Origin of the sequence: Phreatobacter sp., from assembly GCF_030691135.1 — a bacterium.
GTDB lineage: Bacteria > Pseudomonadota > Alphaproteobacteria > Rhizobiales > Phreatobacteraceae > Phreatobacter.
The window spans coordinates 1-55,862 of the sequence record NZ_JAUYFA010000031.1 but is presented as its reverse complement, the minus strand read 5'-3'; the positions used below and the strand labels follow the sequence as shown (position 1 = coordinate 55,862).

At 66.8% G+C, this 55,862-nt stretch carries 53 protein-coding genes (1 of these 53 running past the window's edge); 19 read left to right on the top strand and 34 right to left on the bottom strand.

The features are described from left to right. The 13 genes from Q8O26_RS04935 to Q8O26_RS04875 form a co-directional block, all read right to left on the bottom strand. On the bottom strand, positions 1–54 hold the beginning of the coding sequence (locus Q8O26_RS04935; RefSeq protein ID WP_305574074.1) for a hypothetical protein. 309 nt of this gene lie to the left of the window's left edge; the window shows 54 of its 363 coding nt (coding positions 1–54); the start codon lies at positions 52–54; its stop codon lies off the left edge, out of view. A 53-nt stretch (positions 55–107) separates the two neighbouring features. Next, positions 108–845 (bottom strand): aspartate/glutamate racemase family protein, encoded by a 738-nt coding sequence (locus Q8O26_RS04930; protein ID WP_305574072.1) that lies wholly within the window; start codon positions 843–845, stop codon positions 108–110. 47 nt (positions 846–892) lie between these two features. Further along, complete coding sequence (locus Q8O26_RS04925) at positions 893–1,888, bottom strand: ABC transporter ATP-binding protein (protein ID WP_305574070.1); 996 nt, start codon at positions 1,886–1,888, stop codon at positions 893–895. Between the two features lie 10 nt (positions 1,889–1,898). Then, positions 1,899–2,906, bottom strand: coding sequence for an ABC transporter ATP-binding protein (locus tag Q8O26_RS04920; RefSeq protein ID WP_305574068.1), 1,008 nt, complete (start codon positions 2,904–2,906; stop codon positions 1,899–1,901). After that, positions 2,903–3,805, bottom strand: a complete 903-nt coding sequence (locus Q8O26_RS04915; protein ID WP_305574066.1) for an ABC transporter permease — start codon at positions 3,803–3,805, stop codon at positions 2,903–2,905. The genes Q8O26_RS04920 and Q8O26_RS04915 overlap by 4 nt, the downstream gene beginning before the upstream one ends. A gap of 4 nt (positions 3,806–3,809) precedes the next feature. Beyond that, complete coding sequence (locus Q8O26_RS04910; protein ID WP_305574064.1) at positions 3,810–4,763, bottom strand: ABC transporter permease; 954 nt, start codon at positions 4,761–4,763, stop codon at positions 3,810–3,812. A gap of 22 nt (positions 4,764–4,785) precedes the next feature. Beyond that, on the bottom strand, positions 4,786–6,405 hold the full coding sequence (locus tag Q8O26_RS04905) for an ABC transporter substrate-binding protein (RefSeq protein WP_305574063.1): 1,620 nt from the start codon (positions 6,403–6,405) through the stop codon (positions 4,786–4,788). Between the two features lie 76 nt (positions 6,406–6,481). Beyond that, complete coding sequence (locus tag Q8O26_RS04900; RefSeq protein ID WP_305574061.1) at positions 6,482–8,149, bottom strand: ABC transporter substrate-binding protein; 1,668 nt, start codon at positions 8,147–8,149, stop codon at positions 6,482–6,484. A 251-nt stretch (positions 8,150–8,400) separates the two neighbouring features. Then, on the bottom strand, positions 8,401–9,804 hold the full coding sequence (locus Q8O26_RS04895; RefSeq protein WP_305574059.1) for an amidase: 1,404 nt from the start codon (positions 9,802–9,804) through the stop codon (positions 8,401–8,403). Further along, the gene (locus Q8O26_RS04890; protein ID WP_305574057.1) at positions 9,801–10,934 is read right to left on the bottom strand and encodes an NAD(P)/FAD-dependent oxidoreductase; all 1,134 of its coding nucleotides are present in this window, start codon (positions 10,932–10,934) and stop codon (positions 9,801–9,803) included. The genes Q8O26_RS04895 and Q8O26_RS04890 overlap by 4 nt, the downstream gene beginning before the upstream one ends. Before the next feature lie 138 nt (positions 10,935–11,072). Next, positions 11,073–12,146 carry a TadE/TadG family type IV pilus assembly protein gene (locus Q8O26_RS04885; RefSeq protein ID WP_305574055.1) on the bottom strand — a complete coding sequence of 358 codons (1,074 nt, stop codon included), beginning with the start codon at positions 12,144–12,146 and terminating at the stop codon, positions 11,073–11,075. Between the two features lie 164 nt (positions 12,147–12,310). After that, positions 12,311–13,225: a lipid A biosynthesis lauroyl acyltransferase gene (locus Q8O26_RS04880; protein ID WP_305574053.1), complete on the bottom strand. Its 915-nt coding sequence runs from the start codon at positions 13,223–13,225 to the stop codon at positions 12,311–12,313. A 12-nt stretch (positions 13,226–13,237) separates the two neighbouring features. Further along, a complete protein-coding gene (locus Q8O26_RS04875; protein WP_305574051.1) occupies positions 13,238–14,260 on the bottom strand; it encodes a zinc-binding dehydrogenase in 1,023 nt (340 codons plus the stop codon). A gap of 327 nt (positions 14,261–14,587) precedes the next feature. On the opposite strand from Q8O26_RS04875, the gene Q8O26_RS04870 reads away from it, so the two are divergent. From Q8O26_RS04870 to Q8O26_RS04840, 7 genes are all read left to right on the top strand, one after another. Further along, positions 14,588–14,869, top strand: a complete 282-nt coding sequence (locus Q8O26_RS04870) for an acyl carrier protein (protein ID WP_305574049.1) — start codon at positions 14,588–14,590, stop codon at positions 14,867–14,869. A gap of 115 nt (positions 14,870–14,984) precedes the next feature. Further along, a complete protein-coding gene (locus Q8O26_RS04865) occupies positions 14,985–15,458 on the top strand; it encodes a 3-hydroxyacyl-ACP dehydratase FabZ family protein (protein WP_305574047.1) in 474 nt (157 codons plus the stop codon). 9 nt (positions 15,459–15,467) lie between these two features. Next, on the top strand, positions 15,468–16,673 hold the full coding sequence (locus tag Q8O26_RS04860; protein ID WP_305574045.1) for a beta-ketoacyl-ACP synthase: 1,206 nt from the start codon (positions 15,468–15,470) through the stop codon (positions 16,671–16,673). A gap of 10 nt (positions 16,674–16,683) precedes the next feature. Further along, positions 16,684–17,958, top strand: a complete 1,275-nt coding sequence (locus Q8O26_RS04855) for a beta-ketoacyl-ACP synthase (RefSeq protein ID WP_305574043.1) — start codon at positions 16,684–16,686, stop codon at positions 17,956–17,958. Beyond that, positions 17,958–18,707, top strand: a complete 750-nt coding sequence (locus Q8O26_RS04850; protein WP_305574041.1) for an SDR family NAD(P)-dependent oxidoreductase — start codon at positions 17,958–17,960, stop codon at positions 18,705–18,707. Before Q8O26_RS04855 ends, Q8O26_RS04850 begins: the two co-directional genes overlap by 1 nt. Positions 18,708–18,732: 25 nt before the next feature. Continuing rightward, positions 18,733–20,058 (top strand): O-antigen ligase, encoded by a 1,326-nt coding sequence (locus Q8O26_RS04845; RefSeq protein ID WP_305574039.1) that lies wholly within the window; start codon positions 18,733–18,735, stop codon positions 20,056–20,058. A gap of 105 nt (positions 20,059–20,163) precedes the next feature. Beyond that, positions 20,164–21,603 (top strand): mannose-1-phosphate guanylyltransferase/mannose-6-phosphate isomerase, encoded by a 1,440-nt coding sequence (locus Q8O26_RS04840; protein ID WP_305574037.1) that lies wholly within the window; start codon positions 20,164–20,166, stop codon positions 21,601–21,603. Here Q8O26_RS04840 and Q8O26_RS04835 read toward each other — a convergent pair. From Q8O26_RS04835 to Q8O26_RS04825, 3 genes are all read right to left on the bottom strand, one after another. Next, positions 21,600–22,532, bottom strand: coding sequence for an NAD-dependent epimerase/dehydratase family protein (locus Q8O26_RS04835; protein ID WP_305574035.1), 933 nt, complete (start codon positions 22,530–22,532; stop codon positions 21,600–21,602). The genes Q8O26_RS04840 and Q8O26_RS04835 overlap by 4 nt on opposite strands. Then, a complete protein-coding gene (locus tag Q8O26_RS04830; protein ID WP_305574033.1) occupies positions 22,529–23,551 on the bottom strand; it encodes a glycosyl transferase in 1,023 nt (340 codons plus the stop codon). The genes Q8O26_RS04835 and Q8O26_RS04830 overlap by 4 nt, the downstream gene beginning before the upstream one ends. A gap of 490 nt (positions 23,552–24,041) precedes the next feature. Continuing rightward, positions 24,042–25,190 carry a DegT/DnrJ/EryC1/StrS aminotransferase family protein gene (locus Q8O26_RS04825; RefSeq protein ID WP_305574032.1) on the bottom strand — a complete coding sequence of 383 codons (1,149 nt, stop codon included), beginning with the start codon at positions 25,188–25,190 and terminating at the stop codon, positions 24,042–24,044. Between the two features lie 417 nt (positions 25,191–25,607). Here Q8O26_RS04825 and Q8O26_RS04820 point away from each other — a divergent pair, with 417 nt between their 5' ends. The 5 genes from Q8O26_RS04820 (at position 25,608) to Q8O26_RS04800 (ending at position 30,458) form a co-directional block, all read left to right on the top strand. Continuing rightward, entirely contained in the window at positions 25,608–27,122 is a 1,515-nt protein-coding gene (locus Q8O26_RS04820; protein WP_305574030.1) for a PfkB family carbohydrate kinase, read from the top strand. Between the two features lie 2 nt (positions 27,123–27,124). Then, the gene (locus Q8O26_RS04815; protein WP_305574028.1) at positions 27,125–27,838 is read left to right on the top strand and encodes a nucleotidyltransferase family protein; all 714 of its coding nucleotides are present in this window, start codon (positions 27,125–27,127) and stop codon (positions 27,836–27,838) included. A 144-nt stretch (positions 27,839–27,982) separates the two neighbouring features. Further along, on the top strand, positions 27,983–28,816 hold the full coding sequence (locus Q8O26_RS04810) for a hypothetical protein (RefSeq protein ID WP_305574026.1): 834 nt from the start codon (positions 27,983–27,985) through the stop codon (positions 28,814–28,816). Positions 28,817–28,854: 38 nt separating this feature from the next. Next, on the top strand, positions 28,855–29,763 hold the full coding sequence (locus Q8O26_RS04805; RefSeq protein WP_305574024.1) for a hypothetical protein: 909 nt from the start codon (positions 28,855–28,857) through the stop codon (positions 29,761–29,763). Continuing rightward, on the top strand, positions 29,760–30,458 hold the full coding sequence (locus Q8O26_RS04800; protein ID WP_305574022.1) for a hypothetical protein: 699 nt from the start codon (positions 29,760–29,762) through the stop codon (positions 30,456–30,458). The genes Q8O26_RS04805 and Q8O26_RS04800 overlap by 4 nt, the downstream gene beginning before the upstream one ends. Here the strand turns inward: Q8O26_RS04800 and Q8O26_RS04795 are convergent. The 10 genes from Q8O26_RS04795 to Q8O26_RS04750 are packed head-to-tail and all read right to left on the bottom strand — an operon-like array spanning position 30,455 to position 38,747. Continuing rightward, complete coding sequence (locus tag Q8O26_RS04795; RefSeq protein ID WP_305574020.1) at positions 30,455–31,069, bottom strand: HAD-IIIA family hydrolase; 615 nt, start codon at positions 31,067–31,069, stop codon at positions 30,455–30,457. The genes Q8O26_RS04800 and Q8O26_RS04795 overlap by 4 nt on opposite strands. Beyond that, positions 31,066–31,728, bottom strand: coding sequence for a class I SAM-dependent methyltransferase (locus tag Q8O26_RS04790; RefSeq protein ID WP_305574018.1), 663 nt, complete (start codon positions 31,726–31,728; stop codon positions 31,066–31,068). Before Q8O26_RS04790 ends, Q8O26_RS04795 begins: the two co-directional genes overlap by 4 nt. After that, on the bottom strand, positions 31,715–32,746 hold the full coding sequence (locus tag Q8O26_RS04785) for a phosphotransferase (RefSeq protein WP_305574016.1): 1,032 nt from the start codon (positions 32,744–32,746) through the stop codon (positions 31,715–31,717). The genes Q8O26_RS04790 and Q8O26_RS04785 overlap by 14 nt, the downstream gene beginning before the upstream one ends. Continuing rightward, complete coding sequence (locus tag Q8O26_RS04780; RefSeq protein ID WP_305574014.1) at positions 32,747–33,352, bottom strand: hypothetical protein; 606 nt, start codon at positions 33,350–33,352, stop codon at positions 32,747–32,749. Between the two features lie 11 nt (positions 33,353–33,363). Further along, a complete protein-coding gene (locus Q8O26_RS04775; protein ID WP_305574012.1) occupies positions 33,364–34,404 on the bottom strand; it encodes a zinc-binding dehydrogenase in 1,041 nt (346 codons plus the stop codon). Between the two features lie 10 nt (positions 34,405–34,414). Further along, entirely contained in the window at positions 34,415–35,338 is a 924-nt protein-coding gene (locus Q8O26_RS04770; RefSeq protein ID WP_305574010.1) for a transketolase family protein, read from the bottom strand. Beyond that, positions 35,335–36,177, bottom strand: a complete 843-nt coding sequence (locus Q8O26_RS04765) for a transketolase (protein WP_305574008.1) — start codon at positions 36,175–36,177, stop codon at positions 35,335–35,337. Before Q8O26_RS04765 ends, Q8O26_RS04770 begins: the two co-directional genes overlap by 4 nt. 25 nt (positions 36,178–36,202) lie before the next feature. Next, entirely contained in the window at positions 36,203–37,195 is a 993-nt protein-coding gene (locus Q8O26_RS04760; protein ID WP_305574006.1) for a GDP-mannose 4,6-dehydratase, read from the bottom strand. Positions 37,196–37,197: 2 nt separating this feature from the next. Then, complete coding sequence (locus Q8O26_RS04755; RefSeq protein ID WP_305574004.1) at positions 37,198–37,806, bottom strand: SIS domain-containing protein; 609 nt, start codon at positions 37,804–37,806, stop codon at positions 37,198–37,200. A 2-nt stretch (positions 37,807–37,808) separates the two neighbouring features. After that, positions 37,809–38,747 (bottom strand): NAD(P)-dependent oxidoreductase, encoded by a 939-nt coding sequence (locus Q8O26_RS04750; protein WP_305574003.1) that lies wholly within the window; start codon positions 38,745–38,747, stop codon positions 37,809–37,811. Positions 38,748–39,080: 333 nt separating this feature from the next. Here Q8O26_RS04750 and Q8O26_RS04745 point away from each other — a divergent pair, with 333 nt between their 5' ends. Then, positions 39,081–40,106, top strand: a complete 1,026-nt coding sequence (locus Q8O26_RS04745) for a class I SAM-dependent methyltransferase (protein WP_305574001.1) — start codon at positions 39,081–39,083, stop codon at positions 40,104–40,106. A gap of 39 nt (positions 40,107–40,145) precedes the next feature. On the opposite strand, the gene Q8O26_RS04740 is transcribed toward Q8O26_RS04745, so the two are convergent. After that, positions 40,146–42,389 carry an FkbM family methyltransferase gene (locus tag Q8O26_RS04740; RefSeq protein ID WP_305573999.1) on the bottom strand — a complete coding sequence of 748 codons (2,244 nt, stop codon included), beginning with the start codon at positions 42,387–42,389 and terminating at the stop codon, positions 40,146–40,148. A gap of 264 nt (positions 42,390–42,653) precedes the next feature. Between Q8O26_RS04740 and Q8O26_RS04735 the strand changes: the two genes are divergently transcribed. Next, entirely contained in the window at positions 42,654–43,484 is an 831-nt protein-coding gene (locus Q8O26_RS04735; RefSeq protein ID WP_305573997.1) for a methyltransferase domain-containing protein, read from the top strand. 44 nt (positions 43,485–43,528) lie between these two features. On the opposite strand, the gene Q8O26_RS04730 is transcribed toward Q8O26_RS04735, so the two are convergent. Genes Q8O26_RS04730 through Q8O26_RS04710 form a run of 5 tightly spaced genes read right to left on the bottom strand, consistent with a single transcriptional unit; the run spans position 43,529 to position 48,987 of the window. Continuing rightward, positions 43,529–44,416, bottom strand: a complete 888-nt coding sequence (locus tag Q8O26_RS04730) for a hypothetical protein (RefSeq protein ID WP_305573995.1) — start codon at positions 44,414–44,416, stop codon at positions 43,529–43,531. A gap of 46 nt (positions 44,417–44,462) precedes the next feature. Then, positions 44,463–45,161, bottom strand: a complete 699-nt coding sequence (locus Q8O26_RS04725; RefSeq protein WP_305573993.1) for an NUDIX hydrolase — start codon at positions 45,159–45,161, stop codon at positions 44,463–44,465. Then, positions 45,158–47,092, bottom strand: coding sequence for a hypothetical protein (locus Q8O26_RS04720; protein ID WP_305573991.1), 1,935 nt, complete (start codon positions 47,090–47,092; stop codon positions 45,158–45,160). Before Q8O26_RS04720 ends, Q8O26_RS04725 begins: the two co-directional genes overlap by 4 nt. After that, a complete protein-coding gene (locus Q8O26_RS04715; protein WP_305573989.1) occupies positions 47,092–48,189 on the bottom strand; it encodes an ABC transporter ATP-binding protein in 1,098 nt (365 codons plus the stop codon). Before Q8O26_RS04715 ends, Q8O26_RS04720 begins: the two co-directional genes overlap by 1 nt. Positions 48,190–48,192: 3 nt before the next feature. Further along, positions 48,193–48,987, bottom strand: coding sequence for an ABC transporter permease (locus Q8O26_RS04710; RefSeq protein ID WP_305573987.1), 795 nt, complete (start codon positions 48,985–48,987; stop codon positions 48,193–48,195). A 562-nt stretch (positions 48,988–49,549) separates the two neighbouring features. On the opposite strand from Q8O26_RS04710, the gene Q8O26_RS04705 reads away from it, so the two are divergent. Continuing rightward, entirely contained in the window at positions 49,550–50,080 is a 531-nt protein-coding gene (locus Q8O26_RS04705) for a WbuC family cupin fold metalloprotein (protein WP_305573985.1), read from the top strand. A 99-nt stretch (positions 50,081–50,179) separates the two neighbouring features. After that, complete coding sequence (locus tag Q8O26_RS04700; protein ID WP_305573983.1) at positions 50,180–51,262, top strand: DUF2793 domain-containing protein; 1,083 nt, start codon at positions 50,180–50,182, stop codon at positions 51,260–51,262. 6 nt (positions 51,263–51,268) lie between these two features. On the opposite strand, the gene Q8O26_RS04695 is transcribed toward Q8O26_RS04700, so the two are convergent. Beyond that, positions 51,269–52,156 (bottom strand): sugar nucleotide-binding protein, encoded by an 888-nt coding sequence (locus tag Q8O26_RS04695; RefSeq protein ID WP_305573981.1) that lies wholly within the window; start codon positions 52,154–52,156, stop codon positions 51,269–51,271. A 144-nt stretch (positions 52,157–52,300) separates the two neighbouring features. On the opposite strand from Q8O26_RS04695, the gene Q8O26_RS04690 reads away from it, so the two are divergent. Together Q8O26_RS04690 and Q8O26_RS04685 are read left to right on the top strand one after the other, a co-directional pair. Further along, on the top strand, positions 52,301–53,182 hold the full coding sequence (locus tag Q8O26_RS04690; RefSeq protein WP_305573979.1) for an NAD(P)-dependent oxidoreductase: 882 nt from the start codon (positions 52,301–52,303) through the stop codon (positions 53,180–53,182). A gap of 8 nt (positions 53,183–53,190) precedes the next feature. Beyond that, positions 53,191–54,396 (top strand): methyltransferase domain-containing protein, encoded by a 1,206-nt coding sequence (locus Q8O26_RS04685; protein ID WP_305573977.1) that lies wholly within the window; start codon positions 53,191–53,193, stop codon positions 54,394–54,396. 185 nt (positions 54,397–54,581) lie between these two features. Here Q8O26_RS04685 and Q8O26_RS04680 read toward each other — a convergent pair whose 3' ends face one another. Then, a complete protein-coding gene (locus Q8O26_RS04680; protein ID WP_305573975.1) occupies positions 54,582–54,761 on the bottom strand; it encodes a hypothetical protein in 180 nt (59 codons plus the stop codon). 73 nt (positions 54,762–54,834) lie between these two features. Between Q8O26_RS04680 and Q8O26_RS04675 the strand changes: the two genes are divergently transcribed. Continuing rightward, positions 54,835–55,862 (top strand): helix-turn-helix transcriptional regulator (locus Q8O26_RS04675; RefSeq protein WP_305573974.1); only part of this gene is annotated, 1,028 nt, incomplete at its 3' end.

The window sequence follows — 55,862 nt, the reverse complement described above, 5'->3', positions numbered from 1 at the left end:
GAAGGTGCGCGATCGCGGGATCGCGCGGCGCTCGGTGACTGCGGTGGTCGACACGGCTTGCAACCCGTTTCTGACGGAAGCGTCGACGCCAGACTATTGCACAGCCCTTAACCGTCCGTTGAGACGGCCGCCGACGCGAACTGCCCGCGATAGGCCTTCGGCCGCGGCGGTGCATAGCCGCCGGCCTTGGAGGTCTTCAGGCCGAGGGCATGCAGGCTCTCGGCGAGCTTCACCGCCGCCGCGACGCCGTCGATGACCGGCAGGCCGTGCTCGGCCGACAGCGCTGCCGCAAGGTCCGCCATGCCGGCGCAGCCCAGCACGATCGCCTCGGCGCGGTCCTCGATCTTCGCCCGCGCGATCTCCTCCGAGATGCGCGCACGGGCGTCGGAGGCGGGATTTTCGAGCTCCAGCACCGGCACCTCGCAGGAGCGCACCCGCGCGCAGCGGTGGGCGAAGCCGTATTTATGGACATTGTGCTCCAGCGCCGGGACCGAGACGGCCAGTGTCGTTACGACCGTGAATTTCGTGGCGAGCAGTGTCGCCACATGCATGGCGGCTTCGCCGATGCCCACCACCGGCACCGCCATCAGGGATCGGGCGGCATCGAGGCCGGTATCGTCGAAACAGGCGATGACGAAGCCGTCCGAGCCGGGCCGCGCGCGCATTTCCGCCAGCATTCCCGGAATGGAATAGACCTCGTCGTAATAGCCCTCGATGGAGGCCGGGCCGCTGTCGGGGTTGACCGCCTCGATGGTCGTGCCGGGGGCGGCGACGGCGCGCGCCGCCTCGCCGATGGCGTGGGTCATCGAGGCGGTGGTGTTGGGATTGACGATGGTCAGATGCATGGCGACGACGGGGTCCGGTTCGGCGAGGGTTCGACCAGCCTAGCCGATCATGCCGCCGCCGGCGCGGTCGCGTCCGTCCGGAAACAGCGGGCCTCGTGGCCCCCACCGACGGCGACGGGCTCGGGAGTCGTCTCCGAACAGGCGGGCAGCGCCAGCTTGCAGCGCGGCGCAAAGGAGCAGCCTGGCGGCAGGTTGGCGAGGTCGGGCGGCGAGCCGGGAATGGCGTCGAGCCGGGTGCCCTTGGTCATGGCGTCGTGGGCGCGGCTCTTCAGGAGGCCGATCGTGTAGGGATGGCGGGGGTTGCGCAGGATGCTGCGGATCGGCCCGGTCTCGACGATCCGCCCGCCATACATGACCGCGACCCGGTCGGCGACCTCGACGGCGACGCCGATGTCGTGGGTGACGAAGATGACGGCGATGCCGAACTCGCGCTGCAACTCGCGGATCAGCAGCAGGATCTGGATCTGGACGGTGGCGTCGAGGGCGGTGGTCGGCTCGTCGGCGAGCAGGACCTTCGGGTTGCAGGCGAGCGCCAGGGCGATCATCGCACGCTGGCGCATGCCTCCCGACATCTCGTGGGGGTAGTTGTCAAGGCGGCGCTCGGGTGAGGGAATACGCACCCGCTCGAAGAGGTCGAGCGCCCGCTTCTTCGCGTCGCCATAGGCGCCACCGTCGTGCTTGACGATGGTCTCGGCGATCTGGTGCCCGAGCGTATAGACCGGGTCGAGGGCCAGCGCCGGCTCCTGGAAGATCATCGAGACGTCGCGGCCGCGGAAGGCCTGCAGGTCCCTCGGGCCGAGCGCCAGCACGTCCTTGCCGCCGACGGTGATGGAGCCTTCGACCCTGGTGCGCTTCTCCGGGTTGAGGCGGAGCATGGCGCGCAGTGTCACCGACTTGCCGGACCCGGATTCGCCGAGGATGGCGAGGGTCTCGCCGCGGTCGAGGGCGAGATCGACGCCGTTGATGGCGCAGATCGGCTTGGGGCCGCCGGTGAAGGTGACCTTGAGGTTGCGGATATCAACGAGGGGCGGGGTAGTCAGCATCTCTGGTTCCTCACGCCGCCGCCGCGGCAGCAGGCGCCATCGTATGGCCGGAACCGGGCTCGGAGCGCAGGCAGGCGACATCGTGCAGCGTCGCCGCGCGGGTCAGCACCGGATCGCGCTGGGAACAGACGCCCTCGGCGAAGGTGCAGCGGGTGTGGAAACGGCAGCCTGGCGGCGGGTCGATCGGGTTCGGAGGATCGCCGAAGAGCGGCGCCTTCTCGGTGCGGTTGTCGGGGTCCATGGTGGGCATGGAGCGGGTGAGGGCGCCGGAATAGGGATGGAACGGGTCCTCGAAGATCGCTTCCGACGGGCCGATCTCGGCGACCTTGCCGAGATACATGACCATGACGCGGTCCGACATGTAGCGGACGACGTGGAGGTCGTGGGAAATGAAGACATAGGTGAGCTTGAACTCCTCCTTGAGGTCGAGGAGAAGGTTCAGGACCTGTGCCTCCACCGACTTGTCGAGGGCGGAGACGGCCTCGTCGAGGATGACGACCTTGGGCTGCAGCGCCAGCGCCCGGGCGATGTTGATGCGCTGCCGCTGGCCGCCCGACAGCTCGTGGGGGTAGCGACCGGCGAAGCGTGAGGGTTCGAGGCCGACCTTGGCGAGCAGGTCGCGGGCACGCTCGATGGCCTCGCGCTGCGGCACGCCGTGGACCTGCGGCCCGAAGGCGATGGAACTTTCGATGGTCAGGCGCGGATTGAGCGAGGCGTAGCTGTCCTGGAAGACCATCTGGACCTGGCGGCGGTACTCGGTCAGCGACAGGTCGGGCGAGCCGACCTTGGCGCCGTCGAAGAGGATCTCGCCCTGCGTCGGGTCCATCAGGTGCATCAGCAGGCGGGCGGTGGTCGACTTGCCGCAGCCGGATTCGCCGACGATGCCGAGCGTCTCGCCGTCGATCACGTCGAAATCGATGCCATCGACGGCCCGCACCACCTTCTTCGGGCCGAACAGGCCACCGGCGATGGGGAAGTGCTTGACCAGGCCGCGGACGGTGAGCAGGGGCAGGCTCATACCTTGACATCCATGGCGTTGCGCAGGCCGTCGGCCAGGACGTTGAAGGAGATCGAGGTGATGAAGATCATCACGCCGGGAAGGGCTGCGACCAGCGGCTGGTTGTAGATCGCGGTGCGCAGGGTGTTGAGCATCAGGCCCCATTCGGGCTCGGGCGGACGGACGCCGAGGCCGAGGAAGGACAGGCCAGAGGCGAGGATCATCGAGACCGAGATGAGGCCCGTCGCATAGACGAAAATGGGTCCGAGCACGTTGCCGAGCACATGGACGCGGATGATGGTCAGGGCATTGGCGCCGGAGGCGCGGGCGGCCTCGACATAGTCGCGGTTGCGCACCTGCGTCGTCACGGCCTCGGCGACGCGGGCAATCGGCGGGATGAAGACGATGGTGAGCGAGACGAGGGCGTTCTGGATGCCGGCGCCGAGTGCACCGGACAGCGCCACCGCCAGCAGCACCGAGGGGAAGGCGTAGAACACGTCGATGGTGCGCATCATCACGGTGTTGGTCTTGCCGCCGACATAGCCGGCGACGATGCCGATGAGGCTGCCGACGCCGAAGGCCATGAGCACGGGGGTGACCCCCATCATCAGCGAATAGCGGGCGCCGTAGATCAGGCGCGAGAGCATGTCGCGGCCGAGCTCGTCGGTGCCGAGCGGGAAGCCTTCCGTGCCCACCGGCCTGAGACGGCGTATGGTGCGCCCCGCATAGGGGTCCATCGGGGCGATCAGCGGCGCGAAGACGGCCATGAGGACGAGGAGCAGCACGAGGATGCCGGCGGCGATCGCCAGCTTGTCCTTGTTGAAGCGCTTGCCGACGCCGGACCAGTAACCAGGCGACCTTTCGATCGGCGCGACGGTCTTGGCGGGGTCCTGGGGCAGGAGCGAGGCGACGGAGGTCATCGGGTCAGCTCCTCTGGATGCGCGGATCGATGGCCGTCTGGATGACGTCCACGATGAGGTTGAGGAGGACGAAGAAGAGCGCCAGGACGAGGATCGTCCCCTGCAGGAGGGGGAGGTCGCGCTGGAAGATAGCGGCGTTGAGGAGGAACCCGGTGCCGGGCCAGGAGAAGACCGTCTCGATGAGGATCGAGCCGCCGAGGAGGTAGCCGAGCTGCAGGCCCATGACCGCGAGGGCCGTGGGAGCGGCGTTCTTCACGACATGGCCGAAGATGCCGAGTTCCGAGAGGCCCTTGGCCCGCAGCGCCGGCACGAAGTCCTGGCTGAGGATGTCGGCGACCAGCGCGCGGATGGTACGCGCCACGATGCCCATGGGAATGACGCTCATGGTGACGGCGGGCAGGATCAGGTGCCGGAAATGCGCCCAGTCCGGCTGCCAGTCGGCAGAACCGCCGGGGCCGGCGCCGGTCGGCGGCAGCCAGTTGAGCTGCACGGAGAAGATGATGACCAGCACCATGCCGAGCCAGTAATGCGGCACCGAAACGCCGATCACCGAGAGGATGGAGGCGATCTTGTCGATGGGGCTGTTGCGGAAATAGCCGGCGACGAAGCCGAAGAGCAGCCCGAAGAAGAAGCCGATCAGGGTGGCGACGAAGGACAGGAGCAGGGTGTTCTTCACCGCACGGAACACCTCGCTGGACACGGAGCGGCCGGTGGCGATCGAGGTTCCCAGGTCGCCCTGCAGGGCGCGCACGCACCACAGGAAGAACTGCTCGTAATAGGGCCGGTCAAAACCATAGGCCCGCATCATCTGCTGCTTCAGCTCTTCCGAGGCGTCCGGGGGAAGGACAGATACCAGCGGGTCGCCCGGAGCGATGTGGACGAGGCCGAAACAGACGACCGACACGCCGATGACGATCGGGATCGTGTAGACGAGGCGTTTGCCGAGATAGACTAGCATGCGGAGCGTCCTGCGAGCCGCGTCATCCGACGGTGACCGGGCTGATGTCCTGGTACCAGTTCTGTGCCTGGACGAAGCCCCTCACCCGCGGCGACATGGCGCGCGGCGCGACGTCGTGGGCGACGAACAGGAACAGCGCCTCGTCGACGAATTTCTCATGGGCGCGCTGGATCGCGACAAGCTGCTCCGCCGGATCGAAGGACGAGCGGATCCTGGCCAGTCGCGCATCCATGTCCGGATCGACATAGTAGCCCCAGTTGGTGCCGGCAGGAGGCAGGAGCCCGCCGTCGAGATGGCGGATGAGGGCGGTGAAAGGGTCCTGGCTGAAATAGGACGAATTGGTCGAATGGGCGCCGCGCGAGGAGGGGTGCTTCGCCCCGGCACGCCAGGAGCTGACCAGCGCATTCCAGTCCATCACCTCGAACTCGACCTTGATGCCGATCTCGCCGAGATTTTGCTGGATGAGTTCATTCATCACCAGCGGCTGCATCTGGCCCGATCCGGAGGGCGAGATGATCGCCTTGACGGTCAGCGGTCGCGCCGGGCTGTAGCCCGCTTCAGCCATCAGCTTGAGGGCCGCGGGAACATCGGTCTTGACGTCGAAGGAGGGTTTTCCGAACCACGGACTGGAGGGCGGCACCATGCCCTTGGCGGGCAGCATCATGCCGCCGAGCAGTTCCACCATGCCGGCCCTGTCGACGGCGAGGTTGGCTGCCTTGCGGATGCGGATGTCGTTCCAGGGCGAGCCCTCGACCCGCGAGAAATGCCAGGTCCAGTTGTGCGGATAGACGTTGGAGGTGATCTGCATGCCGCGGGCCCGCAACTGCTGCAGCGCGTCGGTGGCGGGCGCCTCGATCCAGTCGACCTGCCCGGAGAGGAGTGCGGCAGTGCGCGCATTCGGCTCCGGCATCGGCACCAGCACGACACGGTCGAGCTTCGGCCGGCGGGCGGGGTTCCAATAGGCGGCGTTCGGAATCAGCTCGAGCCGCTCGCGGGGCGTGTAGCGATCGACTTTCCAGGGTCCCGTTCCCGAAGGACTGCGGATGAAGCTGTCCCAGCTTCTCCCGACCTTCTCCCACTGTGCCGGCGACGACATCAGAATCCAGGAGATCTCGTAGGGAAACAGGGCGTTCGGCGTGTTGGAGACGAATTCGACGGTCATCGGGTCGAGCGCACGATAGCTCTTCACCGAGGGGATGCGGGTGCGGCCCTGACCCGCCTGACGCGGGTCGTGCTGGGGTGAATCGGCCTTGAGGATCTTGTCGAAGTTCCAGACGACGGCGGCGGCGTCGAAGGCGGAACCGTCATGGAAGGTGACGCCGGGGCGCAGGACGAAGGTCCAGCGCGTCGGATCGGCCGGATCGACGCGCCATGACGTCGCGAGGCCGGGGATGAGACCACCGGGCGTGTCGACCTTGGTGAGGTCCCAGAGGATGAGGGAATCGAAGACGTTGAAGCCGACGAAGCGCATGCCCTCGGCGCCCTGGTCGGTCTGGCCGTTCGGCAGCGGAATGTCCGAGGCGGTCATGGCAATGCGCAGGACGCCCGAGCCCTGGGCGCTGACCTGCGACAGGTCGAGGAAGGACACCGTGGTTGCAGCAAGACCACCGACGAGAACCTGTCGCCTGTCGAATGAACGCATCTCAGCCTCATAGGATATCGGAGGGAGGAACCGGGCGACCCGCAGGGGCCGCCCGGCCCTATGTGATCGATCGGGATTACGAGCCCGGGCGGATGTCCATCGGCGCGATGTCGATGAACCACGAGCGCGGCTGGACGACCCCGGTGACGCGCGGCGACATGGCGCGGGGGCCGACGTCATGGGCGACCCAGAGGAACGGCGCCTCCTCGACGATCCGCTTGTGGAGGGCTGCAAGGGCGCTGTCGCGACCGGCATCGTCGAAGGTCGAGCGGGCGGTCGCGGCGAGCTGGTCGAACTCGTCGGAGTTGAAGAAGCCCCAGTTGTTGGAGGCCGGCGGGTTGGTCTGCCGCGTCACGAAGCGGATCATGGCGAAGAAGGGGTCCATGGCCGCGAATGTGACGTTGGTGGCGTTGGCGCCACGGGCATTGGCATGGCCCGCGCCCTCACGCCAGTTGGTGAAGACGGCGTTCCACTCGGCGACTTCCAGCTCGACGTTGAAGAAACACTCCTTCAGCGCCTGCTGCAGCCACTCGTTCATGACGATCGGCTGCATCTGGCCGGAGCCCGAGGCCGAGGTCAGCACCTTGACGCTGAGCGGGCGGGCGGCGGAGAAGCCGGCCTCCTGCATCAGACGGCGGGCCGCCGGCAGGTCGTACTTGATCTGGAAGGACGGATTGCCCCACCAGGGATGGCCCTGGGGAACCGTGCCGACCGGGATCTCCATCAGGCCGCCCAGCAGTTCCTTCAGCTCGGCGCGGTTGATGCAGAGGTTGGCGGCGTGACGCACCCGGCGGTCGAGCCAGGGCGAACCCTCGCGGAACGAGAACTGCCAGGGCCAGACATGCGGCTGGGCGTTGGTGTAGAGCGTGAAGCCGCGCTGGCGGATCTGCGGCACCGAATCCGGGGCCGGCGCCTCGATCCAGTCGACCTGGCCGGACAGGAGGGCTGCGGTACGGGCATTCGGCTCGGGCAGCGGCAGAAGGACGACGCGGTCCACCTTCGGCCGGCGGGCGGCGTCCCAGTAGTCCTTGTTGGCGACCATCTCGAAGCGCTCGCGTGGCACGAGGCGCACGCCGCGGAAGGGGCCGGTTCCCGAGGGTGTGGAGGCGAAGGCGATCCAGGCGGCGGCAGCACGCGCCTTCGGATCGGTGACCGAGGCCGGAACCTCGCCGAGCAGCTTCTGCCAGTGGGCCGGCGAGGCCATGAACAGGTTGGTCAGGTTGATCGGCAGGAAGGAGTCGGGGTTGCGGGTCGTGAGCTCGACGGTGAGATCGTCGATGGCGCGGGCCGAAGCGAGGTTCGGCATGCGCGAGACGGTGACGCCGACCTGGCTCTGGTCGAAATGGGCGGCGTTCTGGTCGAGCACCTTCTGGACGTTCCAGACCACGGCCGCCGCGTTGAAGGGCGCGCCGTCGTGGAACTTCACACCGGGGCGCAGACGGAACGTCCACTTGTTCTTGTCGGCCTGATCCACCGACCAGGACAGGGCGAGCCCGGGCGTGATGACGGATGCGGCATCGGCCTTCGACAGGTCCCAATGGACCAGCGCGTCATACATCGGGATGCCGGTGAAGCGGTTGCCCTCGAAACCCTGGTCGGGCTGGCCATGGGTGCGCGGGATGTCGGCGGCCGTCATGCCGATGCGCAGCACCTTTTCCTGGGCGATGACGGAGCCCGGCGTCAGCAGCGCGCCCGCAAGGGCAAAGGCGCCGGCGATCAATGCCGGCCGGAAAATGGTTCGCATACGAAGTCTCCCTGGTGCTTCCTCGGCTGGACTGGCAAGGCACATGCCAGCCATTCCAAAGAGCCGATTGATCCGGCTTCCTGGCGCCTGACTTTCAGTCGCCGACGCAGAAATGCCGTACAGGTGTGCAGATTGCCCGATTTCTGAGCAATTTCACGGAGAGACCAAGATGCGCAAATGCCCAGCGCCGCGGAAATGATCACTCTGCCGCGTCGTGTCGTCGGTGCAATTGGGAGACGGGCGCGCGGCGATCAGCCCGGCAGCGGCAGCGGACCGCCGACAGCCTGCTCGACGCTGCGGGCGATGCGCAGGGCCATGGCGTCGCGGAACTGCGGCGCGACGATCTGGAAGCCGACGGGCAGACCCGCAGTGGTCGGTGCGACAGGCACCGAGACGCCGCACCATTCGAGGTAATTGGCGAAACGGGTGAAGATGCCGGGCGCCGCCGCCTCGTCCACCTGCGACAGCGGCACGGCGGGCGCCGGCGTCGTCGGCAGGATCAGGGCGTCGATGCCGTTGTCGGCAAGCAAGGCGTTCGCCGCGGCCATGCGGATCCGGCGCGTCTCGACCCCGGCGAAATAGCGCGTGGCGGCAATGTCGAAACCGCCGCCGATGCGCCGCGCCGCCCAGTCGCCGAGACGGGACGGGGTCTCCCGCGCGAGGGCGCCGTGGTGGTGGGCTCCCTCGACCATCATCAGTTCGCCGGCGTCCTGGGCATAGGTCCGCAGGCTGTCGGGCAGGGCGAAGGACACGAGGCGGGCGCCGGCCTTTTCGAGGGCTGCGGCGGCTGCGTTGAAGCTGGCGGCGACGGCGGGGTCGACGGCGATGTCCGGATCGAGGGCGAGGCCACCCAGCGTCAGGCCGCGCACGCCGGCTTCCAGTCCGGCGACGAGGTCGAGACCGGGAGCGCCCTCGGTCGAAGCATCGGCCGGATCGGAGCCGAGCATGACCTGGCTCATCACCGCGGCGTCGCGCACGCTGCGCGCCAGCGGGCCGATCGTGTCGAAATGCAACGCCAGCGGCACGACTCCGGCCCGGCTGATGAGGCCCATCGAGGTCTTGTGGCCGACCGTGCCGCACCAGGCGGCCGGCAGGCGGACCGAGCCGCCGGTATCGGTGCCGAAGCCGATGGGAACCAGGCCGGCACTTACCGCGACGCCCGTTCCGGATGAGGATCCGCCGGGGACTCGGTGGGTCTCGCGGTCATGGGGGTTCACCGGCGTACCGGCGACCGGGTTCGTGCCCCAGCCGCCGAAGGCGTATTCGACCGTGTGCGTCTTGCCGACGACGATGGCGCCGGCGGCCCGCAGACGCGACACGCACCAGGCGTCGGCCGCGGCGGCCGGCAGGTGGTCGCGGGTGATGGACCCGGCGCGCGTGCGCTGGCCGGAGACGTCGATGATGTCCTTCACCGCGACGGGAACGCCATGCAGGGGTCCCCGGCGCTGGCCGCGGGCCTGGAGGGCATCGAGCATGTCGGCCTCGGCACGCGCCTCGTCGGCGAGGACCGTGATGAAGGCATGGAGCCGGGTGTTGCCGGCGGCGATGCGCGCCAGCGTCGTCTCGACCACGGCCCGGGCGCTGGTGCGACCGTCGGCGATGGCCTCGGCGGTGACGACGGCGCCGGCGGCGAGGACGGTGGCAGCTTCGGTCATGGCACGGTCTCCAGGGCGGGCAGGCCCAGGCGGGCTGCCACGAGGTCGGCGAGGGCGAGGGAGGCGGTCAGGCCCGGGCTCTCGATGCCCAGCAGGTTGACCAGGCGGGGGATGCCGTGAACCTCGGGGCCATCGACCCGGAAATCGGGCATCGGCATGCCCGGCCCATGCAGCTTCGGCCGGATGCCGGAATAGTCCGGCTGCAGGGCGCCGTCGGGCAGATCCGGCCAATAGGCGCGGATGGCGGCATAGAAGCCGTCGGAGCGCCGCGGATCGACGACGAGGTCGTTCTCGCTCTCCACCCATTCCACGTCCGGCCCGAAGCGGCAGCGGCCCTGCAGGTCGATGGTGGCGTGGACGCCGAGCCCGGCGCCGTCGGGCATGGGATAGACGAGGCGGGAGAAGGGCTGGCGGCCGACGAGGGAGAAGTAGTTGCCCTTGGCATACCATTGTTTCGGCCTGTGCTGCGGGGGGAAGCCCTCCAGCGCCGCCAGGAATTTCGGGGCGTAGTGGCCCGCCGCATTGACGACGATGCGGGCCGTGATCTCGGCCGCCTCGGCGCCGCCGGTGCGCAGCACGATGCCGTCCGCCGTCACGCTCGCCCCGAGGATGGGGGTCTCGAAGGCGACCATGCCGCCGGCATTCTCGAGGTCGCCCTGCAGCGCCAGCATGAAGCCGTGGCTGTCGACGATGCCGGTCGAGGCTGAGAAGAAGGCGCGGATGCAGGAGACTTCCGGCTCCAGGGCGCGCACCTCGTCCGCCGTCTTCCAGGACAGGCCCTCGACGCCGTTGACATGGGCCTGGTCCCAGATCGCCTGAAGCTTCGGCAACTGGTCTTCCGACGTCGCCACCATCAGCTTGCCGCAGGCCTTCGCCTTCACGCCGCGGTCGGCACAGTAGCGGTAGAGGAGCTGCTTGCCGCGCAGGCAGGCGGCGGCCTTGATCGAGCCGGTCGGGTAGTAGAGCGAGGCGTGGATGACCTCGCTGTTGCGCGAGGAGGTGCCGGTGCCGATGGCGTCGGCCGCCTCGAGGACGAGGGTGTCGAGCCCGGCGAGCGCCAGGCGGCGGGCGGCGGCGAGGCCGACGACCCCGGCGCCGATCACGACGGCATCAATGGACCAGTCTGTCATGGGGCGGGGGCAGGGGATGTGATGGGCAGGAGCATGCCCTCTTCTTAGGGCGGGCCCGAGCCCGAGGAAAGCGTCCGCCCCGCGCGGCTGTTCTCCCGCTGCAGCCGACCGGCAGGCTCCGGTCGGCCGCGCGCCGGGTTACTCGATCAGACGGACGACGGTTGTGGCCGTGCTGCTGACCTTCGGGCATTCGACGATGACGCGGATGTCGTCATAGTCGCCGTCGGTCCAGCCATAGCCCGGCGGGCGGTCTTCCCAGCCGAAATACATGAACTTGCCGGGCTCGCAGGCCTTCGTGGCCTGCTGCGGCGTGCGGTTCTTGCCTTCGGGAATGATGCCGCCCTGCCCCTTGGCCTTGCACTGACCGAGGTTGTCGCAGATCACCGTCTCCAGGATCGGAACGGCATTGGTGAAATTGTGCGTCGGCACCCCGGCGGTCAGGGTCGTGTCGGAATAGTAGTTGTAGGAGAGGTTGTTGGACCAGGGCGAGGCCCAGTCCGCCGGGTTGTTGGGGATCAGCGTGCCGGGGGTCGCGTTGTCCCACAGAAGCGGCTTGGTCCGGGCGTTGCGGACGTTGTAGAGGCGGTAGGAGATCGTCTCGCCCTGCTTGCAGGCGGGCATGTTGAAATTGTACTTCGTGCCGGCATTGTCGGCGATGGCCGTCATCTGCGAGCGGCCGAAATCGGCATGGTTCTGGCGGCTCTTGTCGAAGCAATAGACATACATGCGGTTGTAGTCGCCGGCCTCCGGATCGAGTTCGGCCATGATCGGCTTGGCGCTGGTCACGGTGTGAAAGGTGGTCGAGGTCGCCGCCGACTTCGCCACGACGTTGAGGGTCGGCATGCCGATGACGCCGAGGATCGACGTCGGCATCGTGGCGCCGTCGGTGCGGATGCGCACCGTCTTGCCGCCGTCCGAGGTTTCGATCGCCACCGGATAGCTCTTCAGGTGGCCGGAAAGGTGGCCGTCGATATGTCTCTGGGCGGTCTGCTTGACCGCGGCATCACCGAGGGCGGCCTGGCGCACGCCGGCGAGCGCCGCGGCATCGAAGGCGCCCTGCAGTTCGGCGGCGTCCCGCGACGCGCGGTGAAAATCGACCGCACCGCCGACGGTCGCGAACAGCGGTACCGCGGCCAGCGCCAGCGTCATGGCGACATTTCCGCGCCGGTCGGTGGCGAATTTCTTCAGACGATCCTGGTCCATGATGGTCATGCCAGCCTCCTGGGGCACGTTTCCGAACCACGACCTTAGGGGCGATAGATTGCTACGACGTTTTCGTAAAATGCGTGCAATCGGAAACGGTCATTAACCATCCCATTGGGACGAGGCTCGCCGGTGGCTGTCCGTGACCTGGCCGGAGCCGTCGGGCGGTGCCGTCACCGCCAGCGGCGGTGCAACCAGAGCCATTGCTCGGGATGTTCGCGGACCCAGCCCTCGACGATGTCGGTCAGCATCTGCATCGTCGCCTTGACGTCGACGCGGCCTTCGCCGTCCCGGGGAAGGACGAGCTCCTCCGTCGCCTCCAGCCGGAAGCGGTTGCCGGGCAGGCGGATGACGCGGACGCCGTGGACCGGGCAATCGAATTCGCGGGCGAGCCTGGCCGCGGTCGGGTTCGCCTTGGCGGGCCGGCCGAAGAAGGTGACGTCGACGCCGCGCTGGAGATGCTGGTCGATCAGCATGCCGACATGGTTGTTCGCCTCGAGCTCGCGGGCCAGCTGGAGCACGCCGCTGCCGCCGGAGGCGACCAGCTTGCCCATGGTCTTGCCGCGGATCCGGTGGATGGCGCGGGCGACGAACCGGTTGTTCGGCATGCGGTAGAGCGCCGTCGTGTCGAGACCGTGGGCGGCGGCGGCCACCGCCGGCATCTCCCAGTTGGCGAGATGGGCGGCGAAGAAGATGGCCGGCTTGCCGTCGTCGCGCAGCCGCTCGTAGAGGGCGACGTCGTCGGTGACGATGCGGCCGTCGTTGGGCCTTGCGGGATCATAGTCCCAGAGATCGTCCATGCAGGCATATTCGAAGGCGGTGCGGCCGAGATTCTGCCAGCAGCCGTCGAGGATCGCCTGGATCTCGGCTTCCGGCTTCTCGGGAAAGGCCGCCTTCAGGTTGGCGTAGCCGGTGCGGTTGACCGGCAGCAGGCGACCGAGCCGCGGCAGGATCCAGGCGCCGATGTCGCTCGCCCTGTCGGGGCCGAGCGCGCTGATGGCCCGCAGCGCGCCGAGCACAAGCATGCCGACGACCCAGTCGAACGGCAGCATGGCGGCGGGGTAGTTGTGGCGGATCCAGCGGACCACGGCTAGCCGCCGTCAGATCTGGACGAGGATCTTGCCGAAGACCTTGCGGCCCTCGAGCCGATCGAGGGCCTCGGAGAACCGGTCCATCGGCAGTTCGGTGTCGATCACCGGGGTGACGCCCGCCTCGATGCGCTTCAGGCCGTCGGCGATGGCGCGGATGGGGGCGCCGAACGAGCCGAAGATCTTGTACTGCTGCTGGAAGAGCTGCATCAGGTTGAAGGTGATGGTGGCGCCCGACGTGGCGCCGCAGGTGGCGAGCCTGCCGCCGCGGCGGAGGCAGAACAGCGACTGGTTGAACGTGTCGGCGCCGGTATGTTCGAAGGCGACGTCGACGCCCTTCTTCTTCGTGATCTTGCGCACCACGCCCTCGAACCGCTCGGTGCGGTAGTTGATGGCGTGGTCGGCGCCGATGGCGAGCGCCTTGGCGACCTTGTCGTCGTCACCGACCGTCGTGATCACCGTGCAGCCGAGCGCCTTCGCGACCTTGATCGCGACAGTGCCGATGCCCGATCCGCCGGCCTGGACGAGGACGGTCTCGCCTGGCTGCAGCCGGCAATTGTCGAAGAGCATGTGCTCCACGGTGGAGAAGGTGATCGCAGCGGTGGCGGCATCGCGCAACGACACGGCGGCGGGCACCTGGACGACGTGGCGGGCCTCCATCGTCACATATTCGCGCGCGAACCCGTCGATGTGGAAGCCCATGATGCCCTGCACGTCGGTGCACAGGTTGTCCTGGCCGGCGCGGCAGAACTGACAGGTGCCGCAGGTCTTGGCGCCGAACATGACGACCTTGTCGCCGGCCTTGAACGCGGTGACGCCGTCGCCGATGCTCTCGATGGTGCCGGAGGCCTCGGCGCCCACCACCAGCGGCATCTGGCGCTTTGCGAAGGCCATGCCGCGGAATCCCCAGACGTCGATATGGTTGAGCGCGACGGCCGCGACCTTGATGCGGACCTCGCCGCGGGCCGGGGCGGGGGCGTCCGCGATCTCCTCGATGCGGAGGTCGCGGTCACCGTGGAGGCGAAGGGCGCGCATGGGGATGATCCTCTTCAGGGCGGAATAGCCCGCTGTGTGGCAGATCGGGCCGCCGCGCCAGCAAAGAATGCAAGGCGCCGGTGCCTAAAGGCCCGGGGCGGGCTCGTCAACCGAAGGACGCCCGCCGAAGGACGCGCGCGCCCGGGCGCCGACGGCGTGCAGCACCATCACCGCCGCTGTGGCCGGGGACACGAGACGAAGGGTTGATGCGGCCTGCCGCCTCATCTATAGCAGCAGCTTCCTATTCGGGGCGCCCTGTACGGGCGATTGCCTTGTTTCGTGCCGCTTTGATCACCATCTGACGGCCGCCACGGAGATTGCGCCACCATGTCGTCCACCTTCGAAACCGTCTCGAAGATCATCTCGGAAACGTGTGACATCCCGCTTGAGAAGATCACGTCCGAGAGCCACGCGATCGACGATCTCGGTATCGATTCGCTCGACTTCCTCGACATCGCCTTCGCCATCGACAAGGCATTCGGCATCAAGCTGCCGCTCGAAAAGTGGACGCAGGAGGTCAACGAGGGCAAGGCGAAGACGGAAGACTATTTCGTCCTCGGCGCGCTGTGCGGCAAGATCGACGAGCTGGTCGCTGCCAAGGGCGCTTGATCCCGGCGGTCCGCCGGCCCGCCACAGTTCATTCTGCATCACCGGCCGGCCCCCCCGGCCGGTTTCGTCATCCAACCCTTTCGAAAGCCTCCCGGCACGGGAGATCAATCCTCCCATGCGGCTCGAATACTTCCAGATGATCACGCGCGTCGTCTCCTTCGACGCGCAGGCCAGGACCCTGACGGCGGCGGCGGATGTTCCTGCCGAAAGTCCGGTGTTCGAGGGCCATTTCCCCGGCTATCCGCTCCTGCCGGGCGTGCTGATGATCGAGGCGATGGCGCAGGCCTCGGGCTGGCTGATCCTCGGTCTGAACGGCCTCACCGCCATGCCCTTTCTGGTCGGCACCAACAGCACCAAGATGCGTGACTTCGTGCAGCCCTCGACGCCGCTCGTCGTGCATGCGGAAATGATCGGCGACGGGTCGGGCTATGCGGTCACGAAGGCCTTCATCACCCGCGAGGGCAAGAAGGTCGCCGAGGCGGAAATCAAGTTCGCGGTGAAAACCTTCCCCGATCCGAAATTCGCCTCGATGATCCGCGAGTGGGGGGAACGTCTCCAGTTCCCGTTCGAGAAGCTGGAAACGGCCTGAAGGGAGTGCATGATGGCAATTGCCCCGGAACGTGAGGCCTGGATCACCGGGATCGGCCTCGTCTCCGCGCTCGGAGAGGGGCTCGATGCCCACTGGGACGCCCTGAACGGCGACCGCGAGACGTGGCTGAAACTCGATTCGACCACCCATGCGCCCTATCATGTCCATCCCGCCGTCGCGCTGGACCTCGCCAAGCAGATTCCTGACCGCGGCGACCGCCGGCAGATGGAGGGCTGGCAGCGCCTCGGCACCTATGCCGCCGGCCTCGCACTGGAGAATGCCGGGGTCAAGGGCCAGGACGACCTGTTGAAGTCGATGCACATGATCGTCGCCGCCGGCGGCGGCGAGCGCGACTATGCCGTCGACGGGCAGATCCTGTCGGGGCTGGAGGCCTCCAACGAGCCCGGCAAGTTCCTCAACGAGCGGCTGATGAACGACCTGCGTCCGACGCTGTTCCTCGCCCAGCTCTCCAACCTCCTCGCCGGCAACATCTCCATCGTCCATGGCGTCGTCGGCTCCTCTCGCACCTTCATGGGCGAGGAGATGGCGGGCGTCGACGCGGTGCGCGTCGCCCTCGGCCGCTGCCATGCCGCGCAGGGCGACATCTTCCTGGTGGGCGGCGCCTATTCGGCGGAGCGGCCGGACACGATCCTGCATTTCGAGCTCGGCCACATGAACTGGACCGGGCCCTGGGTGCCGGTCTGGGAGCGGCCGAAGGACGGCGGCGGTACGATTCTCGGCTCGGTCGGCGCCTTCCTCGTGATCGAGGCGCGCGAACATGCCGAGAAGCGCGGCGCCAAGCCCATCGCCAGGCTCGCCAGGGTGTCCTCCGACCGCACCCGCCGCAAGGACGGGGATGCTGAGCATTCCATGGCCGTGCAGTGGAACGAGATCTCGCCCGGCCTCATTCCCGGCGCCACGGTGGTCGTCTCCGGCGCCACCGGCGTCAGCGGTGCAATGGCCATCGAGCGCGACATTCTCGACCAGCGGCGGGTGCCGACACGGGCCACCGGCTCGGTCATCGGCCACAGCGTCGAGGCGACCTTCCCGGCGAATGTCGCGCTGGCGGCGATGATGGTGGCGCGCGGCGAGGCCGTCCCGCCGATCGGCGGTTCCAAGGACGAGGCGCGCATGACCCGCAAGGTCAAGCAGGCGGTCGTCACCTCCGTCGGGCACTGGCGCGGCGAGGGCATGGCCCTCGTCGAGGCGATCTGAGGAGGACACCATGGCTCACATGAAGGACAAGCACGGCCGCCCGGTCGTCGTCGTCACCGGCATGGGCGTCGTCACCTCGCTCGGCCAGGGCAAGGACGAGAACTGGTCGAAGCTGACGGCCGGCCAGTCCGGCATCCATACGATCACCCGTTTCCCGATCGAGGGCCTGCGCACCACCATCGCCGGCACCGTCGATTTCGTGCCCTTCGACAATGCCCCCGACCTCACCACCAAGATGGCGGCGCTGGCCGGCGAGGAGGCGGTGGCCGAGGCGAGGATCGGCGATGCCGGCACCTTCCCCGGCCCGCTCTTCCTCGGCATGCCGCCGGTGGAGCTGGAATGGCCGCAGCGGCAGGATCTCGCCCGCGCCTCCGGCAAGAGCGCCGACATCACCTATACCGACATTCTCAGGGGCGCCGCGGCCAAGGATTTCAGCGCGATGCAGACGCGCTTCCTCTTCGGCTCGGTGGGCGATGCGCTCGCCGACCGCTTCGGCACCAAGGGCGCGCCGATCTCGATCTCCACAGCCTGCGCCACCGGGGCGACCGCCATCCAGCTGGCCGTCGAGGCGATCCGCCGCGGCGAGACCGAAGCGGCGCTCGTCATCGGCGCCGACGGTTCCGCCAACCAGGAATCACTGGTGCGCTTCTCGCTCCTGTCCGCGCTGTCGACCCGCAACGGCGACCCGACCGCCGCGGCCCGGCCCTTCTCCAAGGACCGCGACGGCTTCGTCATGGCCGAGGGGGCGGGGGCCCTGGTGCTCGAATCCTGGGAACATGCCACGGCGCGTGGCGCGACCATTCTCGGCGTCGTCGAGGGCTGCGGCGAGATGGCCGACAGCTTCCATCGCACCCGGTCCAGCCCGGACGGCGCGCCGATCATCGGCTGCATCAGGAATGCCCTTGACGATGCCGGCGTCACACCTGCCGACGTCCAGTATGTCAACGCCCACGGCACGTCGACGCCCGAGAACGACAAGATGGAATATGTCGGCCTCGCCGCCGTCTTCGGTGATCATCTCGCGGGGATCGCCGTGTCGTCCAACAAGTCGATGATCGGCCACACCCTGTCGGCGGCCGGCGCCATCGAGGCGGTGTTCACGCTGATGACCATCCGCAGCGGCGTCATTCCGCCAACGATCAACCATACCGAGGCGGACCCCGCGATCAGGATGGATCTCGTGCCCAATGTCGCCCGCAAGGCGAAAGTCACCCGCGCCATCTCCAATTCCTTCGGCTTCGGCGGTCAGAACGTCTGCCTGGTCCTCGCCGCGGAGCCGGCGTGATGGGGCGCGTCCTCGTCACCGGCGGCGCCAAGGGCATGGGCGCGGCCATCGTCCGGGCGCTCGTCGCCGCCGGCCACGATGTGACCTTCACGGTGCGCTCCTCGGGCACGGCGGCCGAAGCGCTTGTGGCGGAGCTCAAGGCCTCGCACCCGGATCGTGACGTCGGGATCGCGACCCTCGACCTCGCCGACAAGACGGCGGTCGACGCCTTCTGCGCCGAGCTCGAAAAGGGCGAAGCGCTCTATGGCCTCGTCCACAATGCCGGGCAGCCCTACGACCAACTCGCCGCGGTCATGGACCAGGCCAAGGCCGAGGCGGTCATGCAGATCAATTTCTTCGCCTTCACGCGCCTGGTGAATGCCGTGGTGCGCCCGATGATGCGGGCCCGGAACGGGCGGATCGTCGCCATCGGCTCGGTGACGGCGGAGCGCTCCAACCAGGGCAATGCCGCCTATGGGGCGTCCAAGGCCGCGCTCGCCGCCTATTGCCGGACGCTGGCGATCGAGAGCGCCAAACGCGGCGTGACGGTCAATGTCGTCGCCCCTGGCTTCGTCGATACCGACATGATGGCCAGATATGCCGATTATCGCGACAAGATGGAGAGCCAGATTCCCGCCGGACGTTTCGCGCGGCCCGAGGAAATCGGCGGTCTCGTCGCCTATCTGCTGTCGCCGCTTGCAAGTTATATGACAGGCGCTACCCTTTCCATCGATGGAGGACTGACAGCTTCGATGGGGCTGCAGCGATAAGGCAGCGTCAGTCGTCATGAGTTCAATGGAAGGTCCGCCGAACACCTCGCCGCGACGGGGACTGGTCGCTGCCGCCTGGGCCTGGATCCGGGCGACGATCGACGACCCGAACCGCATCGCCTATCTCTATATTCCGGTGCTCGCCTTCCTGCCGCTGACCCTCGGCAGCGTCGCGACCTTCTTCTATTTCGGGGCGTGCATCTATATCGGCCTGATCTTTCTTGGCCGCCGCATCTCCTGGGTCTGGCCGCCGACGACGGCCTTCGCTTGCCTCGTCGCCCTCGGCTATTTCTTCGTGACGATGATCTCGCCGCTCGCCTTCGCCAACAAGGCCGCGGGTTGGCTTGATGTGGGCACCGCGATGCATTTCCTCGCGCTGACCGTCCTGGTCGGCACCCTCGTGCAGACGCCGAAGGTCGATGTCTTCGATCTCTTCCTGAACGGGGTCCGCGCCGCCGCCATCGTCTCCTTCTGCCTCGCGCTGGTGCAGGTTTTCCTCCTCGGCCACCCGCGCGCCACCGCCGGAATGGCGAACGCCATTCCCTTCGGGGGCACGGCCATCCTCGCGGCCGGACTGTCGATGGTCGGGTTTACCCGCCTGTCGCCGGCGATGAAGGCTTTCGCTTTCGCTGCGCTCGTCTGCGGCATCGGCGGCAGCTTCCTGTCGCAGACGCGTGGCGCGCTGCTGGCGCTGCCGCTGGTCGCCGTCGTGGTCGTGGTTCATGTCTGGCCGTTGATCCGGGTGCGGATCGGGCAGACTGTGCTGGTGGCCTCGGTTCTCGCCGCCGGGCTCGCGGTCTTCGCGATTGCCCTGAAGGTGCCGGAGCGCGTCGAAGAGGTGCGCCAGGCCCTGCAGAGCGAGACCCTCGGCGTCGACCGCGACCCCTCGACGGCCCATCGGGTCATGCTGTGGACCCATGGGTTCGATGCCTTCCTCGATCGCCCCTTCGTCGGCTACGGCAGCCAGAACGCCGTGGCGGAGGTGCGGGCGCGGGCCGCGCGCGCCGGGATCGCCATTCCGGCCTATCGCCATCTCCACAACGAGTTCATCTCGGTGGCGGTCGGCCGCGGCATCGTCGGCCTTCTCGCCCTGGTGCTGCTGCTGGTCGCGCCGCTCATCATCGTCGGACAGGCGCCGCGGGACGGGCGTCAGCGTGAGCGCTGGGCCTTCGCGGTGCTGCTGTCGGGGAGTTATGCGATCTTCGGCCTGACCAACCTCCTGTTCAGCCACGACCAGACCAACACGGTCTTCGCCACCGGTTACCTCGTTCTGGTGGTTGCCGCGCATCAGGCGCAGGTCGGGATCACTTCCTTCAGCCGCCCGTTCCTCGGTGTCCCCGCCAGGCCCTGAACGTCGCAGCGTTGACCATTCCGACAGATGGCTGTGGCGCGTCGGACGGCCAGAGGGTAGGTAACGCGCCGACATGCTGAGCGAAAAGTGAAGGATATGCCTTCGATGCCGAAGCAGACGCGGATCGTTCCGGTCATCCTCTCCGGCGGCGCGGGGACGCGTCTCTGGCCCGCCTCGCGTGAGGCCTATCCGAAGCAGTTCCTGCCGCTCCTCGGCGATCGCTCGACGTTCGAGGAGACGCTGGCCCGCGTCGGCGACCGCGCCATCTTCACCGATCCGGTGATCGTCACCGGCGAGGATTTCCGCTTCCTCGTCGCCGACCAGCTGGCGCGCGCGGGCACGCCCGGTCGCATCGTGCTCGAGCCCATGCGGCGGGATTCCGGTCCCGCCATCGCGGTGGCCGCCGAACTCGTCGCGGCCGCAGATCCGGACGCTGTCATGCTGGTGCTGGCCGCCGACCACCTCGTCACCGACGCCGCCGCCTTCGCCGCGACGGCCGAGGCCGGACTCGCGGTGGCCGAGGCCGGAGCGCTGGTCACCTTCGGCATCCGCCCGACCCATCCGGCCACCGGCTACGGCTATATCCGCCCCGGCGACGTCATGGACGGCCGGGTGCGGATGGTCGCCGCCTTCGTGGAAAAGCCCGACGAGGACAAGGCGAAGACCTTCCTCGCCGAGAACTATCTCTGGAACTCAGGCAATTTCCTGTTCCGCGCCGACGTCTTCCTCGCCGAGCTCGCACGTTTCGAGCCGGAGATCGCCGCAGCCGCCAAGGCCGTCGCCGGGTCGATGAGCGTCGACCAGACCGGCAACGTCACCTTCGAGCGTATCGATCGCGAAGCCTTCGCCGCCTCTCCCGCGAAGTCCGTCGACTATGCCGTGATGGAGCGCACCGACCGCGCCGCCGTCATCGAGGCCGACTACGCCTGGTCGGATCTCGGTTCGTGGGACGCACTGTGGGATGCCTCGGCGAAGGATGCCGACGGAAATGCCGCGCGTGGCGCCGTGTCGCTGGTGGGAACGCGCAATTCCTATGTGTCGAGCGACGATGTCCACACCGCGGTGATCGGCCTCGACGACGTCGTCGTGGTCGCCACCAAGGATGCCGTCCTGGTGGCCGGCCGCCAGGTTGCAGGTGAGCTCAAGACACTCGTGGCGGATCTGCGCGGCGGCGATGCCCAGCGCCGCCGGCTCGCCGAGGAGCATCGCCGGGTGCTGCGCCCCTGGGGTTCCTACGAGAGCGTCGACCGGGGCGAGCGTTTCCAGGTGAAGCGCATCGTGGTGAAGCCGGGCGCGCGGCTGTCGCTGCAGAAGCATTTCCACCGCGCCGAGCACTGGATCGTCGTCAAGGGCACGGCGACCGTCGAGGTCGACGAGGTCTCGAAGATCGTGCGCGAGAACGAGAACGTCTATATCCCGCTGGGCGCCTGGCACCGCCTGTCGAATGACGGGAAGATTCCGCTGGAGCTCATCGAGGTGCAGTCGGGCAGCTATCTCGGCGAGGACGACATCGTCCGCAGCCAGGACGACTACAAGCGCGTCTAAGCGCCCGTTGCCCGCATCAGCCGGCCGAGACCCGCACCCGAGGGCTCGACCGGCCGCCAGCCGAGAGCGCGCAACGCGCCATCGTCCACGACAAGATCGCCCAGCACCTGCCCGGCGATGCCGGGGAACAGGCGCGCGATCATCCGCTCGGCGAGGGCGAAGGGCAGGGCTGCGATGCCCGGCGGACGGCCGACAGCCTGCCGCATCGACGCTGCCATCTCCGGCAAGGTCAGCGGCTCACCGTCGTCGAGATGGAAGGCGCGCCCCCGCGTCTCGGGATTGTCCAGAACGAAAGCGACGGCACTGGCGAGATTGGCGTCGGAGAGGATCGACCGGCGGCCCGCGAGCCCTGCGAGCGGCAGTGGCAAGGGGAGGCGGGCGAGGCGGGCGAGGCGCGCCATGTTGCCCTTTGCTCCGGCGCCATGGATGATCGGCGGTCGCAGGATCGTCGCCTCTGGCAGGGCCGCTGCGACCGCACATTCCGCCGCGCGCTTCGAACGCCCATAGGCGTCGGTGGGGTTTGCTTCCGCCGCCTCCGTCAGGAGCCATGCGGCTGACGGCCCGCTCACCGCCCGTATCGACGAGATCAGCACGAAGCCCCCTATGCCTTGGCGACGCGCGGCGCGGGCGAGGCTTGCCGAAGAGTCGGCGTTGACGGCCTGCATCACGGCCTCGTCGATCCCCGCGGGCTGGTGGGCGAGGCCGGCGGCATGGACGACGGCGTCGATGCCGTCGAGAAGCCGCGCGAAGGCCTCATCGAGGTCCTGGCCGGCAACGAGGTCGGGCAGGGCGGCGGGCGTGACGCGGCCCGCGATGCTGGCGGGAAGGGGGCCACGCGCCGCTGCGCGGACAAAGTGCCCGCGTTCGGCAAGGTTCGCGGCGAGCGCCGTGCCGACGAAGCCGCTCGCGCCGGTGACGAGGATCCTCATGGGCTGCGCCTCGGTCGCTGCAGCCAGGCGATGACGGGCAGGAGCACCACGGCCGTGCCGATGGTGAGCATCGCGGCCGCAGCCCAGGCACCTTCGGCGCGGATGGAGACGAGGGCGAGCCCGCCGCAGAGGATCGAGACCAGGGCGACGGTGAGCGCCACCCGCGGCGCTCTCAGGCCATTGTCGACGGCGCGCTGGTAGGCGTGGTCACGATGGGGCTCGGTGAGCCTTCGGCCTGCGAGGAAACGCCGCAAGAGGGTCAGGCCACCATCGACGAGCGGGTAGAGCAGCACGAGGAGCGCTGCAGCCGGCTGGCCCTGGAGGGCGAGGTTCAGCGCCAGCCAACCCAGCAGCAGGCCGAGCGGCAAGCTGCCAGAATCCCCCAGGAAGATCGATGCCGGATGCCGATTCCAGGGCCAGAACCCGGCCATCGCGCCGAGGCCGGCAGCGGCGATGACGCTTGTCGCCCCGCCCATCGGCATCAGCAGAGCTGCCGCCCAGATCATGGCGAAGGCCGGCGCCGCATGGGCTAGGGTGATCTCGTCGATGCCGTCGATGAAATTGACGATGTTGATCGTGGTGAGCAGCACCAGGGCGGCTACGGCGCGTTCGGCCCAGAACAGTGCCGGCGGTACCAGCGTCGCGTCGGCGGGAAGGCTCAGGGTCGCCAGCACCGCCGCCACCGCCTGCACTGCGAGTTTGGGCGCCCAGGCGATGGGGCGGACGTCGTCGATGAAACCGAGGACCGTCAGTCCGGCGACGGCCGCCAGCAGGGCGAGGAGGCGGACCTCGGCGGCACCCGCCAGGATCGCGGCCATGCCGGCGACGAGGATGATGCTCGCCACGACGCCGATGCCGGCGCCCTGCGGCGTCACGTCCTTGTGGGAGGAGCGGGCGTCGGGTCTGGCGCCGGCGACACGTCTCAGCCAGGGCCGCAAGGCGGCGATGGCCAGCCAGGAGACGATGGACGCGGCGGCACATGCGAGGCCGGCCGTCAGGAGACTAGAGGAAGCTGGCATCGTCGAGAAGGACCGCGCTGGTGCCGATCATCCGCCCCCGAGAGGCGGAACGTCACGCTAGCCGATTCGATCCGGCATCCGATGCGACCTGCATGCAGCATGTAGGGGAGGGCTATAGCGCAAGCCCGACGCACCTTTCCGGATTTTCAGAGGAAGGCCGGGGGGCGAACTGTCGGATCAGTAGGCGCGGAGACGGTCGCGAACGACCAGCCAGGCTGAAGCCAAACCCAAAACCAGCGCGGCCAACTCGAAGGCGGTCTCTACATTCACGCCGATACTCCTCGACACCTACGCCTTGAACGCATGCTGCACTGCTTTAGCACGCTTATACCCTCGTCCTTGACCAAGGTCGCCGTCAACCGCCCTGCCGGCGATTCAGCGAGATATGCCCAGGGTCTGTGGCCGGAAGAGCACGCGTGGAGCAGCCATGTGCAGGACGTGCCCCGATCGGCGCGGCAAGCCTGTTAGGCGAACCGGACCGCGGCCGCCGTCATGCCAGCGCCGCGCGTACGCTCTCGATCACGCGGCTTTGCAGCGCCTCGTCGAGATAGGGGTGCATCGGCAGGCTGATTACCTCGACCGCGAGACGGTCGGAGACGGGCAAGCCGTTGCCGGCGACGGGATAGCGCCTGTAGGCCGTCTGCTGATGCAGGGGGCGGGGATAGTAGATGGCCGTGGGAATTCCCTGCGCCTTCAGCCGGGCGGCGAATTCGGTGCGATCGCGGCCGCGGAGCAGGATCGTATACTGCGCCCAGACCGAGACGAGGTCCTCGGGCACGCGCGGTACGTCGACGAGCGAGGCGAGAGCCTCGTTGTAGCGCGCCGCGACGATGTTCCGCGCGACGATCTCGTCACCGAAGATCTTGAGCTTTTCGATCAGCACGGCGGCCTGGATGGTGTCCATCCGGCCGGTCATGCCGATGCGCTGGTTATCGTATTTGTCCTCGTTGTTCTGTCCGTGGATGCGCAGCGACCGGATCACGTCGGCGATTCCGTCATCATCGGTGAAGACGGCGCCGCCATCGCCGTAGCAGCCGAGCGGCTTGGCCGGGAAGAAGGACGTCGCCGTCGCCATGCCGATCGTGCCGATCTTCCGGCCCTTGTAGCTACCGCCGAAGGACTGGGCGGCATCATCGAGCAGCCAGAGGCCATTCTCGGCGCAGAAGGGCTCGATGGCGTCGTAATCGGCGGACTGGCCGAACAGGTCGACGGCGATGACGCCGACGGGCCGCAGGCCGGCCGCCTTCGCCGTGACGAGGCCCTGCTCGAGCGAGGCGCGGTCGAGGTTGAAGGTCTCGGCATGAACGTCGACGAAGACCGGACTGGCGCCGAGCCAGGCGACGACCTCCGCCGTGGCGGCGAACGTGAAGGAGGGGCAGAGGACCGCGTCACCGGGCTTCACGCCCTTCGCCATCAGAATGAGGGCAAGGGCATCGGTACCGGACGAGCAGGAAATCGAATGTCTGGCACCACAAAATTCCGAAAGCGCCTTCTCCAGTGCGAAAACCTCGGGACCCATGATGTAGGCACCATGGTCCACGACCTTCATGATCGCGGCATCGACCGCCGCGCCGAGCCGGCGCCGCTGAGCGCCGAGATCGATCAAGGGAATGGAGGCGAGCGGGAGGTTCTGAGTCATGCGGATGGGGCTCGGTTTCTTTCGGTCGGACGGCGATGCCGGCACTCGCCGTGGAAGGCCGCAGAATCGGTTCAAACGGCCGAATTTTGCAATCGACCAGCGCCACTTAGAGGCCGCCGCGCCGCCCGCCCAATCACTTTGTCTTTCGATCGGTGACCGATGGCGGGCAGGCGCCGCCACTATCGTCGCGACAAGTGATCCTACCGGCGGTCCCACTGGTGGCGAACATCCCTGTTTTGCCGTTGCATCGATGCCAATCCCGGCAAAAAGCTCCTCGCCCGATCCGCGGGCAAGTCGGTCACCTGGAAGCAACCCGCTGATTTCGCTCTTTTCCCTGTTACTTTCCGACCCGATTTTCTACTGGACCCTGCGCGTCGCCCGTCGTATCGGGGCATCGTCGTTTCTCGGGGGAACCCCATGGCCCATTTGCGTAACCTCGACTCGGCCAGCGATCCCGCGCTCACGCCCGAGCAGATCCGCCAGCAGGTCGGCCCGCACAAGCGCATCGGTTTCATCTCCGGCAATTTCAACGTCATCCATGCCGGCCACATGCGCGTGCTCAAATTCGCTGCCGAGGCCTGCGACACGCTGGTGATCGGCCTGAAGCCCGACGGCGCCCAGGGTGTGACCGTGCCGATGGCTCTCAGGCTCGAGGCCCTGAACGCGATCTCCTATGTCCACCACGCCGTCGAGATGCGCGAGGATGCGAGCCGCTTCATCGACCGGCTCCGGCCCGACCTGGTGGTGAAGGGCAAGGAGTTCGCGACGGAGTACAATCCCGAAGAAGCGGTCCTTGATGGCTATGGCGGCAAGCTGCTGTTCAGCGCCGGCGAGCTGCGCTTCTCCACGGACGACCTGATCGCCAAGGAGTTCGCCGGCAATGACCGGCCCAACATCCAGCGGCCGACCGACTTCCCGGAGCGCCATGGTTTCCGGATCGGCGATCTGGCGAAAATCCTGCCGCAGTTTGCCGGAATGCGTGTCCTGGTGATCGGCGATCTGATCATCGACGAATACGTCAACTGCGAGCCCCTGGGCATGTCGCAGGAAGACCCCACCATCGTGGTGACGCCGATCAACAAGAAGACCTTCGTCGGCGGCGCCGGGATTGTTTCGGCCCATGCACGCGGCCTCGGGGCAGAGGTCGAGTTCCTGACCGTCGCGGGGCACGACCGGCATGCGGCCTATGCCCGCGAAAATCTGGCGCGCTACAACGTCAACGCCAGCGTCATGGTGGATCGGACGCGTCCGACGACTGTCAAGGCCCGCTACCGGGCCAACGGCAAGACCCTGCTGCGGGTCAATGACCTGCGCCAGCATGCGGTGGAGCAGGAACTGCAGTCGAAAATGCTGCGCTGGATCAAATCCCGCATCAAGCATACGGACCTGATCCTGTTCTCCGACTTCAACTATGGCTGCCTGCCGCAGCCGCTGGTCGATGCGGTGGCCGAGGCCGCGCAGGCCCGCAAGGTGCCGATGTCGGCGGACAGCCAGGCCTCGTCCCAGATGGCTGACATTTCCCGTTTCCGGGGGATGCAGTTGGTCACGCCGACCGAGCGCGAGGCCAGGCTCGCCCTTCATGTGCAGGATGCCGAAGCCGGCATCGCCGTCGTGGCCTCCCGGCTCCGGGACAAGGCCCGCGCCGTCAATGTGGTGGTGACGCTCGGCGCCGAAGGCATGATCGTGCTCGGCGAAAAACAGGGCGAGGAGCGGCTCGACCGGCTCCCGGCATTCAACAACAACCCCAAGGACGTGGCCGGCGCGGGCGATTCCCTCTTCACCTGCATGTCGATGGCGCTGTGCGCCGGAGTCGACATCTGGCGTTCGAGCTATCTCGGATCGATCGCGGCCGCCATCCAGGTGTCGCGGGTCGGCAATCTGCCCATCCAGCATCAGGAAGTGATGGGTGAACTGCGCGAGCGGAGGACCTGAACATGCGCGCGCTGCTGCTGGCGGCCGGGTTCGGAACCCGTCTGAGGCCGCTTACCGACACCGTGCCGAAATGCCTGGTGCCGATCCACGGCCGTCCGCTGATGGATTACTGGCTCGACCTGATCTTTCGCGACGATGCGATCAGCCATGCGGTCGTCAACACGCATTACCTCTCCGACGTGGTCGAGCGCCATGTGGCAGCGTCACCGTGGCGTGACCGGGTGACGCTGGTGCATGAACCCGAGCTTCTGGGGACGGGCGGCACGCTGGTGGCGAATCGCATCGCGCTGGGGTCCGGTCCCGTCCTGCTGGCCCATGCCGACAATCTGACGACCTTCGACGTCGCTGCCTTCCAGTCGGCCCATGCGCGGCGCCCCCCCGGGGCGGCCATGACCATGCTGGCCTTCCGCACCGACGATCCCCGCTCCTGCGGCATTCTCGAGCTGGACGACATGCATCTGGTGCAGGCGTTCCATGAGAAGGTGGAGAACCCGCCCGGCAACCTCGCCAACGCCGCCGTCTATATCATCGAGCCGGAGGTGACCGAGGCCGCGGCGCAACTGGGCAAGCCCTTCGTCGACCTGTCGACTGAAGTCATTCCTCGGTTCGTCGGTCGAATCCTCGCCCATGAGACCGCCGGTTATCATCGCGATATCGGCAATCTCGACAGTCTGGCGCGCGCGCATGTCGAGTTTCCGAAGCCGGTCACGGCCTGATCGGCCGTGTTGGCGATGGCTCTTGCGCGCATTGTCAGGCAAGCTGCCGTGTATATCATGATCACGCGAGGGCAGGCTGGCGCCGTCCTCTGCTGCTCCCCTATCCTACTGTGTCAGCTTTGCTGGAACCGGACATAACCAGGCATGGACTTCATCCAGCTCTTGCGTGACCACGCGAACGGCGCATCACCCGATGAGCGGCGCGCACTCTATGGCGCCCTTCGGGCGCGGGTCGACAAGTTCGCGTCTTCGATCGAGGGCGACCCTCAAGGCCGGCAGTCACAGCGCTATCGGGACGAACTCGAAGCGGCGATCGGCCAGTTCGAGGCCGAGCAGGATGTTGGTCAGCCATATGCATCCGCGGGTTCTGCACGGGCGCCGAACCAGGTTTCGGCCGGCTCCGGCGACGCTTACGCCGGCGCGTGGAAGGAGAAGGGCGATCCCGCCATGGTGCGACCGGGCGTGCCGCGCGCGCCGGAGGCCGCCCCGGCGGCACGGCGGGATGGGGTCGTGATCCCGGCGCTGGCCTTGCTCCTCGGCCTCTGCCTTGGTGCCGGTGCATTGTTCGCGTTCCAGAGCGTCACGCGCAGCGCCGCGGTGGTGGTCGAAGACCATTATCGCGAGGGTCGTGCGCAGAGCGAAAAGAACGTGCAGATGGTGCAGTCCATTCGCGACGCCGTCGAGGAATACCGGCGCAACACCGGCACTTTCCCGACGACAGCCGATGCCTGGAATTCCTTTGCGGCGGTTGCCGAAGCCATCCCGCCGCTGAAGACGCGGCTCGGGCAGATGGAGGGGCCGAAGGATCGGCTGCTGTACCGGGGCAGCCGGCTCGACTACAAGCTCGTCCTCCACCAGTCGGGTGATTGCTTCATCGTGAGGCTCGACAAGCCGGAACTGGTCGACCCCGTCCGCAGCGCCAGTCCGGTCGACTGCTACGCCTATGGTTTCTGGACCAGCGGCGCCGTGGCCTGGTGATAGGCGGGATCTGAGCGCTGGATAGGGAGAACGGCACCATGACCATCATCCTGTCGACTGTGCTTGTGCTGCTCCTGGTGGCACTCATCGCTTTGGGCCAGACCCAAGGCGCTCTCGACCCGATCGGCGAGTTCGCGACGCAACTGCTGCGTCCGGTCGTCGTTCCGCTCGTCAACCTGATCAACCAGCCATCCTTCGCCTATGTCGCGTCGGCCCTTGTCTTCCTCTCGGCCTTGTCGATCATCGGCTGGTTCACGAGCAGGGTCCTCGTTCCGCAACTGACCGGCATGCGCCGCGCCCGACGCGAGATCGAGGCCCTGCGCAAAGCCGGCCCCGGCGACTGGCTGAAGGCCTGCGAACGCATCCATGGCGTTCTCAAGCGGCATGACGCACTGCTGCCGGCCTGGACTGTCTTCGCCGCCGATGTGGTCGAACGCAAGCGCATTCCCGAGCGCCGTTTTGCTACCGTCGTAGAGACGCAGAGTGCTGTCGGGGTGCAAGCGAAGACGGCTCTCCTCGTTGGGCTTCCTGGGTACTATACGTCTGTCGGTCTGATACTGACCTTCGTCGGCCTTGTCGTCGCATTGTACTTCTCGGCGCGCGGTTTCCGATCGGGAGATATGGGTGAGGCGCGCCAGGCCATCGTGCAGTTGCTCAATGCGTCGGCATTCAAGTTCCTGACCTCAGTCGCCGCCTTGCTTAGCGCGCTGATGATCAGCCTCCTGCATCGCTACGGCGCGCAATCGCTCGGCACGGCCGCTGCGGAGCTCGCCACGGAAATCGACGCGTTCCTCCAACCGCTGAGACCGGCGCGCTCCGAATGGGCGGAAGAGCAGCGGATTGCGCAGCTGTCCGCTGCACTGATGAGCCTCACCACCGAACTGGCCGCGACGCGTGCCGCTGTCGCGAAGCTCGAGAGCGTGCTGTCAGAGCGGGCCGTGCCATGAAGGCCGAAGACGACGACGTCATCGACTTCAAGCCCTTCTTCGACCTTGTCGTCGGCGTGATCTTCATCCTGCTGATCCTCATCGCCGCACAGATGTTCTTTGCCCAGCAGCAGGGTGACACTGCGCAGAGCCGGTCGGAGCAGGCGGAAGAGTTGGCGCGTCGCGCAGAAGCGATGCGTTTCCTCGATGATCTCGCGCGCGAACTGTCGCGCAACGGGTTCGAGGCAGATGTCGACCGGCTTGGCCTCGCGGTCGTGCTTCCAGCGCGCACCCTCGTGGCAGGCAACAGCGGTCCGTCCTGTGCCCGGCCGACGGTGGACCGGGAGGCGGCCGCGCGTTTCGGACGCGCTCTGGCCGGCAAGCTCGCCTGCGTCGGCACGGGGGCCGTGCACAGGGAAAGCTGTCCCGCCTTCGCGCTGCGGGGCTCGGCCAACATGATCGCCGAACTGCAAACGCCAACGCTAGGGGCCGACGCGACGCCCGGCCCGGTTCAGCGCGCCATGGCCCTCGATCTTGCGGCGGCCATCTTTTCCGCCGAACCCGATCTCCTCGCCTTGCGCACCGCCGACCGCGGCCTGTTGATCGATCCCGCTTTCGGAGTGCGCGCTGTTCCTGACGCCGCGGCGCGCGGAGGTGAGGCTTGTGGCCAGCTCAGGCTGGGCTTCCCGCTGCTTGCCCGGCCGCCCGCGCCCTAGGCCACGAGCAGCTTTTCGACCTCGTCCAGCCCGTCGCACGGCCGGAAGGCGAGACCCGCCGCCCGGGCCGTCGCCGCCTCGTCGCTCATGCCTTCGATCAGGAAGCAATGGCCGACCCCGGCGCCTGCTCCCGCTCCCATGTCGCTGGCGCGGTCACCGACCATGATGGAGGCGGGAAGGGCGACGCCGAGCGCGGTCGCGGCGTGCAGGAGCATGCCGGGATTGGGTTTGCGCCAGGGATGATCGGCCACGTCGAAGGGGGCCAATCCGCCGGCGTGATGGGGACAGGCGCAGATGAAGTCGAGCGCCGCACCGCCTGCCTGCAACTCCGCTTCCACGCGGGCCTGGACCCGGGCGAAGGCCTGCCAGTCGAACAGCCCGCGGCCGATGCCGGACTGGTTGGTGACCAGTCCGACCAGCCAGCCCGAGCGGTTGGCCGCGGCGACAAGGGCCGCGGCGCCGGGCACCAGTTCAACGCCGGCAGGGTCGGCCAGGTGATGGCGGTCGACGATCACGACCCCGTCGCGATCAAGGAAAAGGCAGGGCCGGGCCTCGGCCCCCCTGGCGCCCCTGATCTCGGCCCAGCAGCCGTTGGCGAGCAGCGGGATCATTCGAAATAGATGAACTCGTGGTCGCCGGTATAGCCGGCCTGGGCGAAGTCGAAGGCCCATTCTTCCGGCGTGTGGAAGATGCGGCAGGTGAGCTGCCAGTACATCAGGTTCACCTTCTCGCTCTCGTTGCGGTAGCCCTCGACGCAGATGTATTTGCCGCCGCGACTGACGCGCTCCATCTCCTTCAGGGCAGCATGGAGATCGAAATTGTAGAGGTTGTGCAGGGTGTTGATGGAGATGACGAGATCGAAGCTGTTGTCCGCCCAGGGGACCTTGGCGGCGCTGCCGACCTGGCAGAAGGGCTTGACGCTCTCCATGGTGTGCTCGACGGCATAGGGGGAGATGTCGATGCCGGCGACCTCGAGGCCGGGCATCGCCTCCTTGAAGTCGTGCAGCAGGAAGCCCTTGCCCGAACCGACATCGAGCACCTTCATACCGGGCTTCAGGCCGTAGGCGGCGATCATGGCGTCGGCGACCTTGCGCCAGCGGCCATCGTACTTGTAGCCGCCATAGCCGGTGAGGCGGCTGCCGTCCCAGTAGTCCTGCCCGAACTGGATCGCCTTCTCGGCAACCTCCGCCTTGTCGATCTCGTTGACGCGCGCGAGGTAGTCACGCTTCGTCGACTTGTGGACGAGGCTGACGAATTCACGATAGGCCATGGCGGTCTCCGGTGTGGAACGGGGTCAGGTCTTTGAGGATCGCCTGCGCCTTGGCGAGCTGGGCGCGGCAGCGCTCGGCGCGGTCGGTGCCGAGGGCGAAGGCGCGGCGCGCCTCGTCGAGCGGCAGGAAGTCGTTGAGGATGATGCAAGCCCACTTGATCCGGTAGGCATCAAGCAGCAGCCGGGCGCGTCGACCGAAGCCGTCGCCGAGGGACAGCCCGGCCTGGAGACCATCGATGAAACGCTCGAGGCTCGCCTGCGGCGTCGGGATCTCCGGGACGGAGAAGAAATCACCGACGAGCTTGGCGGGGTCGTCGAGGCCGGCATATTCGAAGTCGATGAAGGAGACGGCACCATCGGCGACGAGGGCGTTGTGGAAGCCGAAGTCGGAGGGCGAGACGATCCGCGCCTCCTGCGGGAGGGCGGCGTCTCCCTCCGCGCCGGCCGCCGCGGCGATCCGCTGCCGGACGCGCTCCCAGGCCGGCACGAGTTCATTCGCAACAAAGGCCGCTGCTGCCTCGCCATGCGGCGCCGTGCGGTCGAGGTCGGCGAGGCGCGCGACGCGGCGGGCGACGGTCGCCAGGTGATCGGCGAGGCTGAAGCAGGCTTCCGAGCCGGGCGCGATCCCGTCGAGGGCCCGCGGGGCGCTGTTGAGCGCGATGATGAAGGTGAGAGCCGCCTCGACATGGAGATGGCCGACCTCGCCCGGCGCCAGCTTGTGCCCGGGGCGGACGCTGTAGAGGGCCGCATGATCGCCGCGGTCCATGGCCAGCGGCTCCGGCACGGTGTCGATGCCGCGCGCGCGGGCGTAGCTGATGAAACACCATTCCGCGCCCAGCCGGTCGCGGCTGTCGGCGGCGCTGACATGGTACAGTTTGAGCACGCGCGCGGCGCCTGCCGCATCGCTCACCAGGAAGACGCGGTTGTTCTTGCCGCCGGAGAGGCGCTCTGCCGACACGGGCGGCGCCAGCGCGGCCTTGCCAAAGAGACGCGCCGCGATCGCCAGGACCTCGTCCATTCACGCGCCCAGGATGGCGTGGCGGACCGCGGTCCAGTCACCGTGCCGTTCATGCGGCAGGGAGGCGAATTGCGGGTTGGCGTCGGGATCGAACAGGACCAGCCGCGTGGCCGGCGCGAAGCCCGGCATGGCGAGGATTTCGGGGAGGTCGTCGATGAAGACGTCGCAGCCAAGCGTGCCGGCGCGGGCGACCTTCGCCTCCTTGGTCAGTTCGAAGAAGATGTTTTCATGGGGCACGCGGGCAGGGCCCGAGAGCGCCTGTGCCGCGAGGAAACCGCGGGCCGCCTCATGCATGTCATAGGCCGGCCCCATCATCGGGGTTCTGGTCTTGTGGCTGACGATGAAGAGATCGTGCCCGGCCGCGCGCGCCGCGTCGACAAAGGCGACGATGCCCGGATAGGGCGCGACGAGGTCCATGCGCGCGCCATAGACATAGCCCTGCAGCGCGGTGAACTCGTCCTTGCGGCCGGAGCCATTGAGGTGGTCGCGAACAGCGTTCTTGCTGGATCCGAGACCGGCAGGGATCAGGCCCTTTTCGAGCGCGGCCTGGTGGAACACCCCGTCATAGCAGGCGATGGTGTTGTCGAAGTCGATCCCGATGCGCATCTTGCCGCCCGTCAGGCCAGGCTCATGTCGATCAGCGGACGGCCGACCTTGCCGGCGGCGAGATCGGCCAGGGCGTCGGTGGCCTTGGCCAGCGAATAGGGTGCCGAAAGCAGGTCGCGCACGGGGAAACGTCCGCCTGCCAGCAGCTTGCCGTAGCGCGGATAGTCGCGATCCGGCACGCTGTCGCCACCCCAGGTGCCCATCAGGCTCTTGCCCTGGTTGAAGACGCCGGGGTTCAGGGTGAGCTCGGCGCCATAGCGGGCATTGCCGATGACCACGGCGCGGCCGCCCTGCTGGCGGGTTGCGTTGATCGCCTGGTCCATGACCATGGGCAGGCCGGAGGCTTCGACCGCGCGATCGACGCCCTGCGGCACGATCGCCTTGATCTGAGCCAGAACGTCGCCTTCGCCGGGGTCGACGACATGGGTCGCGCCATAGAGCTTGGCCAGCGCACGACGGGTCGGGCTCGGATCGATACCGATGATCGGCGTGGCGCCGGCAAAGGCGGCCGCCATCACGGCATTGATGCCGATGCCGCCGGTGCCGAAGATCGCGACGGAATCCCCGGCGCGCACGTCGAGCACATTGAAGATCGCGCCCATGCCGGTCGGCGCGGCGCAGCCGAGCAGCACGCCGAGTTCGGGTGGCAGGCCGGATTGCAGCAGCGTCAGCCGGTTTTCGGAGACGACGGCGTGGCGCTGGAAGGTGGTCACGCCGCCGGCGTTGACCTTCTTGCCGTCCCATTCGTAAACGGCGCCGCCGGCCTCGATGCCGGTGCCCTTGATCCAGGACAGCACGACCTTGTCGCCCGCCTTGACCTTGGTGACGGCGGAGCCGGCCTCGAGGACCGTTCCGACGCCCTCATGGCCGAGGCAGTGCGGCAGCCACTTGTCCTCGCCCTTGTCGCCGCGCCACTCCATGACCTGGGTGCCGCAGGCGCCGGAAAAGCCGATCTCCACCAGCACCTGACCGGGCTTGATGGCCGGCAGCGACAGGGTGACCAGTTCCAGCGGCTTGCCGGTCTCGACGAGGATGGCGGCTTCGGTCTTCATGATGATGATCTCAGGCGAGCTTCTTGAGGATGCGGTCTGCGATCTGGTGGCCGGTCAGCCCCAGCTGCTCGCGCGCGTATTCCTGTTCGCCGGCGAGCTTGTAGAAGATGTCCGGCGTGCCGAAGCGCAGGAAGGCCTTGGGATGGACCTCGTTGTCGACGACCCATTCCGCCACGGCCGAACCGAGGCCGCCGATCAGCGAATGCTCCTCGACGGTGGCGACCAGACGGAACTTGCCAAAGGCTTCCGCCAGGCAAGCCGTATCGAGCGGCTTGACGGTGTGGAAGCTGACCACGCGGGCCGAGATGCCGTGGCTCTTGAGGATGTGGCCGGCCTCGACGGCCTCGGGAAGGATATTGCCGGTGGACAGGATGCAGACGTCGCTGCCGTCCTCGATGGTGATGGCCTTGCCGATGGTGAAGTCGGCCGGCATCGCCTTGTGGATGTTCGGCTCGCCCTTCTTGCCCATGCGGATGTAGCAGGGGCCATCCTGCTTCATGACGGCGCGCAGCGCGGCGCGCACCTCCCAGGGGTCGCCCGGGCAGATCACCGACATGTTCGGAATAGAGCGCAGGAAGGAAATGTCCTCGCAGGCGTGATGGGTCGGACCAAGGCCCGCATAGGCGAGGCCGGCGCCGACGGAGACCACCGTCACCGGGACGTTGTGGTAGCAGGCATCGGTACGGATTTGCTCGAGGCAGCGCGTCGTCACGAAAGGTGTGATCGTGTAGGCGACGGGGCGCAGGCCCGACATCGCCATGCCGGCGGCCACGCCCATCATGTTCTGCTCGGCCACGCCGCAGTTCAGGAACCGGCTCGGATGCTTGTCCTTGAACTTGTCGAACAGGCGGTTGCCGATATCGCCCGAGAGCATGACCACGCGCGCGTCGTCGTCGCCGAGCTTCGTCAGTTCGTCAGCGAATGCGTTTCTCATGCGAGGCCGAGCTCCTTGTGCGCCTTGACCACCTCTTCGGCGGTCGGCGCGCGGTAGTGCCAGTTGTTGTCGTCCTCCATGAAGGACACGCCCTTGCCCTTGACCGTGTGGGCGATCAGCGCCACCGGCTTTCCCGAACCATTGGGCAGGTCGGCCATGGCGGCTGCCAGCGCCTCGACGTCATGGCCGTCGATCTCGCGCGCGTCCCAGCCGAAGGCGGCCCATTTGTCGCGCAGCGGGGCGAGCATCAGCGTCTCGTTGGAACGGGCCGTCGCCTGCCACTTGTTGTAGTCGACGATCACGCAGATGTTCTCGAGCTTCTGGCCGGCGGCGAACATCGCCGCTTCCCAGACCGAGCCCTCGTTGTTCTCGCCGTCCGAGAGCAGCGCATAGACACGGTGGCTCTGGCCGTGGATGCGGGCCGCGAGCGCCATGCCGACGCCGATGGGCAGGCCATGGCCGAGCGAGCCGGTAGCGGCCTCGACGCCAGGCAGGAGATTGGCCGGGGGATGTTCGGCGAGGCGGCCACCATCCTGGCAATAGGTCGCCAGTTCGGCCTCGGGGAAATAGCCCTTGAAGGCGAGCGTCGCGTAGAGCGCCGCAGCCGCATGGCCCTTGGAAAGAATGAAGCGGTCGCGATCCGCCCAGTCCGGCTTCTTCGGATCGATCGACAGCACGTGCCAGTAGGCGGCCGCCAGAACGTCGCAGCAGGAGAGGCAGGAGGCGAGATGGGCGGCACCGGCGGCCGAGCTCATCTCGATCACCTTGCCGCGGAGCCTTGCGGCTACTGCCGCCAGCGCCGCCTTGTCGGGCGCGTTCTTGCCGTTCGCAACAACCATGTCGGGGGTCCCAGTCATGCGGCCGTCAGGCCTTGTGTTCATAGCGCGCGGGCAGCTGGCCGACGGCCTCGCCGAAGCGCGTGGCCCAGGCGATGACGTCGCCGACGCCCTGGTCGAGACCGATCGAATCCCGCCAGCCGAGCTCGGTCCGGATCTTGACGCTGTCGAGCGTATAGGCGGTGTCCTTGCCCGGGCGCTCCGGCCCGATCTCGACGCAATCCTCGAAGCGCTTGCCGAGGCGCGCAAGGATCATCTCGACGAGTTCGCGGATCGAGACCAGCTCATAGCCCGAGATGTGATAGGTCTCGCCCAGCGTGCCCTTTTCGGCGATCTTCAGCGTCGCGTCGGAGACGTCGTTCATGTGGATGAAGACGCGCACCGACTTGCCGCCGCCATCGAGCTTCAGCTTCTGCCCGCCCACGGCGGCGACGATGGTGCGGGGAATGATGCGGTAGAGCTGCTGGCCGGGCCCGTAGACATTGGCGGCGCGGGTGAAGAGCACCGGGAACTGGTAGGTCTGGAAATAGGTGCGCAGGCTCATGTCGCCGGCGGCGCGGCTGACCGCATAGGGCGTCGAGGGATTGAAGGGGCAATCCTCCTTCACCCAGCCCTCGGTCGAACCGTAGACTTCCGGCGTCGTGACATGGACGTAGCGCTCCAGCCGGTCGTAGCGGCGCAGGCGCTCGTGCAGGCGCACCGTCGAGACCACGTTGGTCATCATCCAGTGGTCGGGATTGGTCCAGCTCTCGCCGACCATGCTCTGGGCAGCGAAATTGACGATATGTGTCGGCTTCTCGGCCTTCAGAAGGGCGTCGAGCGCGTCGAGATCATGGTTGATGTCGACCCGATGAAAACGTACCGAGCCAGGGTTCTTGCGCCACTTGTAGGGCAGCAGGGCCTCGTGCGGCTCGTCGGAGCGGGACGTGGCGATGACGTCGCGGCCGGCCGCGGCCACGAAATCGCAGAAGCTGGCGCCGGAGAAGGAGTTGGAGCCGAGGACGAGAATGGGTGCCGCCACGCTCAGGACCTCCCGGCCAGTTCAGCCGCCACTTCGTCGCGGTATTGGGAAAGCCACTGCATCAGCATGTGTCCCATGATCAGCTGGAAATCTTCCGCGATCTGCATGTCATCGAGCGCGAGGTGGATGGGGACGTCCGCCATGGCCTTGGCCTTGCCGCCGGAGAAACCGAGCACGGCATAGCTCTTCATGCCAATCCGCTTCGCCTCTTCGAGCGCCCTGAGGATGTTCGGGGAATTGCCGCTACCGGAGAAGACGATGAGGATGTCGCCCTTGCGCGCCATCACCGCCAGCTGCAGCGAGAAGACCTTGTCGTAGCCTTCGTCATTGGCGAGCGAGGTGATCACCGCCTGGTTCGCCGGCAGGCCGTGGACCCGGAGGCCTGAACCGGCCTGCTTCGACAGCGCATAGAGGAAGTCGTTGGCGAGGTGCACCGCATTGCCGGCACTGCCGCCGTTGCCGGCGAAGAACACCTGCGCACCGCTGCTCCATGCGGCCCTGAGGTCGTGCCCCAGAGCCTCGACGGGCGTCCAGTCGAAGCCGCCGAGGACGCTTGCCAGGCGCGAGGCGTAATCGCGGAAATGATCGCCGGGATTCGCGAAGGCCGTCATGGTCACTGCGCCGCCTTCTGCTGCATCCACTTGAGGTTATGCCAGCGATCCTGCTCGATCAGCACGCCCTGGCGGTAGAGGCCGATCAGTTCCTTGATCGCGTCCTCGACCGTCTTCTTCGGCCGGAAGCCGGTGGCCAGCAGCCTGTCGGAATTGACCCGATAGGAGCGGGGATCGTTAGACGGCGTCACCACGATCTCGGCGTCCAGATGGTGGCCGACCATCTCGGCGATGGCGAGGATCGAGATATTCTCGAAGCCGGCATTGTAGATGCCCGTGTGCTGCGGATTGTCGAGCAGGAAGATGTAAAGGTCGGTGATGTCGTCGATGTGAATGTTCGGGCGCGTCTGATCGCCGCCGAACACCGTGATCTTGCCGTTCTTCAGCGCCTGCATGGTCAGCATGTTGACCGAGACGTCGAGACGCATGCGCGGCGAGAAGCCGCAGACGGTGGCGGGCCGGACGATCTGCACAACCATGTCCTCGGAATAGGACAGCATGATGCGCTCGCCGCACATCTTGGTCTTGTTGTATTCCGAGATCGGCAGCAGTTCGAGGTCCTCGGTGACCTGCTCCTCGTCCTTCACGCCGTAGACCGACCCGGACGAGGCGTAGATGAAGCGCTTGATGCCCCGGCGCTTGGCGCGGTCGGCCAGCTGCATGGTGGCGAGGCAGGAGATTTCCCAGGTCAGCTTGGGATCGAGGTCGCCGCAGGGGTCGTTGGCGACGGAGGAGAGGTGGATGATGGCGTCGATGCCGTCGAGCGGCACCTCGTCGATGTTGCGCACATCGCCCTGCACCACGTTCAGGTCCGGATGCGGCTCGAGCTCGTTGCCGAACCACTGGATGTCGAAGCCGACGACCTGATGGCCAGCCTTCAAAAGCTTCGGAACCAGCACGCTGCCCTTGTAGCCGCACGCGCCCGTGACAAGTATTTTCATGAGAAAACCCGGAGGATGTGGTCTGCCAAAGCCTGCGACGGTAACGCCTAGTGATACAGGCTCGCATGGGAATGCGACCGCCTGCCCGAACGCCCGTTCACTTAACGTGCGTGATGGGCGATGACAACTGGCAAATCGTTTCCCGGGCAGAGGTAAGGCGATACGATTCAAAGGCGTCGCGGTGTTGACCTGCATGGGTGAAATAGGTGAGATCGCGCCGCGCTGAAATCCCGACGTTTCGGAATGCGAGATGCGCGCGGCCTGTGCATTGGTGCCAGTGGCTGATGATCCCGCGCTGCGCTTTAAGTTCGCGCGCGGACAACGGGGGCACTCATGGTTGACGTCTTGTCTGAAGATCGGCTTCGCGCGGCTTTCGCATCGGCTGCATTCGACGACCATGTCGAGCGGTTCACAGCCGATCCGGGCAGGATCACCCCAGCGGTTTCGCAAGCAATGCTCTATCACCTCGCGCGTTTGCTGGCGCCGGCCAACATTCTCGAGATCGGCAGCTATTTCGGCAATACCACGCGCGTGCTAGCCCAATCCGTCGCTGATGCCGGTGCCGGGTCTCTCGTGACCATCGATCCCTATGGGGGTGACAGGCTACCGGGGATCATCGCAGGGTGGCCGCATTCCCTGGCGGCTATCACCAGCTTTCACGCCCTCAATTCGATGAGCTATTTCGCATCGCTCGAAGTGGCCCGCACCGCGACCGGCAAGCATGCGCCCTTCAATCTCATCTTTGTCGACGGGCATCATTCCTACGAATACGCCATGTTCGACCTTCTCAGTTCGGCTCTCTATCTGCGGCCGGGTGGCGTGATCGTCGTCGACAATGTCGAGCAGGCCGGACCGTCCATGGCCGTTGCTTCGTTTTTGTCCCGCTACAAGGGGTGGCGACTGTTCAGCCAGTCGGGGGAAGCGCTCGATCCGGCATTTCCCGAATCTGTTCCTGGAGCCTTGGGCGCGATCCTGCTGAGCCCCGGGGGGGTCGAGGTCAGCCAGATCCCCTACAAGTTTCATTTCTATGGCATGGGCCGTACGGCTGTGGGCGCTGTCCGCGTGCCCCTCCTGCCGACCGGTGCCCCCGGGACCCTCTCGGCGAGTGCCAATCTCTATTCCGTGCCCTATGACATGCACATCACGGGGGTCGGGCTGGTCACGAAAATCGTCAGCGTCACCAAGCGCGTTGATGGCCATGAGCCGATGGCCGAGATCGATTTTGGCGCAGACCTCGCTATTCAACCTCACACGGATGATGCGCCGGTCAGTCTGGAACTCGAGTTGCAGTTCCAACCCGATGACGAGCACGCGTCCAACATCATTGTCGACGTTTCAGGCGGCGTCACGCTGACTTGAAGAAGCGCGCACTGACGGCGCGCGCTTCCTCGGCATTGATTATATGAAAAACTTGCCCTGGACCCAACGGGCGTAATCGATCAGCGGATCTTTCGCCGATCCTTCTGCGACGAGCATGCTCCGGTCGGGAATCATCATGGCTCGGGCGGAATCGAGAACGGTGCTTTCGTTGGGCACCGGAACCGTCCAGGGCTCAACGGACACCGCGGAACTGCCGGTGCTGACGACGACAAAATCGGGAGCCGCCATTCCGCGCAGGGGCGCCAGTCGGCCGTTTGCGTCGAGACCGAGAACTACGCGGGCGCCCGTGCCGGCTTCGACGAATACATAGGCGTAGCGCAACGGAGAGTTTTGCTCGCGATGATCGCGGACGGTGCAAATCGCCTCGAACTCCATACCAGGGCCCGGGTCGAGTGCCACGATGTTCGTGATGCTGCTCGGTCGGGCCTCAACCAGGCACAGGCCGGACTCAGTCTTGACCAGCAACGCGAAGCTGTCGGCGGTCGCTCCCTGATGAACGCAAAGGGGGCGGCCGGGAAGGTCGGGGATGATGGCGACGCCAGCGGTCGTGCCTTCAGCCAGCCCGTAAATGTACAGCTGCGACCGGGATGGCAGGAACTCGCTGATGATCGCCGCCTCCGGGGCAAAGCCGACCAGGGGCACAGCCACTCCCTCGGCGAGTGTGCGGCTCGCCAGCCATTGAACACCTTGCGGGACCGTGAGGTGGCCGATGAACAATGTTCCAGTGGCACCTTCGCTTGCCCTCAGGGCCACCACGAAGGTTTTGCCGCTGGTATGGTCATCGACCATGGAGATCGCGCGGATCCCGTCGAGTTCCACGACGGCGTCGAGCGTCGCGAAGGCCCAGTCGCCGCCGCTGAAGCGGTCGACCTGCATCAGGGTCTGGCCGCGATGCGTCAGGCGCGGGACCTTGTCCTGGACGTAGGTGATGATCTGGAGGGGCACGTCCTTGTCCGACGTGCGCGACTCGATGTCTGGACCGAATTCATGGCCGGAGCGGCTGTTGGTGTCCTCGTTGGGCACTCCGTAGAGAAGTGTTTCAAAGCGGCCACAGCTGTACTGACGCACATACCAGCGATAATCGGGCAGAAGACGCATCAGGTCTTCGGGAATGTCGAAGAAATGTTCGGGCTCGTGGTAGATCGCAATCGAGAGCTTCGGCCGGAAGCGCTTCAGCGACTGCTCCATGCCCTTGAGGGCGACCGGCTCGCCGCCTTCGATATCGAGTTTGACGTAATCGCAGGCCGTCACCAGCCCCTCGGCCACCAGCGAATCCAGCGAGCGACCCTTGAACTCCTTCACCATGGAGCCCGCGGCGGCCGCGGCGTCCACGTCTTCGCCGCCGGCGCCATAGACCATGCCCGATACCTGCGAAACCAGCCGCAGGGTGCGGTCGCTGTCGAGCAGGGCGACTTCGTGTTTGGTGATGACACCGTCGAAGGCGTCCCATGTCGGCTTGGCCCAGTGGCCCTCGAGTTGGAAGACCGGATCGAAGCTGTGGATCCGCCCTTCGCCTTTCATCTGGCAAATGAAATAGGGAATTTCCCATCCCGCGCCGACGCCACCATTGATGACGGTGTCTCCGGGCATCAGCCTTACCACGTCCATATACTGCTGCGGCCCGAATGCATCGGCCAGGAAGCCACGCATGACCTGTTCCTGATTACCGAACAGGATTCGCGTGAAAGTGTCCCGGCTCTTCTGGTCCGACAGCTTGGACAGAATGTAGACGAGGCTGGGGCTCTTTTCGGCGAGCACCTCCGGATAGTCCCGCATCAGATGCAGCGAGCCACCCGACATGCGCTTGCCGACCGAGCGGCTGGACATCCAGAAATCAGAGTGAACCGTCGACTGCTCGAACGTGTCGGCCTTGAAGTCGCGGTCGGCGACCAGGCGCTCGAGCTTGTCCTTGAGGCACAGGGCGAAGTCCCAGTAACCGTGCGGGTCAAAGCCGAAATGAAGCAGGACGATGAGCCGCGACGGGGCGATCAATCCTGCCGCGTCCGAGGCAAGGCGTGGCCAGTTCGTGCTCGATATGAGGAGATGACAGCCGGGAGGGGTTTCGGCAGCGGACGATACGAAGCCAGCAAAATGGCTCTGCCCCGTGCGTGCCTGAAGGATCGGCAGGGCTTCGACGTCGAGCTTGTCATCCTTCAGAATAGCAAAAGGTGCATTCCGGGGCATTTGGTCGAGATGAAAGACGAACTTCCCAGACCACATAGATGGGTTAAGTGTCACGCCAGAATTCCCCGAATAGCCCATCGATCGGGCGCCTGTATTTCCCTGCTCTAGATCCCCGATACGTCAACAGATCAAGACGCTCACATCGTCTTTACGCTGTTCACGAAAAGTATGGGGTTGCACGATGTCGGTTGTGCGGCAAAGTGCATTAAGAGCTTGAACTAGCTTAGTGATGGCTGTAAAAGGTCGGCCACCCGTACGTCAAGCGGTTTTGTCCTCTGCCGAAGTTGTGATGGGCGTGTCAGTTAGATCGTCCGAAATCACCGCGGCCTTGAAAAGGTTTCCATGATGGCCATCAGCTGGAACTCGCTGGATGCGATTGAAAACGCTCGGCTTCTTTCTCCGGGCGCCCATGTCATCGATTTCGGCAGTTCCAACCTGTATCATGCGACCGCGGCCCAGATCGAGGCCTTCGTCGCCCGCTATGCGACCACGATCCCGGACAATCTATCTGAACTCGCGCAGCGGCTGGAGGCAGGTTCGAAGCTCGGTCCGGACGGGCAGGCCCTGAACCACGCCTTCATCGGTGAAATGTTCGAAGCCGCGGGCATGACCTATGACGCCATCGACATTGCCGACGGCTACAAGACCACCATCGTCGACCTGAACTTTCAGGCGCTGCCGGAACAGTTCATCAAATCGGCCGATGTGGTGCTGAACTTCGGCACCAGCGAGCATATTCTGAACCAGGCCAACGTCTTCAAGTCGATCCACGATGCCTGCAAGCCAGGCGGCATGATCATGCATCAGTTGCCGGCCATCGGTTTCGTCGATCACGCCTATTATTGCTACACCGGCCGCTTTTTCTATGATCTCGCCGCATATAACGAGTATGAGCTGCTGGATATCTGGTTCGACGGAAACTACACCGACAGCGAGGACATCTATTCGTCCACGCGTGCGTATGCCCGGTACTTCCCCCACGTGGACAAGCGCGTTGCCGCCATCGGCGTCGAGGATCGTGAAAAGCGGGTGGCGTCCCTGCGTATTCCGACCGTGGCCATCAACGTCGTGCTGCGCAAGGTGAAGGACAAGCCGTTCGGCATCATGGTCGAGACCTCGACCAGCGTCGGCGCGATTCCGGATGCCGTCAAAGGCGCCTATGCCAACGGCTGATCCGGTCCGCCGGGGCTTCGTAGCCCCGGCACAGCCGTCTCACTTCATTTCAGCTTGCGCGTCAGCCAGTCGCGGGTCGCGACCCGCTTGACCGTCGACATGATGCGGGCGCCCAGGCTCCTGCCGTAGGATTGATACACGTCCTGGCCGACCGCTCCGACACTGGTGCTGACATCCAGCAGCCCGGCGAAGGGCTTCTCCGAGGTACGCCTGAACAACACGTTCACGGCCATGTTGGGAACCGGCGTCGCGTTGACGCGCGCCTCTCGTACGCCCTGGCGGTTGGCCGTGTAGGGGCCGAGGACCGGGAAATGCGCCTTATAGGCTTCAACGGAGTCGATTAGGTTGTCATGGCCCGCGGGGCCGTCATACCAGAAGTCGACCAGTTCGTAGTGGTTGTAGGCTGCCATATCGAGGAAGAACTTGCCCGTATAGCAGAAGTAGCCATGCGCGGCGAAACCGGCCGCCGGGACCTGATGGTACATCAGGCCGCCGACCTTGGTGGCCTCGTGGATGGCGTTGAAGGCATTGGCCTGGTTGATGATGTGCTCGGTGGTCCCGGCATTGATCACGAGGTCGTTCTTGCCGACGAAGGCTTCCGGCAGTTCGCTGCGGTTGAGGTCCAGGATGGTCGTGCGATAGCTCGACGCGATGTCGACCGCCTCGTAGGTCATGCCGGCCGCTTCCAGAAGCTCGCCGACGAAGGCCTGGTTGAGCGCGATACCGTCAGGTCGGAAACCGGACCGCGAGGCCAGTGCGGTCGCCCAAGCGAGATCCTGAGAGGTCCCCGGATTGTGGCGCTGGACGAAATCGAGGATCGCCGGAGCCTCTGCGCCGTAGAGGTTGGAACAACCGATATCCAGCACCGAACCCTTGGCGGGAAACATGCCGAGGGCTTCCATGCTGTGAATGACGGACCAATGAATTGCCATAGGGGCTCCTGGAAAGGGCCGGGGGTGGGGCGAAGCTGCGCGGTGCTCATATGAGGCCGGCGAGCCTCGCATGAAGGACGCAGCCGAGGGTGAAGGCGTCCGTGATCTCGCTGTTCAGGACCATCTCGTCAAGTTCCGTCGGGGTGACGAGCCTCAGACCTGCGATCCCTTCCGCCACCTGCGTGCGCCCGATCGCCGTGAGTTCGGCCCAGGCGAGCGCGACCGACATCCCCATCAGCGCCGTCGAGCCGTGGATGCGGCCGAGAAGGCGGATCGATGCGACCTCGCCCTCGATCTCCTCGCGCAGCTCGCGAACGGCGGACTGCTCGGCCGTTTCGCCCGGATCGGTGGCTCCGCGCGGGCACTCCCAGTGCCAGGATCGCGTCGCGTGGCGGAAATGGCGGACGAGGACGATGCGTCCGTCGAACAGCGGCAGGACCGCGACGCCGGAGGGTTCGGCGCCGGGGCGAAGAACGCGGTGATGCACACCGGTTGTCCCACCGGGGAAGATGACCGCGTCGCGCACCAGCATCAGATACGGGTCTTCGTAGCGCACGCCGACCTTGGCCCATTCCGCCGGCAGGCCACGGGCCGTGTAGCGCTCGGCCATGTCGGCCTCGATCCGGGCCATGGCGCCGGCCTCGGTGACGACGGTGATCCCGTCGGGCTCGTTCGAGAACCAGCGCGGATGGGCCGCGGCGAAGGCGGCATAGTCGGCGTGGCGGCTTTCGTCGTCACCGGTCATGGGCGCGGATCCTGCGGCGCCACCACCTGCACCACCACGCTGGTCGGCTCGGCATTGTTCGCGGTGCCGCGGCGCATGGTCTGCCGCAGGCCGTAGAGGGCTAGAAGGCCCGCATAGCGCAGCGCGCGCAGCAGCGAACTGCCGGCCTGGCCGACACGGCCGAGATCGCGGTCGTGCAGGCCCTGCGGCTGGCGGCCGATATCGATGGCGGCGGCGCTCGGCTTCATGGCACTTTCGAGCAGCAGGGCGTCCACCAGGCGTGCCCTGACCCAGGCCGCATCGGGCAGCCAGATCGGCTTGTGGGCGACATAGGTCCAGCGCGCGCCCGGGTTCGTGACGCCGCGGACATGGTCGACGAGGAGCTGGGTATCGATCTCGTCGGGATGCCGGCACATGACCAGCACGGCATCGACCTTGTCGTCGCCCGCCAGCCGCCAGCAGGCGAGATGATCCGGCTCGATCCAGAAGACACCGTCCTCTTCGGGCGAGAACATCCCGTCGAGCCAGGTTCCGACGGGCGCGACCACCAGCAGGCGCGCGCCCGCGTGGACGGAGCGGCGCAGGTCCTCGACGGCCGCGCGCACGGGCGCGTAGGACTCGCGTCCGAGATTGAGCGGGCCGAGCCGCGGCGGCACGCCCCACAGGCGCTCGCGCAGGCGGGAGACGACGGCGCGCGGTCCGCCGCGATGGCCGCTGCCGACACCGAAGCGCCGGGCCCGGCGGCTGGGGCCGAAGGAGGGGTTGCGCAGGTCGGCGAGGGTCAGCGTCAGGTCGAGCTCGGGCGGCAGGGCCGCCTGGCCGCTGCGCCGCTGGAACCAGGCGGCGACGCCCGCGACCCAGTAATAGTGGCCGCGGTTGGGGACCGGCGGGCCGAGGCCGGCGACGAGCGCCGCCATGTCGCTTGTGCTGCGCTCCAGCAGCGCATGCGAGCGGGCGTCGCGGTCGCCGCTGTGGAACAGCATGGGCGTGCGCGAGGCTTCCAGATGCCAGGGCACGTACCATTCGGAGATGTCGCGCTCCCAGACCCCGGCCGGCCGCGACCCATAGACGACCGAGCGGGCATCGGCGGCGCGCTCCTGCATCTCCAGGATCATGACCTCGTCGGAATCGGCGATGACCTCCATCCGTCCGTCCGGGCAGTAGAGCTCGGGGAAGGAATAGTCGCAGTAGCCGTGGACCTTCGTGACGACCCGCGTCGGGCGCATGCCGAGGAAGAAGATCTGCAGGAAGCGCCCGACACAGGCGGTGTCGTCCTCCTGCCAGAAGACATGGTTGGCGGCCCGGCTCCAGCAGCGCGACTGGTTGAGGGTCTTGCCCACGGTCGTCAGATGCGGCGAGGCGAGGCCGATGGCCGCGAGCTGCCGGCCGGTCAGGGCGAGCGGCGCACCGTCGGCCGGGGCGAGTGCGTCGACCCTGGGGATCACCTCTTCCGCCACCGCCTTGAAGCTCGCCGCCATAACCGAGGTGGCCCCCGCCTCGATCCGCGCCAGCACATGGGCCAGGCTTCCGTCGGAGAGGACGAAATCGGCGTTGAGAGAGAAGAAGACCGTGCGCGTCATCGCCTCGCCGTGCAGGGCGATGCCCCGGGCATAGGCGAGCGTCAGCGTCACCGTGTAGAGGCCGGGGACGATGAGGTCGTCGATCGGCGCCACCACGACGGAAGCAAAGGCGCGCATGCGCTGCACCTGCGGCTGGGCTTCGAAATAGGCGGCGTCCTCCGCCCGCGTCATGATCTGCAGGGTGACGGGCATGCGCCTGGCGACATGGGGCAGGTTGCCCGGCGCCAGCAGCGAAACGAAGGCGTGTTGCACCAGACGGTCGATGTAGAGCCTGCCCCAGGCGACGACCAGCACCACGGCCTGCTCGGCCGGCCGGACGGTGGCGCCGTGCCGGGCGCTGCCGTCCGGGCTCGCGTCCCCGGCGGGTGCCATCAGCGGTCCGCCCCAGTCAGTTCCCTGAGGCGGTTGGTGAGGATCGCCTGAATGTCCTCGTCGATGCTGAGACCATGGGCTTTCACAAGGACCAGGATGCGCATGATGACCTCGCTGTCCTCCGGCGTGAGCCGCAGGGTGGCCTGCTCGATCTTCAGGTCGAGCGCCGGCTCGACCGGCTTGCCGAGCATGACCAGCAGCGAGCGGTAGCGCCGCAGCATGGAGAGGTCGTCGGGGCGGATCGTGAAGGCCTCGATCAGCGCCTGCAGTTCCAGTTCGGGAGGCAGTTCCTGGCCGGTATTGGCCAGTTCCTGGGCCATCGTATAGGCGGCGCGGCGGGCATTCTTGTCGCCGGTGCTGGCATCGGCGGCCACCTTGGCGCGGTAGTCGCTGAGGACGGTCTCGATCGGCCCCATGGCGACGATCTTGCCGTGTTCGAGGACGATCCCGGTGGTGCAGAGGGTATTGAGCAGCGCCATCGAATGGGAGGCGACGACGAGGATCGAGGCGCGCTCCGCCAGTTCGCGCATCCGCGTCTCGGCCTTGACGGTGAAACCGGCATCGCCGGTGCCGAGGCCTTCGTCGATGAGAAGAATGTCCGGCTCCAGCGAGGTGGCGATGGCGAAGCCGAGCCGCATCAGCATGCCGGCGGAGTAGATCCGCACGGGAAGGTCGAGATAGCCGCCGAGTTCGGTGAATTCGGCGATCTCGGCGGCACGCGCCCGGACCTCCTTCAGGCTGAGGCCGAGATGAAGGCCGCAGGTGATGATGTTTTCACGTCCGGTGCTGTCGACGTTCAGGCCGGGCGTGGCGTTGAAGAGGGTGGCGATGGTGCCGTCGATCTCCGCCTCGCCGCTGATCGGCTCGTAGACCCCGGCGAGGACCCGGAGCAAAGTCGACTTGCCGGCGCCATTGTGACCGATCAGCCCGATCCGGCTGCCCGAGGGAATGTCGAGCGTGATGCCGTCCAGCGCGACAATCTGGCGGGTGGCGGCGTCGATCCGGCCGCCGGTCTGGCCGATGCCTGCCGCCGCCGTTTGCGGTGCGAGCTTGACCGGGAATGCGACGGTGGCGTCGCGCAATCGGATCCGGGGCATGGGTCAGTACCAGTAGGCGAGCCGGCGCCGCACGGCACCGAACACAAGGAGGGAGACGGTCAGGCCGACCGCGGCCATGCCGCCAGCCCAGAGCCAGGACTCGATGGGAGGTGCCCGCCCGATGAAGGGATCACGGCCGATCAGAAGCAGGTGGTAGAGCGGGTTGTAGTCGATGAGGAAAGCGAAGCGTGGCCCGAGGAGGTCGCGCGGCCAGAAGACCGGCGTCGCGAACAGGGCGATCTGCATGCCGCTGGCGACGATCTGCTGAACGTCGCGGGCCTTCAGCGTCAGGATGCTGAGCAGCAGGCTGATCCAGAAGCCGTTGATGAGGATCAGTGACAGGCCCGGTATGACCAAGAGAAGGGTCAGGGACGGGGTCACACCGAGCACCAGATAGACGATGACCAGCAGCACGAGATGGTGTGCGAAGATCAGCAACATCCGCCACAGATGGGCGAAGATGAAGGCGGTGTAGGGAAACCGGATCGACAGCGCGGTGGACTGCGCCGCGACGAAGGTGCCGCAGCCCTCCACGATGATCGAGGCGATCAGGGTCCAGACGATCAGCGTCGGCGTGATGGTTTGAAAATAGGCCGCCGTATCGATCCTGAAGATCGCCGACCAGACGAAGCCGAGCAGCAGGATCAGTGCGCCGAGGTGCAGCGTGTGCCAGAGCGGCCCCAGCGCCGTGCGCCGGTAACGCCTGATGACGTCGATGAAGCCCTGGTGGATCCAGAGGTCGCGACGCGCGATCGAAGCGTCGAGGTCGGCAGCCGCCACGCGCAACCAGGTGCTCATCGGACGCACCCCATGGCGCCGACGCCTGCCGGCTCAGGTCGAACAGGGCGGTGGGATGGCGTCGGGTGCATCGGTGTCGGCGGCCTTGTCATCAGTGCATCGGCTTCCGCTGCGCGGGTGCGGCAATCCGGACCGGTCGGAGGGACCTGTCGTCTCGCAGAAAGCCCGGCCCCGCCATACCATCCGGCAGCCGGACGGGTCTTTAGGAGATTTTCGAGGGTGACGCAAACTGAGTTGGTGCAGTCTCGATGGCAGTCAGCCTGGTTTGAAGGGCAAAAAAAGATTGCGAGCGACAGATCGCGATGTTCCGGGCGGCCATCTTTGCCCTTCCGTCGGCTCTCGAAGCGACGACTTCCTTCCAAACCGCGGTGGATATCGACGCACTGCGTCAAAGATCGACGGCAATGGCGGCGATGACGCAGGAATTCCACACAGATCCGGCGAGGTTTTGCGGCGCGGCGTCCCGAGGGTGTGGTCTTGTCGCGGCGCGTGGGCCGTGATTTGACGGTGCTCCGAGCCCGTTCCGGGCAACCCACGAGCCAGAACGGGCGAGCAAGACGGCATGAGCGATCCCACGCTGCTTCCAGGATACCGGTTCGTGACGCCGGAGGTGCTCTACAGCGACAAGAGCTTCGTCACGGTGGGCGATGCCGAGATCGCCATGCTGAAGGCCATCGCCGCCGGCACGCCGCGCCGCCGGGCGCGCATCTGCTGCCATCCCGACCCCTCCGCCGCGCAGCAGGAGATGGTCATCGTCATGCACGCCTCCGGCTATGTCCGGCCGCATCGCCATTTCGGCAAGACCGAGACCTTCCTGGTGCTGGACGGGGCGGTGGACGCCATCCTGTTCAACGAGAACGGCACGGTGGACGAGGTCTGTTCCATGGCGGCGCCGGGCGAGGGCCGGCCCTTCTTCTACCGGATGCCGGTCGGCCGCTTCCACGGCCTCATCTACCGCTCGGAATGGCTGGTCTTCGTCGAGACCACCAAGGGCCCCTTCGACCTCGCCGACAGCGAGGGCGCGCCCTGGGCGCCGCCGGAAAGCGAGCAGGCGGCGGGCCGGGATTTTTACAAGGAGCTGGGGCTGGGGTAGGGGGCCGGATCGGCGCTGCCTGAAACTGCTATTGGGAAATATATCCTTGACAAAGGACTATAGTCTGCTATTCAATCGCCCCTCGATTGGAGACCCGCCATGTCGTCTGCCTCGCCCGTCCTGTCCGAAACCACCCGCCTCGCCCTGCCGCTGATCGCCGCCGCGCAGGCGCAGAAACACGTCACCCACAATGAGGCGCTCGGCCTGGTCGATGCGCTGGTGCATCTGGCCGTGAAGGACCGCGGCCTCGCCGGGCCGCCTCCGGATGCGGAGACCGGCGACCGGCACATCGTCGGGGCGGCTCCCACCGGCGCCTGGGCCGGTCATGCCGGTGAGGTGGCCGAGCGGGAGGAGGGGCACTGGCGCTTTCTCAGTCCCCGGGCCGGCTGGCTCGCCTGGGTGGAGGGCGAGCGCTGCCTCATCGTCCATGACGGCGAGGCCTGGGGCGATGCGGAGATCCGCGGCACGTCGCGCCTCGGCATCAATGCCACGGCGGACGCGGTGAACCGTCTGGCGCTGGCTTCCGCCGCCAGCCTGTTCACCCACGCGGGCGGCGACCATCGCATGACCATCAACCGCGCGAGCGCTGCCGACACGGCCTCGCAGGTCTTCAGCACCGGTTTTTCCGCCCGTGCCGAGATCGGGCTGGCGGGGAGCGATGATCTCGCGGTCAAGGTGAGCGGTGACGGCACCACGTTCCGCACGGCGCTGCGGGCGGAGACCTCCGGCCTCGTGCGCCGGCCGCATAATCCCTGCGCCGCCCGGGCGATGACGGGGGCTCTCTCAGCGGCGCTGACGCCGGCGGTCTGGGTGCCGATCACCGGGACGGAAACCGTGTGGAGCGAAGGTCTCGGCCATGAGGCCGCGCCTTTCGATGTCGTGACAGGCCGCTTCGCGGTGGCCGAGGCCGGGCCCTATCGCATCGAGGCGGCGGCGACCTTCTATGCGGCGACGGAGGCGGCGGGTGTCTATCTGTCGCTCTGGCGCAGCGGCGCCCTGCTGGCGGGCTCGCAGCAGGTCACGACCCTTGCCGCGGCGCCGGGCTTCGCCTCGGTCCAGACCAGCGTGCTCGCGGCGCTGGAAGCGGGCGACGATGTTGAGGTGCGGGCCTATGTGAGCGCGCCCGGCGTCAGCCTGCTGAACAGCGGCTTCGGGGCCTTCTCGCTCGCCTTTGCCGGCTGAGGGGGCTCAGCCGAAATGCGTGCGGGCGATGCGCTCGCAGAGCGTGTCCATGGTGGTGAAGCGCCAGCCGATGCGGTCCTGGAGTTTCGTGATGGAGAGCGAGGTGTCGAGGGGGCGCTTTTCGAGGAAGGGCATCTCGGCGAGTTTGGCGGCGCGGATCGGCGGCAGGAGGCCGGGCTTCACCGCCTCGATCCTGCCGGCGAGCAGGGAGAGGAGGCCGAGGCGGCTGAAGCGCTCCGGGCCGGCGACGTGGTAGATGCCGGTGGCGCCGGTCTCGGTCAGCCGGATGACCGCGCCGGCGAGGTCCTCGACGAAGCCGGGGGAGTAGTACTGGTCGTCGGCGCAGGACTGCGGCTTGCCGGCGATGATGTCGTTGACCCATTGGCCGAGCTGGCCGGCCTCGTCACGGCCGCCGGAGACGACCTTGGAGAAGCGCGTGACCAGCCAGGGTTCGGTGCGGGTGCCGAGCCAGGCCTCGACGGCGAGCTTCTGTGCGCCATAGGCCATCTTGGGAAAGGCCGGGTCGGTCTCGCGCCAGAGGGCCTTGCTGCCGTCGAAGATGTAATCGGTGGAGCAGAAGACGGGCATGATGCCGCGGTCGAAGAGATCGTGGATGACGCGGACCATGGCGACGACATTGACGGCGGAGGTGCCGGCGGGGTCGCGGGCGCAGCCCTCCATGTCGATGGCGCCATAGGGGATGATGGCGTGGGAGAAGGGGACGCCGGCCTGGTCGATGACATCGCCGATGCGCATGGTCAGCGCGTCGAAGGCGAGGCCGCCGGGGAAGGGGCGACCGTGGAAGGTGCCGATGCCCCTGTCGCCGAGAACGGCGAGGGCGCGCCGTCCGAAAAAGCCCGAGGCGCCGATGACCAGCGCGCGCGTCAGTTCCATGTCCCGCCTCGTCAGAGCAAAGCCTCGCCGGCCCGGTTTCCTTTCCGCCTAGCCGGTCGGCTGCGCCTTGTCATGCGCAAAGATCGCGCTTGACCGGGCCGCGCCGCCCATAGATGTACAAGGCGCAACGGACGGACGACAGGCATGAAGCCCAGCAGGATCATCATCCTAGGCCATTCCGGCTTCATCGGGTCGCGGCTCATGGCGCGGCTGACGGAGCTGCACCCGGACGTGCCGGTGGTGGGAGCCTCGCTGACCGGCCTCGACCTCGAGGATCCGGAGAGCGCGGGCCGGCTCGGAGCCCTGTTCGACCCCGATGCCCTCGTCGTCATGTGTGCGGCGATCAAGCGCCAGCTCGGCGATACCGCCGACATCTATCTCAAGAACACCGCCATCATCGTCAATTTCGCCAATCTGTTGGCGCGCCATCCGGTGCGGCGGGTGGTCTATTTCTCCTCCTGCGCCGTCTATGGCGAGGATATCGAGAACCTCGCCATCACCGAGGAGAGCGCGCTGGTGGCGCGCAGCTATTACGGCCAGTCGAAGATCACGGCGGAGTGGATCCTGGAGCGCACCGTCGCCGGCCTGCCGCAGACACAGCTCGGCCTGCTGCGCCCCGCCACCATCTACGGGCCCGGGGACCTTGCCACCGCCTATGGCCCGAGCGGCTTCCTCGACGCCGCCGTCCACAACCGGCCGCTGACCCTCTGGGGCGACGGCTCGGAGCTGCGCGAACTCCTCTATATCGACGACGTGGTGGAGGCGGCCGCCGCCTATGTCACCACCGACCATGTCGGCCCGCTCAATCTCGTCGCCGGGCAGAGCTACCGCTTCTCCGATGCGCTGGAGGCGGTGAAGGCCATCGTCGGCCGGCTGCCGGAGATCACCTCGCGGCCGCGCTCCAAGCCCAAGGTCGACAATGTCTTCGACAATGCCGCGCTGCGCCGCGTCCTGCCGGGCGTGACCTTCCGCCCGCTGGCGGAGGGCATCCGGCAGATGCACAAGGCCCGCTACACGACCGCCTGAGGACCACCATGCCCTGCCTCGTCTGCAACTCGCATCGTCTGACGCCCCGCCTCGACCTCGGCGCGCATCCGGTCTCCTCCTTCTTCCTGAAGGCGAAGGACGCGCCGGAGACGGCCTACAACGTCACCCTCGGCGACTGCGCCGATTGCGGCACGATCCAGGCCATGCAGCCGGTGCCGCACCACGCCCTGGTGCCGCCCTATGACTGGCTCTTCGCCCGCGAGCCGGAGGAGCATCTCGACGAGACGGTGGAGAACATCGTGGCGCTGCCGGGCGTGACGACGGACTGTGTCGTCGGGGCGCTGACCTACAAGGACGACACCACGGTCGATCGCTTCCGCCGCAAGGGCTTCACGAAAACCTGGCGCGTCAGCGTCCGCGGCGATCTCGGCGTCGACAATCCCGCCGCCAATATCGAGACGGTGCAGAAGCTGACCACGGCGGAGCGCATGACGGCGATCGCCGCCAGGCACGGTGCCGCCGACATCCTGATCGTGCGCCACATCCTCGAACATGCCGAGGACGTGCAGGGCTTCCTCGCCGGCCTCGCCGCCATGGTGAAGCCCGGCGGCATCATCATGGTCGAGGTGCCGGACTGCACCACCAGCCTGAAGCTCAACGACTATTGCATGGTCTGGGAGGAGCACTCGCTCTACCTGACGCCGAAGACCTTCATGGGCCTCCTGGCGCGCGCCGGCTTCGAGCCGATCCGCACCGACATCTATCCCTTGCCCTTCGAGAACTCGCTGGTGCAGCTCGCCCGCCGCGGCACGCCCCAGACCGCGCCGTTGACGCCGGCCGAGGTCGCCGCCGAGCTCACCCTGCTCCCCGCCTATGCCGAGGCCTTCCCGGCCAGGACGGCGGGCCTGCGCGCCGCGCTGACCAAGCTGCGGGCCGAGAAGGGGCCGATCGCCCTGTTCGGCGCCGGCCATCTCGCCTGCCACTTCGTCAATTTCCACGGCCTCGCCGACCTCATCGACTTCGTCGCCGACGACACGCCGCAGAAGCAGAACCTGTACCTCGCCGGCGCCCGCCTGCCGATCCTGCCCTCGGGCGAGATGGTGGCGCGCGGCGTGAAGACCTGCCTCTTCGCCCTGTCGATCAACAACGAGAACAATGTGGTCGCCCGCAACCAGGCCTTCCTCGACCAGGGCGGCACGTTCTACTCGATCTTCGCGGCGAGCCCGCGCTCGGTGCATGCGCTGATCGGGTAGGGGGCGGGGCGTTCGAAAAAGTCTGGCACCGGGCCTCAAAATCGGTCAGCGAGAATGTCTGTTTGCTGGTCCTCGGGCATCGCCGCCAGTCAAAAGTTATGCCCAGTGTGTCCCGCCGTACGCAGCGAGGCAGGCAAGCCACAGGATAGCTTACGCGACCATGTCGCTTGCCTGCTTTGCGCCCGTCATCCTTTGAGCGCCAGAACCGCATAGAGTACGGCCATCGGGCCATAGAGCTCCGGCTTCTCCGTCAGGAAGCACCCTGAACCATGGCAACAGGCCAACCCGGCATAAATCGCCCGGTGGCAGTAAAACGCCTTCGCAAAGCGAAGAACGATAATTCTCAGTTTCATAAGCTCGAACATCGTTGTTGTCCTTTGATGTTGAGCCGGGCCCGGCGGTTGATCTAGAGTGTCTCGACGGGAGTGTTTTGGCTGAATGCGCCTCCGCCGTCGTTTCATCAAGGTTACGCCGCTGCGTAACCTGCGATTGTTCAAGGGGGTGGACGAAGTGCCAGTCAGCGCCGGAGACGACGTTGTCAGGTTTGGGCAACTGGTGCGAGAGCGGCGCGTAGCGCGGGGCTGGAAACAGGAAAACCTCGCGGAAGCGGCCTTCTCGAACCGGGACCGCAAGGGTTACGTCTCGCAGATTGAAAACGGCAAGGTGCCGAACATCACCCGCGACACGGTGCGCAATGTCGCGCGGGTCCTCGAGATCGCCGCCGAGCAGATCCCACCCGCCCTGCGCTGGCCCGAAGCCGCGGCGGTAGTGCAGGACACGAACACAGTCGTCCACGAGATCAAGAAGCAGCAAGACGAGCTAGTTGCTGCACTGCGGGATCAGGCCCGCGAGTTCGGCATCAAGGAGGGAATGCTGATCGCGCTGGCACGGCGCTACGCGGAAGGCACGCCCGGCGACTTTGCGGCGGCGCTCGCTGGTCTCGAACGCGCCCTCGAAGTGGCGCGGGACGAGCGTGAGCGCGGCGGCCTGCCATCTAACATTTCCAGCGCTGTCGATGCCGTCGTCGCGCGCATCGATGCGCTCAATGACTGTGGCGATCTGAACGGCGGTCAGGTCGCCCTCGATGAGGAGTTGGCGAAGCTGGATGCCGAAGACGAACGCCGCAAGGCCGCGCGCGCTCGTCTCTACGACAAGGGTATCGCCCAGGCTATCCTCACCCGTGACGCCGGAAACGCCCGCCGCTTCCTTGTCGCGCGATTCGAACTCGATGCGGTTACGGATACGGAAAAAAGGTATCAGGCGTTCAGGGGACTTTTCATCGAATGGTATCAGCGAGGCTCGGAGAAAGGTCTCAACTTTGAGCTTGAGGTCGCGATCGCCTTGGCGCGAGAGGCGGTCAGTCGGGCGGACAATCTCGACCATCGTGGTGCTATGCGCACAAGTCTTGGCGTTGCGCTCGATACGCTCGGGGAGCGTGAGAGCGGGACGGCGCGGCTGGAGGAGGC

Bases quoted from the DNA above. Each gene is read 5' to 3' on its own strand.
- Q8O26_RS04930 (WP_305574072.1), bottom strand. From the start codon at position 845: ATGCATCTGACCATCGTCAATCCCAACACCACCGCCTCGATGACCCAC.
- Q8O26_RS04925 (WP_305574070.1), bottom strand. From the start codon at position 1,888: ATGCTGACTACCCCGCCCCTCGTTGATATCCGCAACCTCAAGGTCACC.
- Q8O26_RS04920 (WP_305574068.1), bottom strand. From the start codon at position 2,906: ATGAGCCTGCCCCTGCTCACCGTCCGCGGCCTGGTCAAGCACTTCCCC.
- Q8O26_RS04915 (WP_305574066.1), bottom strand. From the start codon at position 3,805: ATGACCTCCGTCGCCTCGCTCCTGCCCCAGGACCCCGCCAAGACCGTC.
- Q8O26_RS04910 (WP_305574064.1), bottom strand. From the start codon at position 4,763: ATGCTAGTCTATCTCGGCAAACGCCTCGTCTACACGATCCCGATCGTC.
- Q8O26_RS04905 (WP_305574063.1), bottom strand. From the start codon at position 6,405: ATGCGTTCATTCGACAGGCGACAGGTTCTCGTCGGTGGTCTTGCTGCA.
- Q8O26_RS04900 (WP_305574061.1), bottom strand. From the start codon at position 8,149: ATGCGAACCATTTTCCGGCCGGCATTGATCGCCGGCGCCTTTGCCCTT.
- Q8O26_RS04895 (WP_305574059.1), bottom strand. From the start codon at position 9,804: ATGACCGAAGCTGCCACCGTCCTCGCCGCCGGCGCCGTCGTCACCGCC.
- Q8O26_RS04890 (WP_305574057.1), bottom strand. From the start codon at position 10,934: ATGACAGACTGGTCCATTGATGCCGTCGTGATCGGCGCCGGGGTCGTC.
- Q8O26_RS04885 (WP_305574055.1), bottom strand. From the start codon at position 12,146: ATGACCATCATGGACCAGGATCGTCTGAAGAAATTCGCCACCGACCGG.
- Q8O26_RS04875 (WP_305574051.1), bottom strand. From the start codon at position 14,260: ATGCGCGCCCTTCGCCTCCACGGTGACCGCGACCTCCGCATCGAGGAG.
- Q8O26_RS04870 (WP_305574049.1), top strand. From the start codon at position 14,588: ATGTCGTCCACCTTCGAAACCGTCTCGAAGATCATCTCGGAAACGTGT.
- Q8O26_RS04865 (WP_305574047.1), top strand. From the start codon at position 14,985: ATGCGGCTCGAATACTTCCAGATGATCACGCGCGTCGTCTCCTTCGAC.
- Q8O26_RS04860 (WP_305574045.1), top strand. From the start codon at position 15,468: ATGATGGCAATTGCCCCGGAACGTGAGGCCTGGATCACCGGGATCGGC.
- Q8O26_RS04855 (WP_305574043.1), top strand. From the start codon at position 16,684: ATGGCTCACATGAAGGACAAGCACGGCCGCCCGGTCGTCGTCGTCACC.
- Q8O26_RS04850 (WP_305574041.1), top strand. From the start codon at position 17,958: ATGGGGCGCGTCCTCGTCACCGGCGGCGCCAAGGGCATGGGCGCGGCC.
- Q8O26_RS04845 (WP_305574039.1), top strand. From the start codon at position 18,733: ATGGAAGGTCCGCCGAACACCTCGCCGCGACGGGGACTGGTCGCTGCC.
- Q8O26_RS04840 (WP_305574037.1), top strand. From the start codon at position 20,164: ATGCCGAAGCAGACGCGGATCGTTCCGGTCATCCTCTCCGGCGGCGCG.
- Q8O26_RS04835 (WP_305574035.1), bottom strand. From the start codon at position 22,532: ATGAGGATCCTCGTCACCGGCGCGAGCGGCTTCGTCGGCACGGCGCTC.
- Q8O26_RS04830 (WP_305574033.1), bottom strand. From the start codon at position 23,551: ATGCCAGCTTCCTCTAGTCTCCTGACGGCCGGCCTCGCATGTGCCGCC.
- Q8O26_RS04825 (WP_305574032.1), bottom strand. From the start codon at position 25,190: ATGACTCAGAACCTCCCGCTCGCCTCCATTCCCTTGATCGATCTCGGC.
- Q8O26_RS04820 (WP_305574030.1), top strand. From the start codon at position 25,608: ATGGCCCATTTGCGTAACCTCGACTCGGCCAGCGATCCCGCGCTCACG.
- Q8O26_RS04815 (WP_305574028.1), top strand. From the start codon at position 27,125: ATGCGCGCGCTGCTGCTGGCGGCCGGGTTCGGAACCCGTCTGAGGCCG.
- Q8O26_RS04810 (WP_305574026.1), top strand. From the start codon at position 27,983: ATGGACTTCATCCAGCTCTTGCGTGACCACGCGAACGGCGCATCACCC.
- Q8O26_RS04805 (WP_305574024.1), top strand. From the start codon at position 28,855: ATGACCATCATCCTGTCGACTGTGCTTGTGCTGCTCCTGGTGGCACTC.
- Q8O26_RS04800 (WP_305574022.1), top strand. From the start codon at position 29,760: ATGAAGGCCGAAGACGACGACGTCATCGACTTCAAGCCCTTCTTCGAC.
- Q8O26_RS04795 (WP_305574020.1), bottom strand. From the start codon at position 31,069: ATGATCCCGCTGCTCGCCAACGGCTGCTGGGCCGAGATCAGGGGCGCC.
- Q8O26_RS04790 (WP_305574018.1), bottom strand. From the start codon at position 31,728: ATGGCCTATCGTGAATTCGTCAGCCTCGTCCACAAGTCGACGAAGCGT.
- Q8O26_RS04785 (WP_305574016.1), bottom strand. From the start codon at position 32,746: ATGGACGAGGTCCTGGCGATCGCGGCGCGTCTCTTTGGCAAGGCCGCG.
- Q8O26_RS04780 (WP_305574014.1), bottom strand. From the start codon at position 33,352: ATGCGCATCGGGATCGACTTCGACAACACCATCGCCTGCTATGACGGG.
- Q8O26_RS04775 (WP_305574012.1), bottom strand. From the start codon at position 34,404: ATGAAGACCGAAGCCGCCATCCTCGTCGAGACCGGCAAGCCGCTGGAA.
- Q8O26_RS04770 (WP_305574010.1), bottom strand. From the start codon at position 35,338: ATGAGAAACGCATTCGCTGACGAACTGACGAAGCTCGGCGACGACGAC.
- Q8O26_RS04765 (WP_305574008.1), bottom strand. From the start codon at position 36,177: ATGGTTGTTGCGAACGGCAAGAACGCGCCCGACAAGGCGGCGCTGGCG.
- Q8O26_RS04755 (WP_305574004.1), bottom strand. From the start codon at position 37,806: ATGACGGCCTTCGCGAATCCCGGCGATCATTTCCGCGATTACGCCTCG.
- Q8O26_RS04750 (WP_305574003.1), bottom strand. From the start codon at position 38,747: ATGAAAATACTTGTCACGGGCGCGTGCGGCTACAAGGGCAGCGTGCTG.
- Q8O26_RS04745 (WP_305574001.1), top strand. From the start codon at position 39,081: ATGGTTGACGTCTTGTCTGAAGATCGGCTTCGCGCGGCTTTCGCATCG.
- Q8O26_RS04740 (WP_305573999.1), bottom strand. From the start codon at position 42,389: ATGGGCTATTCGGGGAATTCTGGCGTGACACTTAACCCATCTATGTGG.
- Q8O26_RS04735 (WP_305573997.1), top strand. From the start codon at position 42,654: ATGATGGCCATCAGCTGGAACTCGCTGGATGCGATTGAAAACGCTCGG.
- Q8O26_RS04730 (WP_305573995.1), bottom strand. From the start codon at position 44,416: ATGGCAATTCATTGGTCCGTCATTCACAGCATGGAAGCCCTCGGCATG.
- Q8O26_RS04725 (WP_305573993.1), bottom strand. From the start codon at position 45,161: ATGACCGGTGACGACGAAAGCCGCCACGCCGACTATGCCGCCTTCGCC.
- Q8O26_RS04720 (WP_305573991.1), bottom strand. From the start codon at position 47,092: ATGGCACCCGCCGGGGACGCGAGCCCGGACGGCAGCGCCCGGCACGGC.
- Q8O26_RS04715 (WP_305573989.1), bottom strand. From the start codon at position 48,189: ATGCCCCGGATCCGATTGCGCGACGCCACCGTCGCATTCCCGGTCAAG.
- Q8O26_RS04710 (WP_305573987.1), bottom strand. From the start codon at position 48,987: ATGAGCACCTGGTTGCGCGTGGCGGCTGCCGACCTCGACGCTTCGATC.
- Q8O26_RS04705 (WP_305573985.1), top strand. From the start codon at position 49,550: ATGAGCGATCCCACGCTGCTTCCAGGATACCGGTTCGTGACGCCGGAG.
- Q8O26_RS04700 (WP_305573983.1), top strand. From the start codon at position 50,180: ATGTCGTCTGCCTCGCCCGTCCTGTCCGAAACCACCCGCCTCGCCCTG.
- Q8O26_RS04695 (WP_305573981.1), bottom strand. From the start codon at position 52,156: ATGGAACTGACGCGCGCGCTGGTCATCGGCGCCTCGGGCTTTTTCGGA.
- Q8O26_RS04690 (WP_305573979.1), top strand. From the start codon at position 52,301: ATGAAGCCCAGCAGGATCATCATCCTAGGCCATTCCGGCTTCATCGGG.
- Q8O26_RS04685 (WP_305573977.1), top strand. From the start codon at position 53,191: ATGCCCTGCCTCGTCTGCAACTCGCATCGTCTGACGCCCCGCCTCGAC.
- Q8O26_RS04680 (WP_305573975.1), bottom strand. From the start codon at position 54,761: ATGTTCGAGCTTATGAAACTGAGAATTATCGTTCTTCGCTTTGCGAAG.